Below are 57,671 nucleotides of genomic sequence, written 5' to 3' on the forward strand. Positions count from 1 at the left end.
GCCACCCTCACCGGCATCGTCGACACCCTGGAACGGGACGGCTTCGTCGAGCGCCGCCGTGACGACGCCGACCGGCGCAGCGTACGGCTCGCGCTGACCGACAAGGGGCGGGAACACACCCGCGCCCTGGTCGCCCGGATGCACACCGACACCCCGCTCACCTCCGTCGACGCCGACCCGGCCAGGCGCGCGGTGATCCGGGATTTCCTGATCGAGGTCATCACGACCATGTCCGACGGGGAGGACAAGAGGTTGACAACACAACACCAGGAATCGACCGACCACCCGAGGCCCGGGAGCCATCCGTGCTGATCAGCCTGTTGCGCCGTTACCTGCGCCCCTATCACCGACCGCTGGGCGCGGTGGTGCTGCTCCAGTTCGTCGGCACGATGGCCTCGCTCTACCTGCCGAGCCTCAACGCCGACATCATCGACCTGGGCGTGGCCCGGGGCGACACCGACTACATCATCCGTACCGGTGGCTGGATGCTGCTGGTCAGCCTGGTGCAGATCGCCTGCTCGGTGGCGGCCGTCTACTTCGGCGCCCGCACCGCGATGGCCTTCGGCCGGGATCTCCGCTCGGCGATCTTCGGGCAGGTCAACCGGTTCTCGGCCCGCGAGGTCGCCCACTTCGGCGCACCCTCGCTGATCACCCGCAACACCAACGACGTGCAGCAGGTGCAGATGCTCGTCCTGACCAGCTGCACCATGCTGGTCGCGGCCCCGATCATGAGCATCGGCGGGGTGGTGATGGCGCTGCGGGAGGACATCGGCCTGTCCTGGCTGATGCTTGTCAGCGTGCCGGTGCTCGCCGTCGCGCTCGGGCTGGTCATCCGCCGGATGGTGCCCGGCTTCCGGCTCATGCAGACCCGGATCGACATCGTCAACCGGGTGCTCCGCGAGCAGATCACCGGCATCCGGGTGGTCCGGGCGTTCGTCCGGGAGCCGTACGAGACGCAGCGGTTCGGGGTGGCCAACGCCGACCTCACCGCCACCGCCCTGCGGGTCGGCCGGCTGATGGCGGTGATCTTCCCGGTGGTGATGCTGGTGCTCAACGTCTCCAGCGTCGCCGTGCTGTGGTTCGGCGCCCAGCGGATCGACTCCGGACAGATCCAGATCGGCGCGTTGACCGCCTTCCTGGCGTACCTGATGCAGATCCTGATGGCCGTCATGATGGCCACCTTCATGCTGATGCTGGTGCCCCGCGCGGCGGTCTGCGCCGAACGCGTCGTCGAGGTGCTCGACACCGAGTCCTCGGTGGTCCCGTCGGCCACCCCGGTCACCCACGTCGACGGACACGGTGAGCTGGAGCTGCGCGGCGTGGCCTTCCAGTACCCGGGGGCCAGCGCACCGGTGCTGCACGACATCTCGTTCCGGGCCACCCCCGGCCGGACCACCGCCGTGATCGGGTCCACCGGTGCCGGCAAGACGACCCTGTTGACCCTGATCCCCCGCCTGGTCGACCCGACCGCGGGCGCGGTGCTGGTCGACGGGGTCGACGTCCGGGAACTGGCCCCGCAGGAGCTGTGGCGGCGGATCGGCCTGGTGCCGCAGAAGCCGTACCTGTTCACCGGCACGGTGGCGAGCAACCTGCGGTACGGCAACCCGGACGCCACCGACGACGAACTGTGGACGGCGTTGGAGATCGCCCAGGCCCGCGATTTCGTCGCCCAGATGTCCGGCGGTCTGGACGCCCCGATCGCCCAGGGTGGGACGAACGTCTCCGGCGGGCAACGGCAACGGCTGGCGATCGCCCGCGCGCTGGTCCGCAAGCCGGAGATCTACCTGTTCGACGACTCGTTCTCGGCGCTCGACCTGGGCACCGACGCCCGGTTGCGGGCCGCGTTGCGCCCGGTCACCGCCGATGCCGCGGTGGTGATCGTGGCCCAGCGGGTCTCCACGATCGTCGACGCCGACCAGATCATCGTGTTGGAGGACGGAGGCGTGGTCGGGATGGGCCGTCACGACGAACTGCTTGCCGACTGTCCGACGTACGCCGAGATCGTGGCGTCCCAGCAGACGACGGGGGTGCCGGCATGACCGCCGTACCCGAGCAGAAGAAGGCCCCGGAGGCGACCACTCCGCAGCGGCTGCCGGCGGCCGGCCGACGCGGCGGCGGCGGGCCGCCGTGGATGAACGCCGCCATGCCGGCGGAGAAGTCGATGAACTTCGGGCCGTCGGTACGCCGGCTGCTCCGCCGGCTCCGGCCGCACCGGGTGACGCTGACGGGCATCATCGCCCTGGCGGTGACGAGCGTCGGGTTCAGCGTGATCGGCCCGAAGATCCTCGGCCACGCCACCGACATCATCTTCGCCGGGGTGATCGGTCGGCAGCTTCCGGCCGGCGTCACCGTCGACCAGGCGGTGTCCGGGATGCGGGCCGCCGGCAACGACAACTTCGCCGACATGATCGCCCGGATGGACGTGGTCCCCGGTGCCGGCATCGACTTCGACGCCCTCGGCCGGACGCTGCTGTTCGCGCTCGGCCTCTACGTGGCGGCCAGCCTGCTGGCCTGGTGGCAGGGCTGGCTGCTCAACGGGGTGGTGCAGTCCACAGTGCTGCGGCTGCGCGCCGAGGTGGAGGAGAAACTCAACAGGTTGCCGCTGCCCTACTTCGACAGGCAACCCCGGGGTGAGCTGCTCAGCCGGGTCACCAACGACATCGACAACATCTCGCAGACCCTGTCGCAGACGCTCAGCCAACTGCTCACCTCGCTGCTGACCGTGGTCGGCGTCCTGGCGATGATGTTCTGGATCTCGCCGCTGCTGGCGCTCGTCGCGCTGGTCGCGGTGCCGATGTCGGTGATCGTGACGCAGCGGATCGCCAAGCGGTCGCAGCAGAAGTTCATCGCCCAGTGGGCCCACACCGGCGAGTTGAACGGCCAGATCGAGGAGGCGTTCACCGGCCACGAGCTGGTCAAGGTCTTCGGCCGTCAGCCGGAGGTCGAGGCCAGTTTCCACGCCAAGAACGACGAGCTGTTCCGGGCCAGCTTCGGCGCGCAGTTCATCTCCGGGATCATCATGCCGGCGATGATGTTCGTCGGGAACCTCAGCTACGTGGCGATCGCCGTGGTCGGCGGGCTGCGGGTGGCGTCCGGGTCGATGAGCCTCGGTGACGTGCAGGCGTTCATCCAGTACTCGCGGCAGTTCACCCAGCCGCTCACCCAGGTCGCCTCGATGGCGAACCTGCTCCAGTCCGGGGTGGCCTCCGCCGAACGGGTCTTCGCCGTACTCGACGCCGACGAGCAGAGCCCCGACCCGGCCACCCCGGCCCAGGTCGTCGCACCGCACGGCCGGGTCGAGTTCGAGAACATCTCCTTCCGGTACGACCCGGACAAGCCGCTTATCGACGACCTGTCCCTGGTCGCCGAGCCCGGTCACACCGTGGCCATCGTCGGCCCGACCGGTGCCGGGAAGACCACCCTGGTCAACCTGGTGATGCGCTTCTACGAGCTGGACGCCGGGCGGATCACCCTGGACGGGGTGGACATCACCACGCTGCGCCGCGACGACCTGCGCGGCCGGATCGGCATGGTGCTCCAGGACACCTGGCTCTTCGGCGGCACCATCCGGGACAACATCGCCTACGGCCGCCCGGACGCCACCGAGGAGGAGATCCTCGCCGCCGCCCGGGCCACCTTCGTGGACCGGTTCGTCCGCAGCCTCCCCGACGGGTACGACACCGTCATCGACGAGGAGGGCAGCAACGTCAGCGCCGGTGAGAAGCAGCTCATCACCATCGCGCGGGCGTTCCTCGCGGAACCGTCGCTGCTGATCCTGGACGAGGCGACCAGCTCGGTGGACACCCGTACCGAGGTGCTGCTGCAACGGGCGATGGCGGCGCTGCGCTCCGACCGGACCAGCTTCGTCATCGCGCACCGGCTCTCCACCATCCGCGACGCCCACCTGATCCTGATGATGGAGGACGGCCGGATCGTCGAGCAGGGCACCCACCAGCAACTGCTCGCCGCGCGGGGGGCGTACCACCGGCTCTACCAGGCGCAGTTCACCGCGGCGGTGGTCGAGGACGAGGCCGCGCCGGAAGCGGCGGCACCGGCACCGGCCCGGGGCTGACCGTCGTACCAGTCGGGGCGGGACCGGGGGCGTCGCTTCCGGTCCCGCCCCGCAGTGGTCAGCCGGCCGGGAGCAGCTCCGCCGCGCGGGCCGCGACCACCGCGCCGATCAGCCCCACCGCGTCCGCCACCGGCATCGGGGGCAGCCCCCGGCCGTCTCGCAGGCGCAGGGCGACCGCGTCGTCGGCCGCCTCCCGGGCACCGACCACCCCGACGTACGGCACCCGGCGGCGGGCCGCGTCCCGGACCCGGGCTCCCAGCGAGCCGGCGGCGTCCACCCCTGGTAGCCGGCCCGGCGCTCCAACTCGCGGACGTACTCCTCGACGGCGTGCCGGGCCGCCGCGCCGGCCGGCAGCCAGATCGGCAGCCCGGCCCCCGCCAGCGGGTCGGAGACGAACAGGTCCAGCTCCCGGCCGAGCCTACGGTGGTCGATCATGTCGCGCTCCATGATCGGGTACGACCCGGAGGCGACCGTGCCCGCAATGCCACGAGGCCCCGGGCGGATCGCCCGGGGCCTCGTCTACGGAAGACGTCAGTGCGGCACGCCGGGATCTCCCGACGTCGTGGTCACCACCGCACTGCACATACCGCCAACCTACGACCCCGGCGACGCCCGGGGCGAGCGCTTTTCCGCCCGACGGCGGACCGGTCTCTCTCCGACCCGCGACTCTCCGACGGCCGGCGGCGACCGGTCAGCGCTTCTCGCAGGCGACCTTGTCCTTGTCCCGGTCCAGGTGGGTGTTCTTCGCGTAGACCGAGTCGGACACGGTGAAGTTCGTGACCGGCCTGGTGCTGCCCCGGACCTTGTCCTTCGCTCCCTTCTTGCCCACCCCGTGCTTGTACTTCTTGTTCAACGCGGTGCAGTTCTTGTACTTCGTCGCCGCCGCCTCGGCAGGGCCGGTCACGACGACGAGGGTGCTGCCGAGCGCCAGGGTCACGGCGAGCGCGCCCCGCACCAGGGTGGAAACCATCTACGAGCCTCCGATAAGGAATGTCGGTTGAGCCCGGGACGCTATCCGAGCGACACCGCCGAGCGGGGCATGGTGTCCTCGGGCCGACAGCCGGTGTGTCCGAACGACGATCACCCCTCGGCCGGTAGCGGCACGATGCCGCTCCGACGGCCGCGAGGCGTCGTACGACCCGCGCGGCCGACGGCCGGGAAGGGGGAGGGTGCCCGGCTCGACCGGGGTGCGGGTGACCGGCGCAGCCGGGGTCGGGCCGGCGGCACCGGTCCGACTCGCTGAGGCCGTCGCCGCGCGACTGGGGTCAATGACCGGGTCCGTGCCGATGACGGCGATACGGTTGGCTCAGTTGCCATCGTCAGAATCGACAGCCGCCATGATCAACGATCATCATCCGGGGCCGGCGCCAGAGCGGGGGACCGGACGCGACCCGACGCTCACCGGTGCGGCGTTCCCGCTGGCCAGAACACGACTTCCCGGCTTTACCGGGGCGGAGATTAGGAGGGTCGCCGGCACGGGACCTGCCGGCGACCCACGGCGGCCCGCTCGTCAGGAACGGGGGACCCGACGGGTGTGGGGCCGCGTACCCAACGGTACGCCGACGATCGACGATCCGCCGACCCCCTCCGGGCGGCGAGCGGCGAGCGGCAGACGGCGAGCGGCAGACGGCCCTCCATGCTGCTACCGGTGGCGCACGGCGCGGAGTCACGCCCTCCGGCACCGCGCGCCCCGGAGGTGTCCGTGGTCACCACCGACCGGTCCGCTCTACCGTGACGGCGGAGCTGGCGGGAGGCTCGTTGCGTGGAACCGGCCCTGACCCGCGAGGTGGCAGTCGTGCCCGAGCTTCTCACTGACGTCGCATCGCCCCTGCTGGCATACCTGCTGCTGATGGGGCTGCTCGTCGCGGACGCCTTCGTGCCGGTCATCCCCACCCAGGCGGTCATGATCACCGGGGGCGCGCTCACCGTGGTCGGCGGGCTGAGCCTGCCGTTGACCATCGGTGTCGGGGCGCTCGGCGTCTTCGTCGGTGACCTGGCCTGCTATCTGCTCGGCCGCAGCGCCCCGGACCGGCGGCAGGCCCGGCACGTGGCCCCCGGCCGGGCCCGTCGGGTCGCCGGACGGGTCACCCGTGGGCTGCGCCGCCCCGGACCACTGACCATCCTGCTCTGCCGGTTCGTACCCGGCGGCCGGATGGCGGCCTGCTTCTCCGCCGGCCGCAGCCGCTACCCGTACCGGCTGTTCCTCTGCTACGAGGCGCTGGCGGCCGTCGGCTGGGCCAGCTACGGCGCGCTGGTCGGCCACCTCGGCGGCACCGCGCTCACCGGGTCGGCCTGGCGGTTGGGGGTCGTCGCGGCAGCGGCGGCGGCCGGGTTCGGGGCGGCCGGTTGGACGATGATGCTGATCAGCACCCGCGCCGCCAGCCGAGAAACCCCCACCGACCTGAGCGCGTCCACACCCCCGCCGGTATAAGGTCTTGCTTATATTGAGGGGTGTGGGACATCAGACCGCATCCTGAGGTGGAGGCGTGCTTTCTCAAGCTGTGTCGCGTCGATCCCACAAGCGCGGATCTGGTCAGCGAAGCCATCGATCTTCGTGCCGAACATGGCTCTGCACCGGGACGTCCCTTGGTGGACCGTCTCAGTCGCTGGCGACAAGTCGGGACAGTGGCAGAGTTGGTACCAGCAGGCCGTCCCGCTCGCCGACGCCAGATTCGGGGAGCATCTGATCGCACTGAAGGAAGCGCAACGATGAGCAACGGATCCGACTGGCGTGAGGTCAAGGCCAAGGCCCGCGAGCTCGACCCCTCCTGGGAAGACCCCGAGCGGATCGCCCGGCGCGGCCGGTTCCGCGAAAGATGCTCGCCTCGGTGAGCGGCGCGCAACTGGCCGAGATCCGCCGGCAACTCGGCATGACCCAGCAGCAACTCGCCGAGGCATCCGGCCTGTCCCAGGCCAGGATCAGCCAGATCGAGACCGGCGAACACACCAGCCTGGAGACCCTTCGCGCGTACGTCACCGGACTTGGCGGTCAGGTGGACGTGGTCGCTCGCATCGGGAACATCCAACTCAACGTGGCCTGAGATTCCACCGCCGGTCGGCTTGTCGGTCGACCGGCACCGCACGTCAGCCTCCGATCCGGCTGACATCGCACGGTAGGGCGTCGGTCAACTGCTCGACCGACGCCCGCCGGGTCACCGGGTCATTCGAGTTCGTGGAGCATGAGCTGGCGGGCCGCCTCGGTGATCGAACCGGACAGGCTCGGATAGATGGTGATGGTCTGGGCCAGCTCGTTGACGGTGAGGTTGTTCTCGATCGCCATCGTGATGGGCAGGATCAGCTCGCTGGCCTTGGGGGCCACCACCACCCCGCCGACCACCTGACCGGTGGACGGGCGGCAGAACAGCTTGACGAATCCGTCCGCCAGGTCGTCCATCTTGGCCCGGGCGTTGCCGGTCAGCGGCAGCATCACCTGGCGGGCCAGGGTACGGCCGGCGTCCGCCTCGTCCTGGGAGACGCCGACGGTGGCCAGCTCCGGGTCGGTGAAGACGTTCGCCGCGACGGTCCGCAGCCGCAGCGGACGGACCGCCTCGCCCAGGGCGTGCCACATCGCGATCCGGCCCTGCATGGCGGCGACGCTGGCCAGCGGCAGCACGCCTGTGCAGTCGCCGGCGGCGTAGATGCCGGGGACGTTGGTACGCGACACCCGGTCGACCGTGACGTAGCCGCCCTTGGCCAGCTCGACGCCGTACTCGGCCAGACCCAGGCCGGCGGTGTTCGGGATGGAGCCGACGGCGATCAGGGCGTGCGAACCGGACACCACCCGCCCGTCGGAGAGGACCACCTCCACCCCGTCGTCGGTACGCCGGACCTCGTCCGCCCGGGAGTTGTTGAGGATGCTCATGCCCCGGCTGCGGAACACCTGCTCGATGGCCATCGCCGCGTCGGCGTCCTCGTGCGGCATCACCCGGTCCCGGCTGGAGACCAGGGTCACCTCGACCCCCATCGCCTGGTAGGCGCTGGCGAACTCGGCACCGGTGACGCCGGAGCCCACCACGATCAGGTGGGCGGGCAGCTCGGGCAGGTCGTACACCTGCCGCCAGGTGAGGATGCGCTCCCCGTCGGGCAGCGCGGTGGGCAGCTGGCGCGGGGTGGCACCGGTGGCGACCAGCACGGTGGACGCGGCGATCGAATATTCCTCGCCGCCGTCGGCCGGGGTGACGACGACCCGGTGGGTGTGACCGAGGGTGTCCTCGCCGAGCCGGGCGGTGCCCGCGACGAAGGTCACCCCCGCCTTGAGCAGCTTGGTGTGGATGTCGGCGGACTGGGCCAGGGCGAGCCGCTTCACCCGCTCGTGCACGGCCCGGGCGTCGACCGTGACCGCCTCCAGGCCGTCGGAGTGGATGCCGAACTCCTCGGTGTCCCGGTAGCCGGTCACCACCTCCGAGCTGGCGATGAAGGTCTTCGACGGGACGCAGTCGGAGAGTACGCAGGCACCCCCGGCACCCTCGGCCTCCACCACGGTGACGTCGGCGTCCAGCTGGGCGGCGACCAGGGCCGCCTCGTAGCCGGCCGGCCCCCCGCCGATGATCACGATGCGGCTCACAGCCCTCGCCCTCTCTCAGTGCTCACAGTGACTTTCTTCTCCCGAACCCGTGCGACACGCACCGTCGTATTCTCCCCCACCCGTCCGGCGGGCTATCGTCATCGCCGTGCGTCACTACGCGGCCTACGGCTCAAACCTGGACCCCGCCCGGATGCGTGCCTACTGTCCGCATTCGCCGATGGTGGGCGTCGGCTGGCTGGAGGGCTGGCGGCTGACCTTCGCCGGCGAGGACGTGATCGGCTGGGAAGGTTCCGTCAGCACCGTGGTCGAGTCCCCGGGTGACCGGGTCTTCGTGGCGCTGTACGACATCGACCCCTACGACGCCGCCCAGCTCGACGAGTTGGAGGGCGTCAACGCCGGCACGTACCGCAGGCTCACCGTGCGGGTCTCGACGCTGGACGGGGACGTGACCGCCTGGGTGTACGTCTTCGACGGCTACGAGGGCGGCCTGCCGACCGCCTGGTACCTGTCGGAGATCGCGAACGCCGCCGAGAAGGCGGGTGCCCCCGACGACTACGTCTCCGAGTTGCGGTCCCGCCCCACCGGCACCGCCTCGGCGTAACGCGTATCGCACCCGCCCAGTGTGCTACCGGGGCCGGGGCCGCCCGACGGCGACCCCGCCAGGCGTCACGCGTCCCACACCGGGTCAACCCGGTCAGGCGTCGGCAGACCGGGGGTCACCCGTCCGCTTCGGCCCGTAGTCGCGCCCGGACGTCGGTGAGCAGCCCGATCAGCTCCCGCCCCTCGGCCGGGCTGAGCGCCCGGAAGCCGGCCGACGCCAACCGGTCGGTGACCGCCTCGGCCCACAGCCGGCGCCGCACCAACGGCCCGACCGGCGGGTACGGCGGGGTCCACCCGCACGCCGCCGCCCCGCCCTCCCCCGCCGGGCCGGCCAGCACCGCCTCCAGCGGTGTCATCCCGGCGGCCCGCACCGCCAGCAGGTACGCCCCGGCGAAGTACTCCCGGAGCAGCAGCAGCGCCACGGCCGCGCGGGCACCCTCGGCGTGCTCCGGCAGCGGCATGGCCCGCCAGGCGGCGAAGAGCGGCATGCCTGTCGCGTCGGCGGCGGCCACCACCCGTTCCAGCAGGACGGTCAGCCGGGGTGTGCCGGGAAGGTCGTCGAGGTGCTGGGCGCCCCACCGGCAACACTCGGCCAGGTTGGCGGTGGCCACCTCCAACGGCCGGGCCACCCGGGCGGCGGTGTCCCACCCGTCGGCGACGGCCTCCGGGGCGAGGAAGCCGAGGGCCGCCGCGACCGTCTCGGCGCGGATGTCACCCAACGCGCCGGCCCGCCCGGTGACATAGAAGGCCCAGCCGGAGATGCCGAGCGTCCTGGCCCGTCGCAGGGTTCCCGGGCAGCGGCTGAACAGCTCCCCCAGCTCCAGCACTGCGGGTTTGCTGCCGGCGGCGACCTGTTCCGGCGTCATCCCGACCGCCCGTTGCACACATCCATCGTGCTCAGTCTGCCTTGCCACCGCCAGCCGTGGCATCCTCCTCTTCGGCGTCGACCGCCTCGATCGCCGCCTCGACCTCCCCGGTGCGTCGCCGGGCGGCGGTGTGGGCCCGCTCGGCCGCCCGGCGGGCCAGCTTGGCCCGGCTCAGCTCCTGCTCGGCAACGGCCCGACGACGCTCCAGTTCGGCCAGTTCGCGCTCGATCCGGTCGAGGACGTCGACGCCGTTCCGCTCGGCGGTGGCCGTCCCGTCGAGCTCCCGCTCCGACTGCCGCTGGGCGGCCTGGGCCGCCGCGAGTTCCCGCGTCAGGGCACGGCGACGCCCGGCCCGTTCGGCCTGGGCGGCCCGAGCCGCCGCCCGCTCGTCGCGGGCCCGCCGCGCACCGCCCCGCTCACCCTCCCCCTCGGGTACGCCGGCAGCCTCTCTCCCACCGTCCGGATGCGGCTCCGCCCCGCCTCCCGCGCCGATCTCCGCCCCGCCTCCCGCGCCGGCCTGCGCCCCGCCGCCGGTGACCAGCCGCAGTTGCGGGCGGGGCACCTCACCGAAGCCGGAATGGTGCACCGCCTTGAGCAGTTGCCCGGTGCGCACCTGCTCGGCGACCCCGGTGTCGGCGAGCGCCGCGTGCAGGGTGGCCTCCACCTCGGCCAGCGGCAGCCGGGCGGCCGGCGGTGCCCCGGGGATGTCGGCGGCGAGCCTGCGTACCTCGGTGACCAGGGCGGCGACCACCGCCCGCCGTTGCGCGGACAGCTCCCGCAACCGGGCCCCCTTGAGATCCCGCTGGGCGGTGCGCAGCGCTTCGGCCAACGGGCCGAGCTCGGCCACCAGCTCGGGCCGGTCCAGGGCGAGCAGGTTCACCAGCCAGGCCGCCACGGTGGGTCGCTTCCGCCCGGCCAACCGTCGGGCGGTGGCGACGTCCCCGGCCCGGCGGGCCTCCGCGACGGCGGCGTCCCGGGCGGCGACGAACCGGTCGGGCGGGGTGCGGTGGAGCTGCCGGGTCAGCTCGGACTCGTCGGCGGTCACGGCTCAGGCGTCGATCCGGCTGCCCGGCTCCAGCCGTTGGTAGTCGGTGCGGGACAGCGCGGTGTACTGCCTGTCGAGCACGCCGTACCCGTTGTCGTTGAGCAGCGCGTCGTGCAGGGCGTACGCCCGGCGGGGGGCGACCGCCCGGATGAAGTCGACCACCTCGGAGAACTTCGACCAAGGGGCGTGGATCGGGGCGAAGAGCGTGTCCACCTCGACGTCCTCGGGGACGTACAGCGCGTCACCGGGGTGGTAGACCGTGCCGTCGAGCAGGTAACCGAGGTTGTCCACCACCGGGATGTCGGGGTGGATGACGGCGTGCCGGCCGCCGACGGCGCGTACCGGGATGCCTGCGGCGGTGAAGGTGTCACCCGGGGTTACCGGGGTCAGTGCCGTCGCCGCGTCGCCGAGCACGGCACCGAGGGCCGCCGGCCCGTACACCGGGAGTGGTTCCCGGTCCAGCCGGCGGTTCAGCGCGGCCACGTCCAGGTGGTCGGGGTGTTCGTGGGTGACCAGCACCGCGTCCGCCCCGTCCAGCGCTGCCGGCTCGCTGAACACGCCCGGATCGACGACCAGCACCGCCCCGTCGCGTTCGACCCGCAGACAGGAGTGCGAGTACTTGGTGAGCCGCATCGTGACTCCTCGCTTATCGAATCGTGATGTCCTCAGCGCAGTCTGCCGGAACCGGGGCGGCTGCGCGCCGCGTCCGAGCTATCGCCCCGCAACCGGGGCGCGGACGACGACGGGAGCGGGGATGACACTGAGGACAGCGGCCGGCGGGGCGCGGGCCCTGGCGGCGGTCGGTTTGGCGGCGCTGCTGCTGGCCGGGTGCGGGGCGGCCGACCGGAGCAGCGACTCGGGCGGGGCGGCACCGGCCGAGAAGGCACCGGCGCGGGAAGCACCGGGCGGCGCGGCACCTGACCGCGACGCGGCGGCGGGACAGGCCGGTACGGGCGCTCCCGACCTGCGGGTCGACCAGCGGGCGATCATCTACACCGGAACGATGCGGGTGCAGGTGGACGACGTGGAGGGTGCCGCCCGGCGGGCGGTGGAGGCGGTCACCGCCACCGGCGGGTTCGTCGGCGGGGACCAGCGCCGCAGCGTGGACGCCTCCGCCCAGGCGGAACTGGAGCTGCGGGTTCCGGCGGCGAAGTTCACCGCGCTCGTCGATGAGCTGGCCACCTACGGGCGGCAGCAGCGCCGCGAGATCCGTACCCAGGACGTCACCGAGGAGACGGTCGACCTGGACGCCCGGATCACCACCCAGCGGGCCCGGGTGGACAGCGCCCGCCGGCTGCTGGCCCGGGCCGACACGGTGGCCGAGCTGGTCTCGTTGGAGAACGAGGTGACCCGCCGGGAGGCCGACCTGGCCTCGCTGGAGGCGAAGAAGCGCCGGCTGGCCGACCTGACCGCGCTCTCCACGATCACGGTGACCTTCGTCGGCCGGGACGCCTCGACGGCCGACGAGGAGGAGGACCGCACCGGGTTCATGGTGGGTCTGCGCGGCGGCTGGACGGTCTTCCTCGCCTCGATGGGCGTGCTGCTGACCGTACTCGGGGCGTTGCTGCCCTGGCTGCTGGTCATCGGGGTGCCGGTGACGGCGCTGGTGGTGCTGCTGCGCCGGCGGCGTCAGCGCCGGCGGCCCGCGCCGCCGGTGGGACCGGTCGGCGGGGGCCACCCGCCGGCTCCTACCGGACCGCCGCCAGTGCCCGCAACGCGGTCTGCACCATGAGGCGCACCCCGACCGGGATGGCCCGCTCGTCGACGTCGAAGGACGCCCGGTGCAGGTCCACGGTGGGGCCGCCGGCCCGGCCGACGCCGAGCCGGGCCAGTGCGCCGGGGACGTGTTCGAGGTACCAGGAGAAGTCCTCGCCACCCATGCTCTGCGGCGTCTCCGCGATCCCCTCGGGGCCGAGCGCCGCGGCGGTGGCGGCGGTGAGGATGCCGATGGCACGGGCGTCGTTGCTCACCGGCGGACGACCCCGCAGATATTCCAGGTCGACTGTGGCGCCGGTGGGCGCGATCACGTCCCGGACGACCTGAGCGACGATCTCGGGGGCCCGTTCCCAGGTGTCGCGGTCCATCACCCGCAGGGTGCCGGCCGCGCACGCCTCGGACGGGATGACGTTGTACCGGGTGCCGGCCGAGGCGTGGCCGAACACCAGCAGCAGCCCGCTGTTGGCCGGCACCCGGCGGTTGACCAGGGCCGGGACCTCGGTGACCAGCCGGCCGAGCGCGTCGACCAGGTCGACGGTCAGGTGCGGGCGGGCGGTGTGCCCGCCCGGCCCGGTGAGCTTCACGGTGACGTTGTCGGCCGCCGCGGTGATCGGACCGACCCGCAGCCCCACCCGGCCCACCGGCTGGTTGGGATCGCAGTGCAGCGCGAAGATCTGCACCACGTCCTCCAGGCCACCGGCCTCGATGACCTCAAGCGAGCCGCAGGGCAGGATCTCCTCCGCCGGCTGGAAGATCAGCCGGACCCGGCCGTCGAGCTGGCCGGCGTCGGCGAGCTGGGCCAGCAGCATGCCGACGCCGAGCAGCACGGTCGTGTGCACGTCGTGGCCGCAGGCGTGGCAGACCCCGTCCACCGTGGAACGGTAGGAGACGTCCTTGACGTCGGTCAGCGGCAGCGCGTCGATGTCGGCGCGGAGCGCGACGACCGGGCCGTCGGGCCGCCCGTCGATGTCGCAGATCACCCCGTTGCCCTTGGGTAGCAGTCGGGGGTGCAGCCCGGCGAGGGTGAGCTCCCGGGCGATGAGCGCCGCCGTCTCGAACTCCTCGCCGGAGAGTTCCGGGTGGGAGTGGAGGTGGCGGCGGGTGGCGATCAGGCCGGGCACCCGCAGCGCGAGCAGGTGATCCAGATCGTGGGGCAGGGGCTGGGACCCGGACGGCGCCTCCGGCCAGGACGACGCCAGCTGGCTGCCGTCGGGCAGCGTCAACGCACTCGTCACGTCGAATTCTCGATCACTAGAAATGGATGGATCATCGGGGCGGACAGCAGACAGCCTAGACCTCCGACGGTGACGCTGCGCAACCTCGTTACGGTAGCGATCAGACCGCACAGCGTCACGTAAGCCCTGGTGGAAGGGCTCGAATATCTGCGGGACAGCAGGTAGATCGCGGTCGGATGCCGTCATCTGCCCCCCACCTCCTACAACGCGTAACCGATTGGGCGGTCGCGAAATCGGCATCGATCCGGGGCCGTCGTACCCGAATTGTCGCATTGGTCGCCCGAGTGGACTGCCGCTCGGACAATTACCCGACGACCCCCGGTGAGCGGTCGGTTCCCGACGGTGACACGGTGCCCCAGGCTGCGCTCGGACATGCTGTCCGTCCCGTTCACCCGTTCGGGTTACCCAGGGATCCCCGGAGGCACACACCCCGCCGGGAGCACCGCCGCCCACCCGGGCGGACCGCCCCCACCCGACGCACCGCAGGCTGTCACCGACGGTAGCCCCGCAACCCCCACCTGGCGACCCCTGACGCTCCCGGCACGACGACGACGGCGACCCCTGCCGACGTCGGTACGCCGGCGGGAGCCGCCGTGGAGTCACGCCCTGCCCGGGGCGTCGACCGGGGTCAGAAACGGTCGCTCGGGCGGTACGTCCCCCATACCTGGCGCAGCGTCCCGCAGACCTCGCCCACTGTGGCCCGGGCCCGCAGCGCCTCCTTCATCGGGTAGAGCACGTTCTCTTCCCCCTCGGCGGCGGCCCGCAGCTCGGCGAGGGCCCGCTCGACCGCGTCGGCGTCCCGCTCGGCCCGCAGCCTGGCCAGCCGCTCCGCCTGGGTCGCCTCGATCGTCGGGTCCACCCGCAGCGGCTCGTACGGCTCCTCGGTGTCGATCTGGAACCGGTTCAGCCCGACCACCACCCGCTCGCCCGCGTCGATCTGCTGGGCGAACCGGTACGCCGACTGCTCGATCTCCCGCTTCTGGAACCCAGCCTCGATCGCGTCCACCGCCGAACCGTGGTCGAAGACCCGGTCCATCAGGTCGTTGACCGCCGCCTCGATCTCGGCGGTCATCGCCTCCACCACGTACGACCCGGCGAACGGGTCGACGGTGGCGGTCAGGTCCGTCTCGTACGCCAGCACCTGCTGGGTACGCAGCGCCAGCCGGGCGGCCTTCTCGGTGGGCAGCGCGATCGCCTCGTCGAAGCTGTTGGTGTGCAGCGACTGGGTGCCGCCGAGCACCGCGGCGAGCCCCTGGACCGCCACCCGGACCAGGTTCACCTCGGGCTGCTGGGCAGTGAGCTGCACCCCCGCCGTCTGGGTGTGGAACCGCAGCATCATCGACTTCGGGTCCTTCGCGCCGAAGTCCTCGCGCAGCAGCCGGGCCCAGATCCGCCGGGCGGCGCGGAACTTCGCCACCTCCTCCAGCAGGGTCGTCCGGGCAACGAAGAAGAACGACAGCCGGGGGGCGAAGTCGTCCACCGCCAGCCCGGCGGCCAGTGCCGCGCGGACGTACTCCACCCCGTTGGCCAGGGTGAACGCGATCTCCTGCGCGGGCGTCGCGCCGGCCTCCGCCATGTGGTAGCCGGAGATGGAGATGGTGTTCCACTTCGGCACCTCCTTGCGGCAGTACGCGAAGGTGTCGGCGACCAGCCGCAGCGACGGCTTCGGCGGGAAGATGTACGTCCCCCGGGCGATGTACTCCTTGAGGATGTCGTTCTGGATGGTGCCGTTGAGCGCCGAGCCCGGCATGCCGTTCTCCTCGGCGACGAGCTGGTAGAGCAGCAGCAGCACCGAGCCGGGCGCGTTGATGGTCATCGAGGTGGAGACCTTGTCCAGCGGGATGCCGGCGAAGAGCAGCCGCATGTCCTCGATGGAGTCGATCGCCACCCCGACCTTGCCCACCTCGCCGCTGGCGATGGCGTCGTCGGAGTCGTACCCCATCTGGGTGGGCAGGTCGAAGGCGACCGACAGGCCCATGGTGCCGGCCTTCAGCAACTGGTGGTAGCGCGCGTTGGACTCGGTGGCGGTGCCGAAGCCGGCGTACTGCCGCATCGTCCACGGGCGGGAGGTGTACATCGTCGGGTAGACCCCCCGGGCGTACGGGTACTCACCCGGCCCGCCGAGGCGGGAGTCCAGCTCCGGGGGGAGGTCGGCGGCCGTGTAGACGCCCTTGATGGGGAACCCCGACTCGCTCGCCCGCGCATCGCTCATCCACGGATGGTAGGACGCGGAGGGGCATCGGTGGGGTGAGGGATGGCGCACATCTCGGTTCGGCATCGGTCGACAGCAGGTGAACGGCCAGGTACACACCGTTCGACATGGCGGTGGGTACCGTCAGGTAGGACAAAGGTACGCCGCGTCGGGTTTCGCATCGGGCGTCGGAACCAGCAAGATAGAGAGGTTGTGTCCCAGCCCCCTCGACTTTCCCGGTGGCTTTTCTGTGACTCAGATCCCGACGTGGAGCGGCGGACCTGTGAGTCCCCCCAACGGACGCGCGGCACCCGGCACCACCATCGGTGGCCGGTACTCGCTGCGCTCCTCGGTGGGCAACGGCGGCATGGGCACGGTCTGGCGCGCGACAGACACCCTGCTGCGGCGTGACGTGGCGGTCAAGGAGGTCGTCCTGCCGCCGGGGCTGGCCCCCAGCGACCGGGACGCGATGTACGAACGCACCCTGCGTGAGGCCCGCGCCGCCGCCGCGATCCAGCACCCGGCAGTGGTCCAGGTCTACGACGTGGTCACCGAGGGTGGCCGCCCGTGGATCGTGATGGAGCTGCTGGACGCCCGCAGCCTCGCCGACATGGTGATCGAGGACGGTCCGGTGGCCGGTCGCGCGGTCGCCAAGATCGGCATCGCGCTGCTCGGCGCGCTGGAGGTGGCGCACGCCAACGGGGTGCTGCACCGCGACGTCAAGCCGGCGAACGTGCTGATCTGCACCGACGGCCGCTGCGTGCTGACCGACTTCGGGGTGGCCCGGATGCCCACCGACGTCCAGCTCACCACCCCCGGGATGGTGCTCGGCTCGCCGCACTTCATCTCCCCCGAGCGCGCCATGGGGCAGGATTTCGGCCCACCCAGCGACCTGTTCTCGCTGGGCGTGACGCTCTACACGGCGGTCGAGGGGCGACCCCCGTTCGACAAGGGCGACCCGATCGAGACCATGCACGCGGTGGTCGAGGACCCGCCGGCCACCCCGCAGCGCAGCGGCCCGCTGACCCGGGTGCTGATGGGCCTGCTGGAAAAGGACCCGGCCCGCCGGCTGGACGTGCACACCGCGCGGGCGATGCTGCGCGAACTGCTCGCCGGCCCGCTGACCAGCACGGCGACCGCGGTCAACTCGATCACCGACCCGTACTCGGTGGTGCCGGTGCAGCGCCCGTCGACGCCGCCGGTCACCGCCACGCCGCCGGCCGAGCCGAAGCCGAGCGGGCAGATCGGCGGCCGGGCGATGCTGGCCGCCGGCGAGTCGCTCACCGACCGGCTGGCCAAGCTGCGCCGGGGTGAACGCCCCAAGCCGGTGGTGACCTCCGCCGCCGCCCTCGACGACACCAGCGCCGACGCGCTCGCCGGCCCGCTGCACACCCCGACCGGCGCGATGTCGGCCCCGGGCGGGCCCACCGCCGGCACCCTGCCGGCCCACCTGACCGCCGGGACGTACGGCAAGCCGGCGGAGGCCACCCAGCGGATCACCCCGGGCAACGCCCCGGAGGCCACCCAACGCATCGGCGGCGGCAGCGCCGACGCCACCCAGCGCATCGACGGCGGGCACCCGGAGGCCACCCAGCGGATCGGCGGGCACCCGGACGCCACCCAGCGGATCGGCGCGGGCACCGAGACCAGCCGGTCCGGCTACGGGGCCGCCGAGCCGACCCAGGCCATCTACGGCGGCGGAAAATCCGAGCAGACCCAGGCGGTGTACGGCGGACAGTGGTCCATCCCCGGCACCGGGCAGTCGTGGACGTCGCCGCCCCCGCCGCCGCCGGGCGGGGCCGAGGGTGGCGCGCTCGGCCGGGCGAAGGGTGCCGGCGGTCGACTCGTCGGCACGGTGAAGGACTGGCCGCGCAAGATCCAGCTCGCGGCGGCCGGTGGCCTGGCGGTGGTGCTGCTGATCGGCGCGGTGGCGCTGTTCGGCGGCGGCGACCCGGAGCCGACCCCTCCCCCACAGGCCGGCCCGAGCGCGCCCGCAGGTGGTGGGGGAGTCGAGACGCAGGCACACGACGCCAAGGGCATCCGGGTGAACGTGCCGAAGGGGTGGGTGCGTAAGAGCGCCGGCGACTGGGTCGACTACGTCGACCCCGAGGACGACACCCGCAAGGTCCGCATCCTGGTCGAGAAGGGCGGCAGTTCCTCGGTCCGCTGGGCCGAGGTGGCCGGTGACGGCCTGCGCACCCGCTCCCGGTCCTGCGTGAAGCCCTACCAGCAGGTCGGCATCACCGAGAACACCCTGGCCGGCAAGCCGGCCGCCGAGCTGGAGTACACCTGCGGCGAGGGCGACACCAAGCGGCACGGAGTGTGGCGGGGTCTGGTGCACCAGGGCCGGATCTACTCGTTCTATCTGACCGCCAACGACGCCAAGTTCGCCGAGAGCAAGCCGATCTTCGACGAGATGGTCAAGTCCTTCCAGCTCACCGGGGCCAGCTGAGCCGGATCGCGGGGTGGGCCGGAGCGGTTCACGCGACGGGGTGATCCGGGTCGACCGGACGCGGTGATCCGCCGTCGTGCTATCAAGAGGCAATGGCGGCGGAAAGCACTGACCTCGACCGGATTCGCGACCAGGCTCGACGCTGGCTCGACGACGACCCCGACCCGGCCAGCCAGGACGAGCTGCGGGCCGTACTCGACCGGCTGCCGGCCAGCGCGCCGGAGCTGGCCGACCGGTTCGCCGGCCCGCTGACCTTCGGCACGGCCGGTCTGCGCGGCCCGCTGCGCGCCGGCCCGAACGGCATGAACCTCGCGGTGGTCACCCGGGCGGCGGCCGGGCTGGTCGGCTGGCTCGCCGCCGAGGGCGGCGAGGGTCCGCTGGTCATCGGGTACGACGCCCGGCACGGTTCCCGGGAGTTCGCCGAGCGCACCGCCCAGGTCGCCACCGGCGCGGGCCGGCCGGCGCTGCTGCTGCCCCGGCCGCTGCCCACCCCCGTGCTGGCGTACGCGGTGCGCAGACTCGGCGGGGTGGCCGGGGTGATGGTGACGGCCAGCCACAACCCGCCGCAGGACAACGGCTACAAGGTCTATCTGGGTGCCCAGCTCGGTGGGGCACTCGGCGCGGGTGCGCAGATCGTCCCGCCCGCCGACGCCGGCATCGAGGCGGCCATCCGGGCGGTCGGCCCGCTGGCCCAGGTGCCGCTGGGCCCGCCCGGTCAGGTGCTCGGCGACGACCTGGTCGCCGCGTACGTGGAGCGGGCCGTCGCGGTGATCACCCCGGGTGGACCGCGCGACCTGCGGGTGGCGTACACCCCGCTGCACGGGGTGGGTGCGGCGGTGCTGACCGCGACCTTCGCGCGGGCCGGTTTCCCGACTCCCGGGGTGGTGCCCGACCAGGCGGAGCCGGACCCGGCGTTCCCCACCGTCAGTTTCCCCAACCCGGAGGAACCCGGCGCGGTGGACCGGTTGGTGGCCCTCGCCGACGCCACCGCCGCCGACCTGGCGATCGCCAACGACCCCGACGCCGACCGCTGCGCGGTAGTGGTGCGCGAGTCGTCGGCCGGGGCGGGGTGGCGGATGTTGCGCGGGGACGAGGTGGGGGTGCTGCTCGCCGACCACCTGATGCGGCGCGGCGTCGACGGCCTGTACGCCACCACGATCGTGTCGTCGTCCCTGCTGCGGGCGATGTGCGCGGCCCGGGGCCGGGCCTACGACGAGACGTTGACCGGGTTCAAGTGGATCGTCCGGGCCGGGGGCGGGACGCCACCCCTGGCGTACGGCTACGAGGAGGCGCTGGGCTACTGCGTGGCCCCCGGGCACGTGCGGGACAAGGACGGCATCACCGCCGCGCTGACCGTCGCCGAGCTGGCCGCCGACCTGAAGGCGCAGGGGCGCACCCTGACCGACCGGCTGGACGAGTTGGCCGCCGAGTTCGGCGTGCACCACACCGACCAGTTGTCGGCCCGGGTGGACGACCTGCGGATCATCGCCGACGCGATGGCCCGGATCCGGGCGGCCACCCCGACCACGTTGCTCGGTGCGCCGGTCACCGAGACGCAGGATCTGCTGCCCGCCGCCGACGTGGTGATCCTGCGTACCGCCGCCGCCCGGGTGGTGATCCGCCCCTCGGGCACCGAGCCCAAGCTCAAGGCGTACCTGGAGGTGGTGGAGCCGGTCTCGGACGGGGACGTGCCGGCGGCCCGCACCCGCGCCGCGGCCACGCTCGCCACCCTGCGCACCGAGATCGCCACCGCCCTCGGCATCTGACCCCGCCCCGCCCCACACCCCGCCGCGTGTCCGGCCGGCGTGTCCCACCACGCGCCCCGCTACATTTCCCTCCGCGCGCCCGCGCTGCGGGATCAACTCAATTTCCTTGTTGTAGTGGCATCCATCCCGCTCGGATGCCACTACAACAAGGAAACTGCGAGGCTCCCGCGCAACCCGTCGGGGCCGCGTGCGGTGGCGGCGGGCCGGGTCAGCTCACGGCGCGCTTGCCGAGTGCGTGGTCGACGGCCTGGCCGAGGGCGGTGACCACCAGGGCGACCGAGGGACGGACCACCGACTCCTCCAGGCTGATCGTGCCGGAAAAGCCCGCCCCGCCGGCGATCTCCTCCAGCCGACGCCGGGCGTCCTGCGCGGCGGTGCCGGTCAGGCCGAGCGCCGGCTCCATCCGCAGCACCGCCACCAGCGTGGCCAGCGCCGCGGTCCGCTCGTCGGGGAGCTGCTCGCCGGCCAGCGCCTCGGCCAGTCGCCGCCGGCTGTCCTGCTCCACCGACGGGTCGGTGGTCGGGTAGCGGTGCACCACGATGAAGCCCAGCTCGGTCTCCTCGACATCACGCACCACACCCCGGTCGACCAGGTCGCCGAGGATGCGGTCACGCAGGCCGTGCCGCAGCCGCTGCACCCAGGAGGACGGGCTGTGCGGGGTGTCGGCGGCCATCCGGCCCAGCACCCCGTCCAGGATCGGCTCGCCGACCGGCGTCGGGTCGGTCACCGCCAGGTTCCCATCGACGTACGCGATCCGGCCGGCGAGGGCCAGCTCGACCAGGACGGCGGCGGCCATCCCCAGGTCGAGGCCGATCCGGGGCATGGTCGCCTTGCCGGATTCATCGTCATACGCGAGGAGCAACAACTCCTCGGCCACAGCAACACCAGTCATGGCCCGAGACGCTAGCGCCTGAACGCACCGCGCGCGCCCCGACTCGCGTTCCGTGGGAAGGCAACCCCACCGGTCGGTCCAGGCAGCCCAGTGCGACGTGCCTGCTTTGCGCGAATCAGCAGCAGGTCATGCCGGCTGCGCGCAGGTCGGAGGCCGGGCGGCCAGGCACGGAACCGAGCGGACCGGGCACGCGGGTCAGAAGCGGGGCATGCCGCCGAACTGGCGGTCACCGGCGTCACCGAGGCCCGGGACGATGAACATGTTGTCGTTCAGCCCCTCGTCGATCGACGCGGTGACCAGCCGCAGCGGCAGCCCGGACCGCTCCAGCCGAGCGATGCCGACCGGCGCGGCGAGCACGCAGAGCACGGTGATGTCGGTGCAGCCCCGGTCGGCGAGCAGCCGGCAGCAGTGCTCCAGCGAACCGCCGGTGGCCAGCATCGGGTCGAGCACCAGCACCGGCAGCCCGGCCAGCTCCCGGGGCAGCGACTCCATGTAGGCGCGCGGCTCGTACGTCTCCTCGTCGCGGGCCAGGCCGACGAAGCCCATCGACGACTCCGGCAGCAGCCCGAGCGCGGCGTCGGCCATCCCGAGGCCGGCCCGCAGCACCGGCACCAGCAGCGGCGGGTTCGCCAACCGGGTGCCCTCGGCCCCGGTGACCGGGGTCTGCACCGGGTACTTCTCGACCGGGAAGGTGCGCGCGGCCTCGTACACCAGCATGGTGGTGAGTTCGTGCAGCGCGGCCCGGAACGACGACGAGTCGGTCCGGGCGTCCCGCATGGCGGTCAGCCGCGACTGGGCGAGCGGGTGGTCAATGACGTGTACGTCCACGATCGCTCAACCTACCGGTCCGGCCCCGCCGGCAGTACGGGTGCGCGGCGGGCCGCGACGCCGCTCACCCACAGTGCCGTTGCGCCGCCCACCCTGAGCACTGTGACCAGGATCACCCGACGCGCGGCTGCGTAGTATTCGGGGCATGACGGCGACAACGACGTCGGCCCGGTCGGACCTGTCCGAGCTGGGGCGATCCGAGACCGCGTTGCGGACCTTCCTGCACGGCCTGCCCGGGGTGGACCAGGTCGGCGCGGAGCAGCGGGCGGCACAGCTCGGCACCCGCTCGATCAAGACCACCGCCAAGGCCCAGGCGATCGACCTGGCCATCCGGATGGTCGACCTGACCACCCTGGAGGGGGCCGACACCCCGGGCAAGGTACGCGCCCTGGCCGCCAAGGCACTGCGCCCGGACCCGGCCGACCCGACCTGCCCGCACGTCGGCGCGGTCTGCGTCTACCCGGCGATGGTGCCGTACGTGGCCGAGGTGCTGCGCGGCAGCGCCGTGCACCTGGCCAGCGTGGCGACCGCGTTCCCGTCCGGGCAGGCGCCCCTCGACGTCAAGCTCGCCGACACCCGGGCGGCCGTCGCCGCCGGAGCCGACGAGATCGACATGGTGATCAACCGGGGTGCGTTCCTGGCCGGGCGCTACACCGAGGTCTACGACGAGATCAAGGCGGTCAAAGAGGCCTGTGGCTCTGCTGATGGCGGTCGCCAGGGGCGACCGGCAGCCCACCTCAAGGTGATCCTGGAGACCGGCGAGTTGGCCACCTACGACAACGTCCGGCGGGCCTCCTGGCTGGCGATGCTGGCCGGCGGCGACTTCATCAAGACCTCCACCGGCAAGGTCCCGGTCGCCGCCACCCTGCCGGTGACCCTGGTGATGCTGGAGGCGGTCCGCGACTTCCGGGCCGCCACCGGGAGGCAGGTCGGCGTGAAGCCGGCCGGCGGGATCAAGAACACCAAGGACGCGATCAAGTACCTGGTCATGGTCAACGAGACCGTCGGCGCCGACTGGCTGAGCCCGGACTGGTTCCGGTTCGGCGCGTCCAGCCTGCTCAACGACCTGCTCATGCAGCGCACCAAGCTGACGACCGGCATCTACTCCGGTCCCGACTACTTCACCCTGGACTGAGCATGATGTTCGAATACGCCCCTGCGCCCGAGTCGCGCGCGATCGTCGACATCAGGTCGTCCTACGGTCTGTTCATCGACGGCGAATTCGTCGACGGCGAAAATCTCGACAAGACGGTCAACCCGGCCACCGAGGAGGTGCTCGCCGAGGTCACCTGGGCCGGCACGCAGGACGTCGACCGGGCGGTCCGCGCCGCCCGCAAGGCGTACGACAAGGTCTGGGGGCCGATGCCGGGCCGGGACCGGGCCAAGTACCTGTACCGGATCGCCCGGATCGTCCAGGAACGCTCCCGCGAGCTGGCGGTGCTGGAGTCGCTCGACAACGGCAAGCCGATCCGGGAATCCCGGGACGTCGACCTGCCGCTTGTCGCCGCGCACTTCTTCTACTACGCCGGCTGGGCCGACAAGCTGCCGCACGCGGGGTTCGGGGCCGACCCGCAGCCGCTCGGGGTGGCCGCCCAGGTCATCCCGTGGAACTTCCCGCTGCTCATGCTCGCCTGGAAGGTCGCCCCGGCGCTCGCCGCCGGCAACACCGTGGTGCTCAAGCCCGCCGAGACCACCCCGCTGACCGCGCTGCTGTTCGCCGAGATCTGCCAGCAGGCCGACCTGCCGGCCGGCGTGGTCAACATCGTCACCGGCGCGGGCGACACCGGCCGGGCGCTGGTGGAGCACCCGGGCGTGGACAAGGTCGCCTTCACCGGCTCCACCGGGGTCGGCAAGGCCATCGCCCGGTCGGTGGCCGGCACCCGCAAGAAGGTCACCCTGGAGCTGGGCGGCAAGGCCGCCAACATCGTCTACGACGACGCTCCGGTCGACCAGGCCGTCGAGGGGATCGTCAACGGCATCTTCTTCAACCAGGGTCACGTCTGCTGCGCCGGCTCCCGGCTGCTGGTCCAGGAGAACGTCGCCGAGCAGGTGCTCGACGCGCTCAAGCGACGGATGGCGCTGCTGCGGGTCGGCGACCCGCTGGACAAGAACACCGACGTCGGGGCGATCAACTCGGCCGCCCAGCTCGCCCGGATCCGGGAACTGTCCGACGCCGGGGCCGCCGAGGGCGCGCAGCGCTGGTCACCGCCGTGCGAGCTGCCCGACCGGGGATTCTGGTTCGCGCCGACGATCTTCACCGGGGTCACCCAGGCGCACCGGGTCGCCCGCGAGGAGATCTTCGGCCCGGTGCTGTCGGTGCTGACCTTCCGCACCCCGGCCGAGGCGGTGGAGAAGGCCAACAACACGCCCTACGGGCTGTCGGCCGGGATCTGGACCGACAAGGGCTCCCGCATCCTGTGGACGGCCGACCGGCTGCGCGCCGGGGTGGTCTGGGCCAACACGTTCAACAAGTTCGACCCGACCTCGCCGTTCGGCGGCTACAAGGAGTCGGGCTACGGCCGCGAGGGTGGCCGGCACGGGCTGGAGGCGTACCTCAATGTCTGAGCGGGTCGCGGTACGCAAGACGTACAAGCTCTTCATCGGCGGGAAGTTCCCGCGCAGCGAGTCGGGACGGTCGTATCTCGTGCAGTCCTCGAACGTGTCACTGGCCTCTCGCAAGGACGCGCGGGACGCCGTGGTCGCCGCGCGGGCCGCCGTCAAGGGGTGGGCCGGCGCGACCGCGTACAACAGGGGTCAGATCCTCTACCGGGTGGCCGAGATGCTGGAGGGCCGCCGCGAGCAGTTCGTCGCGCTCGGCATCCCCGGCGACGAGGTGGACGCGGCGATCGACCGCTGGGTCTGGTATGCCGGCTGGGCCGACAAGCTCCCCCAGGTGTACGGCGGCGCGAACCCGGTCGCCGGGCCGTACTTCAACCTCTCCGCGCCCGAGCCGACCGGGGTGGTGGCCGTGGTGGCCCCCGAGACCCCGGCGCTGCTCGGCCTGGTCAGCGTGATCGCCCCGGCCATCGTCACCGGCAACACGGTGGTGGTGACGGCCTCCCCGTCGGCCCCGCTGGCGGCGGTGACCCTGGCCGAGGTGCTTGCCACCTCCGACCTGCCCGGCGGGGTGGTCAACCTGCTCACCGGCCGGATCACCGAGACCGCGCCGACGCTTGCCGCGCACCTGGACGTCAACGCGATCGACCTGGCCGGGGTGACCGACCCCGAGTTGGCGACCGACCTGGAGGCCAGGGCGGCGGAGAACCTCAAGCGGGTCCTCCGGCCGACCTCGGCCGACCACGACTGGACGGGCGACCCGGGCCTGGCCCGGATGACCGCCCTGCTGGAGACCAAGACGGTCTGGCACCCCAAGGGGGTGTGATCGCGGGTGTCCTGCCTTGGGAGGGGTTCTACTACGGGGGGTAGGATTAGCGGGTGACTCGGTTGGGCGATCTTGAGCGGGCGGTGATGGACGTGCTCTGGGACGTGGTCCCGGGCACGTCGGACGGGGTGACCGTGCGCGAGGTCGCCGAGGCGCTGGACGGGCGCGAGTTGGCGTACACGACGGTGATGACGGTGCTGGACCGGCTCGCCGGCAAGGGCATGGTGCAGCGGGAACGCGAGGGACGGGCGTGGCGCTACCGGGCCGCCGCCAGCCGTGAGGCGCACATCGCCCGGCTCATGCTCGACGCCCTGGACCTCGGCGGCAGCCGGGACGCCGCGCTGGTGCGCTTCGCCCGCTCGGTGACCGGCACCGAGGCCGAGGTGCTGCGGGCGGCGCTCGGCGCGGAGGCGGGCCTGACCGGTGCCGAGCCGACCCGGCACGAGGTACCACCGACCCGGCACGAGGCGGGGCTGACCGACCGTGCCGAGGATCACCGGGTCAGCCGGGCCAGGGTCGCCGACGAGGCGACGGACCGGTAGGGCGACCACCGTGGCGTACGCCGTGCACTTCGCCGGGGCGGTCCTGGCCTGCTGGCTGACCGCTCAGGTCCTGGCCGGTTCCACCTGGACATGGCGGGCCCCCCGGGTCGCGATCGTCTGCTGGCAGGCGGTCGGGCTGGCGCTCGGCCTGTCCGCGATGGGCCTGCCGATGGCGCTCGGGCTCGCCGCGTACGACCGACCGACAGGCGGTGCGCTGCTGGCCCTCGCCGACGACCTCGGCCACGGCACGCTCCCGGTCGGGGTGACCGCCGTCCACCTGGGCCTGGTGGGGGTCGGCTTCGGCATCGGCGCGGTGCTGCTCGCCACGACCGTACGCAGCGTGCACTCCACCGTCCGGGCCCAGCGTCGCCATCGGGACCTGCTCACCCTGGTCGCCCGGCGGGACCCGACGGTTCCCGGCGCGCTGGTGCTCGACCATCCCAGCGCCGCCGCGTACTGCCTGCCCGGGGTGCGACCCCGGGTGGTGGTCAGCGCCGGCACCCTCAGCCTGCTGGACCGGGCCGAGTTGGCGGCGGTACTCGCCCACGAGCGGGCACACGCCCAGGAGCGGCACGACCTGGTGCTGCTGCCGTTCACCGCACTCTGCCGGGCACTGCCCTGGTTCCGCTGGGTACGCGCCGCACACGAGCGGGTGGCCCTGCTGGTCGAGATGCGGGCCGACGACAAGGCCCGTGAGCTGCACGCCGAGGCGCCACTGGCGGGCGCGCTGCGCCGCTTCGCCGCCTGCGGTGACCGGGTCACCCCGGCCGGCGCGCTGGGCATGGGTGACCGCGATCTCGACGTACGGGTGCAGCGGCTGCTCGCCGCCGACCGGCCGCCCCGGCTGCTGGGTGCCGCCGCGCTGGCGGTGACGACCACCCTGGCCGCCCTCCCGATCTCCCTCTTCCTGAGCTGACGCCCCGCACCCACCCGCCCCTCACACTCACCCGCTCCCCGCACCCACCTGCTCCCTTGCACGTCACCACCCAGGGCCGTGCTGTCCCAAGATCGCACTACATCCAGGTTCTCAACACCGTTGCGTTAGGTGGAACGGCTCTTCGTCAACCAGCGCTGCCTCGCCGATCATGGAGTTGTGGTGGGCGACAGAACGCCCGTAAAGCCCCCAAGGTCGGCACCACCACTCCATGATCGCCAAGCGGGCCCACCCCGCTCCCCGATCGGGCAGGTTGACCAGCCGCCCACGGCGTTGACGCAACGGTGTTGGTTTCCTAGTTAGAGCACGATCTTGCGCACGGCGGCGTGGGCGGGTGTGCGTGGGCGGGTGTGCGTGGGCGGGCGGGCGTGGGCGGCGTGAGGCGGGGTGGTGGGGTGGCGGGGAGGGTTGGGGGTTGGTGCGCGGCTTATAGGTAGGCAAGCTACGTGTAGGGTGGCTACGACAAGCGAGCCAACCCCTTGGAGAGCGGTCATGGACACCCTGCTCCTCGCGCGCCTGCAGTTCGCCACCACCACCTCGCTGCACTTCCTCTTCGTCGTGGTCACCCTCGGGCTGGTCACCCTGCTGGTCGGCATGCAGACCACGTGGTTCCTCACCGGGAACCCGAAGTGGGAACGGCTGACCCGCTTCTGGGGCCAGCTCTACGTGATCAACTACGTGCTCGGCATCGCCAGCGGCATCGTCATGGAGTTCCAGTTCGGGCTGAACTGGAGCGGGCTGTCGCGCTACGTCGGCAACGTCTTCGGGGCCCCGTTGGCGATCGAGACGCTCGTGGCGTTCTTCCTGGAATCCACATTCCTCGGCATGTGGATCTTCGGCTGGCACCGGTTGCGTCGGGGGGTGCACCTGGCGCTGCTCTGGGGAGTCGCGCTCACCGCGTACGCCTCCGCTTTCTGGATCATGGTGGCGAACGCCTGGCTCCAGCACCCGGTCGGCTACCAGGTACGCGACGGCGTCGCCCAGCTCACCGACTTCGGGGCGCTGCTCACCAATCCGACCCTGGGGATGGCCCTCGGCCACGTGCTCGCCGCCGGCCTGCTCACCGGGGGCATGCTGATGGCCTCGGTCAGCGCCTGGCACCTGCTGCGGCGTACCACCGACTTCGCCCTGCACCGCACCTCGCTGCGGATCGGGCTGGTGACCGCGGCCCTGGCGGTCAGTCTGGTGCAGGGTTTCGGCTTCGCCCAGTTCGGGCCGGTCGGCGAGTTCCAACCCACCAAGTTCGGCGGCGGCCCGACCGCCGACGCCGCGGTCGCCGAGTGGACCACCCGGTTCGGCCCGGGTGACTACACCCCACCGGCGCTGTCCAGCGTCGGACTCGGCTTCATGATCCTGATCGGCTTCACCCTGGGCTGCGTCTGGCTGCTGCTGCCGCTGCTCTGGCGGGACCTGGTGATCCGGCTGCGTTTCCCGCTCTGGCTGACCCTGCTCGCCCTGCCGCTGCCCTTCGTCGCGGTGATCCTCGGCTGGCTCGCCCGGGAGGTCGGCCGGCAGCCCTGGGCCGCGTACGGGCTGCTCCCCACGGGCCGGGCCGTCTCCGACGTCGACCCGGGCCTGATGCTCGCCTCGCTGATCGGCTTCAGCCTGCTGCTCGGCGCGCTCACCGTCGCCAACTGGACGCTGCTCGCCCGGCACGCCGCCCGGGGCGCCACCGATCCGGCGCTCGGTCGTCCGCCCGGCGTCCTCGGGGACGAGCCCCGGCCCACCCCCGCCTTCGCCTGAGAGGACCCCCGATGGCACTCGTCTGGTTCGCCCTGCTCGGCCTCTTCTTCGCCGGCTACCTCGTCCTCGGCGGCCTGGACTACGGGGTGGGCCTGCTGCTCGCCCGGCACGACACCCCGGCCGCCCGCCGTGCCGGGCTCACCGCGCTCGGCCCGTTCTTCCTCGGCAACGAGGTCTGGCTGGTGGCCGCCGTCGGCATTCTCTTCGGCGCCTTCCCCACCCTGGAAGGGGAACTCCTCTCCGGCCACTACCCCGCCGTGGCCGGGGCGTTGGTCGGGGTGATCCTGGTCACCGCCGGGGTGCAGCTGCGCAGCCGCCCCACCGGACCGGCCGCCCGCCGGGGGTGGGACCGGGTGATCGTGGCCGGCAGCGCGCTGGCCGCGTTCGGCTGGGGCGCGCTGCTCGCCGGGCTGCTCCAGGGCCTGCCGATCCACACCGACGGTCGCGTCGCCGGGCAGACCCACCTGGCGACCCCGTTCGTCGCCGCCACCGGGCTCGCCCTGCTCACCCTGGTCGCGGCGCACGGTGCGACCTTCCTCACCCTGCGACTGCCGGCCGCCGACGCGCCGGCCACCGCCCGGCTGGCCCGCCGGTTGGTCGTCGGGGCACTCGCCGCGGTCGCCACCGCCACCGCGCTCGGCCTGCTCTCCGAGCGGGTACGCGCGGCGACCCGCCAGCCGCTGCCCGCCGTACTGCTTGTGGTGCTGCTGGTCGGGGCGCTGCTGGCGGCCCGTGCGGCGCTCGGTCGGGGTCGTCCCGGGGTGGCCCTGGCCGCCACCGGCGCGGCGCTCGCGCTACCGGTGGCCCTGGTCGGCGCGGCGCTCTGGCCGGCCGTGCTGGTCTCCACGGTCGACCCCGCGGCCACGGTGGACGTCGCCGACGCGGCGGCCAGCGGGCCGACGCTGCGGCTGCTGGGCTGGCTGACGCTGCCCCTGCTGCCGGCCCTACTAGGCTTCCAGGCAATGTGCTGGTGGGTGTTCCGGGGACGGACCGACGGCAGGGGACCGGTGTACTGGTGAACCGCCGTCCCTTCGACCCGCGTCTGCTGCGCCGGGTTCCCGCGGCCCGGCGCGACCTCGCCGTGCTCGCCGCCCTCGGCGGACTCACCGCGCTGCTTGTCGTCGCGCAGGCCACCGCCCTGGCCACGGTGCTCGCCACCGCCATCCACGGCCGGCTGGACACCGTCGCGCTGGCCGGCTTCGTCACCGCCGTCGGTGCGCGGGCCGTGGTCTCCTGGGGGCAGGGCACCGTCGCCGCGCGGGCCGCCGCCACAGTGAAGGCGACGCTCCGCGCCGATCTGCTCGCCGCCGTCGGCCGGCACGGGCCCGGCTGGGTCGCCGGTCAGCGGGCCGGGCAGCTCGCCACCCTCACCGGGCGCGGCCTCGACGCGCTGGACGCCTACTTCACCGGCTACCTCCCCCAACTCGTGCTCAGCGTCACCGTGCCGGCCGCCGTGCTGGCCCGGCTGGTCTTCGCCGACTGGAGCTCGGCCCTGATCATCGTGCTCACCATCCCGCTGATCCCGGTCTTCGGCGCGCTGCTCGGCTGGCAGGCCCAGGCCGCCACCGAACGGCAGTGGCGTCGGCTGTCGATGCTCGGCGGGCACTTCCTCGACATGGTCGCCGGGCTGCCCACCCTGCGCGCGTTCGGTCGGGCCCGGGCGCAGACCGAGGTGGTCCGCCGGATGGCCGACGGGCACCGGGTCGCCACCATGAAGACCCTGCGGATCGCCTTCCTCTCCGCGCTGGTGCTGGAGCTGGTCGCCACCCTGTCGGTGGCGCTGGTCGCGGTGCCGGTCGGCATCCGGCTGCTGGACGGCGGGATCACCCTGGCCACCGCGCTGCTGGTGCTGCTGCTCACCCCGGAGGCGTACCTGCCGTTGCGGGCGGCCGGTAGCCGGTTCCACGCCAGCATGGAGGGGCTCACCGCGCTGGACGAGGCGCTGACCGTCTCCGCCGTACCCGCCGGTCCGGCCGCCGCCGCCGGTCCGGTGGCCGCTGGTCCGGTGGCCGCTGGTCCGATGGCCGCTCGTCCGGTGGCCGCGGTCCGTCCGGCACCGTCGGGGGGCGGCGAGATCCGGTTCTACGACGTCACCGTCGCATACGAGCGGACCACCGCCCTGCGGGACGTCACGCTCACCGTCCGACCCGGCGAGCGGATCGCCGTCGTCGGGCCGAGCGGCGCCGGCAAGAGCACCCTGCTCGGCCTGCTGCTCGGCTTCGTCACCCCGACCGCCGGCCGGATCACCGTCGACGGGGTCGACCTGGCCGACGTCGACCTGGACGACTGGCGTCGGCGGATCGCCTGGGTGCCGCAGCGGGCCCACCTGTTCGCCGCCACGTTGGCCGACAACATCCGGCTCGGTGCCCCCGACACCCCGGACGCCGCCCTGGCCGACGCGGTCGCCGACGCCGCGCTGGACGAGGTCGTGACGGCCCTGCCCGACGGGCTGGACACCCTGCTCGGCGAACGCGGCCACGGGCTGTCCAGCGGTCAACGGCAGCGCGTCGCGCTGGCCCGAGCGTTCCTCCGGGACGCCCCGCTGGTGCTGCTGGACGAGCCGACCGCCCGGCTGGACACGGCGAGCGAGACGACAGTCCTGGACGCCACCCGGCGACTGGTGGCCGGCCGTACCGCCCTGCTGGTGGCGCACCGGCCGGCGCTGTTGGCGGACGCCGACCGGGTGCTGCACGTCGCCGCCGGCCGGGTGACCGAACTGACCCCGAGCCCGGCCGGGGAGGCCAGTCGATGACCACCGGTCCCGTTCCCGCCGTTCGACCCGAGCGGGTGGTGCTGCGGCTGGCCCGGCCGTACCTGGGTCGGCTGCTCGGGGCCGGGCTGCTCGCCTCGGCCACCGAGTTCGCCGGGCTGGCCCTGATGGCCACCGCCACCTGGCTGCTGATGAGCGCCGCCGGCCAGCCACCGCTGGACCGGCTCACCGTCGCCATCGTCGCCGTCCGGGCACTGGCCATCAGCCGGGGCGTGCTGCGTTACACCGAACGACTCGCCGGCCACGACGCCGTACTCCGCATGATCACCGACGTCCGGGCCAGAGTCTTCGCCACTCTCGCCACCCGACCCGGTTCCGCCGGCCACCGCACCGGGGACGCCCTGAGTCGGCTGGTCTCCGACGTGGAGGCGGTACAGGATCTGCTGCTCCGGGTCCTCGTACCCGGGGCGGCGGCTGCGCTGGTCGGGGTGCTGGCCGTCGGTGGGGCCGCCCTGGTCTCGCCGCCCTCGGCCGGGGTGCTCGCGGTCGGCCTCCTGGTCGCCGGGGTGGCGCTGCCGGTGCTGGCCACCGCACTGACCCGGCGGGCCGCCGACGAGGTGGCGCCGCTGCGCGGGGCGCTCGCCAGCGACGCCGTCGACCTCACCCACGGTGCCGCCGACCTGGCTGCCTTCGGGGCCACCGACCAGGCGCTGCGGGCCGCGACGAGCCGCGCCGACCGGCTGGCCCGACTGGAGCGCCGGCTCGCCGCGACCGGATTCGCGGTGGACGCGGCGGGGGTGCTGGTGGCCGGGGCGACCGCCGCCGGGGTGGTGCTGACCGCACTGCGCTCCGGGGTGGACGGGGTACTGGTGGGCGTGCTCGCCGTCGGTGCCCTGGCCGCTGTGGAGATCGCGTTGGCGCTGGTCGGCGCGGCCCGACAGCGCACCCAGCTCCGCGCCGGCCTGGCCCGGGTCGCCAGCCTGCTCGACGGCCCGGCGGTGCCCGGTGCCGCGGTGTCCGACGGGCCGGTGTCCGACGGGCCGGTGCACGACGGGCCGGTGCACGACGGGCCGGTGCGTGATGGCCCGGTCGTCGGTGGGGCGGCGGGTGGCACGGTGGGGCGGCCGGGGGCGGCCGCGCACGACGTGCGGTTCGACGGGGTCGTCGTCCGGTACCGGGAAGGTGCCGCGCCCGCCCTGGACGGGATCGGCCTCGACCTGCCCGCCGGCCGTCGGATCGCGATCGTCGGGCCGAGCGGCGCCGGCAAGAGCACGCTGGCCGCCGTGCTGACCGGAGCGGTACGACCCGACGCCGGCCGGGTCACCCTGGCCGGCCGGGACGTGTCGACGTACCCGGCCGAGGAGCTGCCCCGGCAGATCGGCGGACTGCTCGCCGAGGCGTACGTCTTCCACGCCTCGGTGCGGGAGAACCTGCTGCTCGGCCGGCCGGACGCGGACGAGGCGGAACTGGCCGACGCGACCCGCACCGCCGGTCTGCTCGACTGGGTACGCGCCCAGCCGGACGGTTGGGACACCCTGGTCGGTGAGGAGGGCGGTCAGCTCTCCGGTGGGCAGCGGCAGCGGCTCGCCCTGGCCCGGGCCCTGCTCGCCGCCCCCGGTGTGCTGGTGCTCGACGAACCGACCGAGGGCCTCGACCCGGTCGCCGCCGACGCGGTGCTCGCCGGGGTGCTGGCGGCCACCCCTGCCGGGCGCTCGGTGCTGCTGATCAGCCACCGGCTCAGTGGCCTGGCCGGTTTCGACGAGGTCGTGGTGCTGGTCGCCGGCCGGGTGGCCCAGCGCGGGCGGCACACCGACCTGGTCGCCGCCCCGGGCTGGTACCGGGACCAGTGGCTGCTGCAGGAGGCCGCCGAACGCGGATACCTGGCCCTGACGCCCTGAATGAACACCGGGGCCCGGCCCGACGTCCCGGGCCGGTCGGCGTCCCGTACCCGGATCGGCGTCCGGAACGCGGGTCCGGGAATCTCCCCGACGCGCGGCGACAGCTGTCGTGGCAGGGTGGTGCCATGCATGCCTGCGACGAGGTGGGAATCGACGAGCGGTTGCGGGATCTGGCGTCCCGGCTGCACGGCCCGGCGCGGCTGAAGGACGAACTGATCCGTGAGGCACGGGGGGCCCTGGACGACGCCACCGAGGCGTACCGGGACGGTGGACTGCCGGCACCGGAGGCCGAACGTCGGGCGGTGGCCGACTTCGGCGCACCGGCCGAGCTGGCTCCGGCATACCAGGAGGAGCTGGCGGCCGGGGCGCTGCGCGGGCTGTCCCGGCGGGCGCTGCTGATCGCCGGGGTGCTGACGGTCGGCGGCGACCTGACCTGGCGGGGATCGAGTTGGAGCGGTGGACCGCCCCCACCGGCCGGCTATCAGCTGCTCGCCGGTTCGATGAACGGAATCTGGCTGGCCGTGGCCGGGCTGGCACTGGCGGCCCTGCTGGGCGGTCGCTGGGCGGCCCGGCGGGGGTCGGCCACCACGTCGGCGGGTCGGCTGCTCGGGTGGGCGCTGGTCGGCACGCTGGCGCTCGGCGCGGTCGCCGGGATGGCGCTCTTCGCCTGGTCGGTCGAGCTGTGGGACGCCGCCCTGACCTGGCCGCCGATGATCGTCGGTGCGCTGCTGGCCGGCGCCGCCCACTTCGCCCTGTTCCGGGCCGGTCGCTCCTGGCTGGTCGCCGCCCGCTGACGGCGCCACTTCACCGACCCCGTGGCCGCCCACGTCCCGGGGCGCGAAAAGCCGGTCCCGACGTGCGGGTGGCCGGCGGAGAACCGGTCCCGGTGGGATCAGGCCGGCGCGGCGGGTGGGCCGGCGGGGTCGAGGAACCGGCCGACGGTGACACTGAACTCGCGCCAGCCGGCCCGCTCGCCGGCCAGGGACGCCCGACCTGAGTCGGTGAGCCGGTACGTCCGCCGCTCCCGGCCGTTGACCGTGCTCCAGGAACTGGCCACGTGCCCGGCCCGCTCCAGCCGGCGCAACGCCGGATAGATGGTGCCGGTCGGCAGATCGAGCTGGCCGTCGCTGCGGGCGCGCAGCGCCTCGATGACGGCGTAGCCGTGCAGTTCGCCCTGCTCCAGCACGGCCAGCAGCAGGGCGTCGAGGTGGCCGTGCAGCGCCTGAGCCTTCATACGTAGGTACGCTACTTGTCAACCGCCCGAACCGCCAGCGATCGCAGGGCCCCGACGCCCGCGCGGCTCCGGCCGCCCGGGGCAGCTCCTGCCGCCCGGGGCAGCTCCGGTCCCGGAGGTCCGCCGCCGTCGGGGCGCAGACTTCGACCATCTTCGGGGTACGGGTTCCGAGCGCCGCCGGGGTGCGGGGTCGGCACACGCCGGGACGCCCATTAGGGTATGTGCCCAGAGTCACTTGGCGGCGGCACGTCGCCGAGTGGGCAACCCGACGCACACGGAGGTCAGCGTGGCCCGCCAGTCGCCCCAACGGCCCGACGCCGACGAACCCGAGCTCGGCGACACCGACGGGCCGACCGGGCCCGACGTGGAGCCCGGCCCGGCCGACCGCTCGCTCTGGGAAGAGCTGAGCATCGATCCGGTCGAGATCGCCCTGCCCGCCGGCACCGGTTTCACGCTTCGGGCGTACCGGGCGGCGCGCGAGCTGACCCCGACGGACGTCGCCGAACGCGACGAGGACGACCCCTTCCTGGCCCGACGTCAGGTCGTCGAGGCCGAGGACGACGAGGAGGTGGTGATCCTCGACGAGGAGTTCGCCGCCCTGTCGGCCGAGGACGAGGCTGAGGCCGAGGACGACCGGAAGGACGCGGGCGACGGCAAGCGTGCAGGCGGGAAGGACGGCACCGACACCGACGATGCCGACACCGACGACGACGCGGATGCGGATGCGGATGCGGACGCCGACGGCGACGCCGACGGCGACGGCGACGAGGAGGAGGTGCCGGTCTTCCTGAGCCACAAGGGCCGGCTGCTGCTGTTCAAGACGCCCGAGTCGCTCGTCAGTTTCATCCGGTCGGGTGCCCCCAACGACCTGTCCCAGCTGGACGGTTGGAATGAATTGTCCGAACGGGTCACACCGGCCGACATCGCTCCGCGCGACGAGGACACCTACGAGCTCGACCTGGTCGTGGAGAACCTGCGCGGCGGGCACGACACGTGGGACCCGACCCTCCTGATCGAGGCTGGCGAGGTGGCCCGTGACCTGTCGTACGCGCTGCGGCTACCAGCCGTGCTGGACATGCTCTCGGCCGGCTCCAGCCTGGACGACCTCGACGAGGCGCTGCGTGCATCTGTCAACGGCGGAGTCGGTGGTTTTCTCGGCCGTAGGCGGTTGAAGAAGATCGGGGCCCAGACCGCAAGCTTGGGTTGGCGCACCATTGTCGGCAAGATCTCTGCCGTCGTGGACTGGCGCGACTGACTCCGAGCGGGGACCATCAGTGGCTGGCAGAGAATAGACCTGTGTCCCGGGAGGAGGACGACGCCGTGGCGCTCGTGCGCGTGTACTGCGGTCTGGCTTCGGCAGATCCGGCCGACCGACCGGCCTCGGCCGGATCGACGCTGACGTCCGCCGTGGTCGACGACGCAGGCCGTCTGCTGCATGTCTACGAGATCGGTGACGACGCGGCGGGTTATGCCCAGCTGGTCTCGCTGCTCGTGGAGCGGTCGGGCGGGCCGAGTGGTGTGGCGATCGCCGCCGACAGCGACGACCACGCGGTCACCTCGCTGCTGAGCGCAGCCGGCCGTCCACTGGCGATCGCCGACGACGACTCGGTCGACGACTTCGCCGAGCGGTTCGCCGACGACGACTCCCTGGAGGAGATGCAGTCCGCGCCGGCCGAACGGCGGGCGGTGGGTCTGGCCCGTGCCCTCCAGGCCGGCGCACTCTCCGCGGTCACCCTGCCGGCTTCCCGGGACCTGGCCGGCTTCAAGCAGGTCCTCGCGGCACACGCCGCCCTGTCCAGTGGTCGGCACTCCGCCGCCGTGGCACTGCGTGAGGTGCTCCGCGAGCTCTACCCGGCCGCCCTGCGGGCATACCCGGATCCGGCCGAGCCGGTGGCCTTGGCCGTCCTCGACGCGCTACCCGAGCCGAACATGCTCGGCGGCACGTCGGCGCGGGGCCGTGACCTGTCGGTGGCCGCCGAGGCGGTCATCGCGCACCTCACCGCCGACGGGGTCGCCGAGGCCGGGGAGATCGAGGCGGCGGTCACCGCGCTGCGGGTGGCCATCTCCGAGACTCCGCGCCGGGCCACCGTCAACCGGGCGCTCACCTCCGCCGTCGCCGAGACCGTCCGACAGTCGGTCGCCGCGGTACGCGCCTGCGACGCCGGCTGCGAGGCGCTGGTGAGTGCACTCAGCACCCGGGTCAGCGCTCCGAGCCCGATGCCGGGCCGTCGGGCTGCCGCCCGCCGGGGCGAGCAGGTCGGCGAGCTGACCGGCATCAGCGGCACCGGCACCGGCCTACGTCCGGTTCGGTCCGCCGAGCCGGCGCCGCCGGTCCCGACCGGTCGTCGTAGCCGCCCCGAGCCGGTCCCCGGTGGGGCGACCCCGGCCGCACCCCGACCGCTCGGCCCGCCGCCGGTGGCCCCCGCCCCGATCACCCCGCCGCCGGTGGCCCCCCAGCCGGTGACCCCGGCTGCCGTGTCCACCCTGCCGAGCTCGGTGCCGCCGGCGCGTACCGATCCGAGGACGCCGGTCCGGCACGGGTCGGACGCCCCGACGACGATGATCCCACCGATCCGGCGCGGGGTGGACGCCCCGACCAACCGGCCGGTCTCGGCCCCGCCACCGCCTCCTCCGGGCATCACCCCGATCGCCCCGGCGCAACGCGGCAACGTGCCGCCCGCCGAGGCCGGTGAGCCGTTCCGGCCGACGCTGACCACCGCCGCGATCAACAACGCCCGTGCCGAGCGGCAGCGCACCGTGATCCCGCCGCGACCGAAGACCACGGGTGCGCTCTCGACGCCCACCGGTGGATTCAGCGCGACCGATCTCAACGTCCCGGTGCCAGTTTCCCGCCCCGAGCCGGAGCCCGTCGCCCCGCCGGGATCGCGGGCGAACTGGCCGCTGGTCAACAACCCCGAGGACCCAGCCAACAGTTCGGCCAACAACCCGGTGGTCCCGGCCTACGGTGAGCGGGCCGGTCGAGCGACTGACGCTCCCGCCGACCCGGGTGCCGGGCGTCGGGTCACCCCGCCATGGCTCGCCGACGACCTGCCCCAGGAGCCGCCGATGCTGCGGTTGGTGGAGCCGCCGCCGCTTGCCGATCGGGCGTTGCGGGGCGCGCTGGACGCCGCAGTCGATCCGCACCTGGACACCCCGCCGCTGCGGTTGGTGGACCGGGAGGAAGCCGGCCGTCCCGGCCGATCCACCCGGGCCGACCGTCCGGAACGCCTCGACCGTCCGGAACGCCTCGACCGTCCGGAACATCTGGACCGCCCCGCCCGGGCCGACCGTCCCGCGCGCCTCGACCGTCCCGAACGGGCCGAGCGCTCCGAGCGGGCCAGCCGACTCGACCGTCCCGATCGGCTCGATCGGGACGAAAGGCCGGAGCTCCTCGACCGTCCCGAACGGGTCGAGCGGTCGACCCGTAGCGAGCGGGCGGGCCTTGACCGTCGGCCGGAACCGGTCGAGCGCCGTCCCCCGCCGATGGAGCACCGGCCGCCGCCGGTTTCCGACGAGGGCGACGGTGACCTGCTGATCTTCGCGCAGGCCAAGTCGGCGTGGTTCGTCGGGCACGGCGACGAGAGCGACCTGCAATGGTCGTCCACCGCGGACACCGGTTGGCAGGCCGCCGAGAAGGTCGCCCAGCCTGCCGTCGGTGCGGAGACCTCGGCCGGGCTACCCAAGCGGGTCCCCAAGGCCAACCTGGTCCCCGGTTCGCCGCTGCGCGAGGAGCGTCCGCTGCGGATCGTCCGGGACGCCGCGAGCCTCGCCGAGAACACCACCGGCTACTTCCGTGGTTGGCGTCGTGGGCAGGAGATCGGTGGTTTCGCGGTCGGTGGCCGGCCGGGGCGTGAAGCGGCCGGTGGCTGGGACTTCAGCCGGGATCCGACCGAACGGGAAGACGACCGGGAGTACGAGTTCCGCTCTGCCGGCTACCGGTCCTGACGAACCTGACGGCTGGCCGGGCGTACCCACGCGGTGCGTCCGGCCTTTCGGCTGACGCGCGCCCACCCGGGCCACCCGCATCCGGTAGCAGACCCGGACAGCTCCGCCGTACTCACTTGTCGACGGCGATCTCCGACGCGCCCGGTGGTCCACAGGCCTGACGCGCAGACGCGCCCGGTCACGGCCGGAGCCGCCACCGGGCGCGTCGAAGTCGATCAGGCCGGGGCGACCGCGCGCGAACGACGCATGGTCAGCACGTACTCGACCAGCGAGATCAGCACATGCTTGGTCGACTCCCGGTTACGGGCGTCACAGGCGACCACCGGTACGTCGGTCGAGATCGCCAGCGCGTCCCGGACGTCCTGCGGGTCGTGGTACTGCATCCCGTCGAAGCAGTTGATGGCCACCAGGTACGGCAGCCGCCGGTGCTCGAAGAAGTCGATCGCCGCGAAGCAGTCGGCCAACCGGCGGGTGTCGACCAGGACCACGGCGCCGATGGCACCCCGGACCAGCTCGTCCCACATGAACCAGAACCGTGTCTGACCGGGCGTACCGAACAGGTACAGGATCAGATCCCGATCGATCGAGATACGGCCGAAGTCCATCGCCACCGTGGTCGTCGTCTTGCCCGGCACCTGCCGGGTGTCGTCGACGCCCACGCCGGCGGAGGTCATGATGGCCTCGGTGGTCAGCGGTGTGATCTCCGAGACCGAGCCGACCAGCGTCGTCTTGCCGACGCCGAACCCACCGGCGATAACGATCTTCGCCGACGTCACGCGCCCGTTCGGGGCAGGCGGCCGCTGCGACATGTCAGAGCCTGCGAAGTCCACTCAGCACCCTCTCCAGCAGTTCAGTGCCCACCGCGTCGTCCGAGTCGTCCAAGATGGTCGGCTCGTGGACCGCGACCAGGCCGTCCGTCGCCATGTCGGCGATGAGCACCCGGGCCACACCGAGCGGTAGCTGCATCCGGGCCGCGATCTCGGCCAGCGACTGCACTCGTCCGTCACACAGCGCGGCGATGTACTGGTGCTCCCGGCCCTGACCGCCGTTGCCACCGGCAGCAGCGCGACCGCGCACCGTCGTCTCGACGAGCGCCTCCAGGGCGATGTCGAGCCGGGGACGGGTACGACCGCGGGTCACGGCGTACGGACGGACCAACGCCCCTGTCGGTTCGTCACGATCGATCATGTAGCCGCTCACCTCCCTCGCACCCGGCACCGGCTCTCACCCGGTGGAACCCGTCGTTGTTGTCCTCGTCCCGTACCGACCAGCTGGCCAGCCCGGTCAGCCCATCATCCCGACAGCCGTACGGGCCTGCGGGGTGAGCGCGTCACCCACCCGGTCCACGAGCAACGCCATCTCGTAGCCGACCTGACCCACGTCACAGCTGCGGGCGGCCAGTACGGCGAACGACGACCCGTCCGAGATGGACATCAGGAACAGGAAGCCGTTGTCCATCTCGACGACGGTCTGCAGCACCGCACCGCCCTCGAAGCAGCGGGCCGCGCCCTGGGTCAGGCTGACCAGGCCGGACGCGATCGCCGCCAACTGGTCGGCCCGATCCCGGGGCAGGTCGCGCGACGAAGCGAGGAGCAGGCCGTCGGCGGAAACGGCTACCGCGTGTGCGACACCCGGCACCCGGTCGGCGAAGTTGGCCAACAGCCAACCAAGATCCTGCGTACTTGTCATCCTTCTTGCTCCTTCTGCCCGCTCCTACCCGCCCGGCCGGAGCCGGACGGCGAGGATTGCTGCCCGCCCGGAGTGGCGTCCGGGTTGGCGGGGTTGTCCGAGGTGGTCCGGCCACGTTGCACACCTCGATGGTAGGCCGACAACAGACCCCGGACCGCCTCCGGCGTACGCCGCTGCACCGACGTGGTCGGCTTCTCGATCGCCCCCGGCACGAGCTGGGCCATCGGCGTCCGCTTCGGCAGGCCGGTCTGGGTCGTCCCGGCCACCGGTGCCTCGGTCGCGGCCACCGCGGCCCGCCAACCGTCGTCGGCGGCGGTCTGCCAGCTGGCGGGCTGCGGGGTGGGGCGACGGGTCACCGGGCTGTCGCCCCGACCGGGCAGATCCCCGTTCACTGTCGGCCCGTTGTCACGCGGCACGCCACCGGCCGGCGCGGTCTCTGCCATCGGTGCGCTACCTGTCGTCCCTGGTGCGGGGTACTGGAGGGCATGACCAGCGGTGTCGACGGTGGACTGCGCGGTCACGGTGCCGTTGGCCACCGGCTGCCTGGCAACGGTGGCCTCGTCCGGGCCCGGCTTGCGGGTGCGGAACCAGGCCGACTCGAGCTCCCGGAAGATCGGCAGCTCCATCGTCTCGTCCGCGTACCGCTGCTGGGGTGCCTGTTGCGGGACCGGAGGTCGCTGGCCCGCCGACGACGCGTGCCCGGCCCGCACCGGCGGTGGTGTGGGCTGTCGAGGTGCCGGCGCTGCCGTCTCGTTACGCGGCACCCGGGGCAGCTCGGTGGTCATGTCCAGGGCGGCGGCGAGCCGCTCGGGGACCGGCGGGGTGGCCGTGTCCCGCTCGGGATTGGCCACCGGCGGCCAGGCCGGCGGTGCGGCGGCACCCGGCGCGGCCCCGCCCGAGGTGGGCCGGGACGGCAGCGGAGCGCTGGGCGACCCGGAGACCGGAGCGGCCGGGCCCGGCTGACCGGCATACGGGGACGCCGACACCGGGTAGCCCGGGGCGGGCTGACCCGACACCGGGTAACCGGAGCCCGGGTAGCCGGAGACCGGCTGACCCGAGACGGGCTGACCGGAGACCGGTCGGCTGGACAACGGGTAGCCGGAGACCGGCTGACCGGAGACCGGAGCGGCCGGGTACGAGGGCGGCAGCGGTGGTGCCGACACCGGCGGGACCGGCGGGGAGCTGTACGGCCGGGCCTCCGGGCTGCTCGGCAGCTGACGCGGGATGGTCGGCTGCTGACCGGTGCTGTCCGGGTCGTCACTGCTCCGCCGCTGGGGCAGCGGGTCGATCGCCTGACCGTTCGTGGTCCGCGGGGTGAAGCCGTCCGCGCCGTTGACCCCGCCGGCACCGGTGAGGTCCGACCAGGCGGGCATCCCGCGGCCACCGTTGACGGGAGCACCGGAGCCGTTGCGCGGCGCCGGCTCCAGGGGTCGGCCCCCGAAGGTGACCTGGTTTCCGGACTCACCCTGGCGGGGGGCCGGCGGCTGGCCGTTACCGATCGCGGGAAGTGCACCGAAGGCTTGGGAGGCGCTCGATCCACCGAAGGCAGGGGCCGAGCCGGCACCACCGAAGGCGGGGGTCGAGCCGGGGCCACCGAAGGCCGGGGCCGAGCCGGTACCACCGAATTGCGGGCCGGCGCCAGGCAGGCCGGGGGTGCCCGGGGCCCGGCCGGTGAGGGCGCGGGGGACCAGCACCGAGGTGGGCAGGACGACCTCGGCCACGGTGCCCCGGTCGGTGCCCGGACGCAGCTCGACCTTGACGCCGTGCCGGGACGCCAACCGGGCGACCACGACCAGGCCCATCATCCGGGAGACCGCCACGTCCACCTGGGGTGGGGTGGCCAGCCGCTCGTTGAGGTCGGCCAGTTGCTCGGGGCTGATGCCGATGCCCCGGTCCTCGACGTAGAGCGAAGCACGCTCGCCGATCCGGCGGGCCTCGACCATCACCTGGGAGTCCGGCGGGGAGAACGCGGTCGCGTTGTCGAACAGCTCGGCGACCAGGTGGACCATGTCGTTGACCGCGTGCGCGGAGACCTCGATGTCCCGGTCGATGATCCCGAACTCGATCCGGGTGTAGTGCTCGACCTCGGACTGCGCGGCGCGCAGCACATCGATCAGGGCGGCCGGCTCACGCTGCACCCGGGTGGAGTCTGCACCGGCGAGGACCAGCAGGTTCTCGTCGTTACGGCGCATCCGGGTGGCCAGGTGGTCGAGCTGGAACAGCTCGGCCAGCCGGTCCGGATCCTCCTCGCCGCGCTCCAGCCGGTCGAGGTGGCCGATCAGCCGGTCGACCAGGATCTGCGACCGGCGGGCGAGGTTGACGAACATCGTCGCGACCGAGGAGCGGAGCGCGGCCTGCTCGGCGGCGGTACGGACGGCTTCCAGGTGGACGGCGTTGAACGCCTCGGTCACCTGGCCGAACTCGTCCCTGCTGCGGACCGGCAGCGGCTCGGCGATCTGGTTGGCCAACTGCGCCGGGGACTGTTGGCCGGTGAACTGCGGGTCACGCAGCCGGGCCACCGCCTGCGGCAGGCCGAACTGGGCGATGGACAGGGCACCCTGGCGCAGGTCACGCAGGGACCGGGCCATCGACCGGGCGACCAGGTAGGCGAAGAGGATCGCCAACAGCAGCATGCTGAGCAGCAGGCCGGTCTCCAGGAAGACCTGACGCTGGACGTCGGAGCGCAGCTCGTCGGCCTTGGCGACGACGTCGCCGTCGAGGCGCACCTCCACGGCCCGGTTGAGCTGGGCGTACGCGACCATGGCCGCGTCCCACTGGTCGGTGGTGAAGGTGAGGCCGTCCAACCTGTCGCTGTTCAGCGCGCTGACCTGGCCGGCGTAGATGTCGGCCTGACGGCGGTCGGAGCCCGAGACGCTCTGGTCCTGGAACTCGCGTTCGGCGCGGGTGGCCACCGCCTGGAAACTCTGCAGGGCCTGCTGCTCACCGGTGTTGCTGGAGATGTACAGCTCACGCAGGGCCGGGGTGTACGCCTTCTGGAGCAGCACCTGGTGCACCGCGATCCGGCGGACCGAGGCGTACTCCTTGGCGCGGGCCATCGCGGCGGCGGCCCGCATCTGGTCGCTGAGGTCGTTGTCACCGGCGAGCTGGGTGGCCGAGTCACGGATGGTGATCAGGTTGTTGATCAGACCGGTGTACCGGCTGACCGCCTCGCTGAGTCGGAGCTTGCCGTTGTAGACCTGACTCCGGACGCCGGGCATCTCCGTCAGGTCGGTGTCGATCCGGTCGAGCTGCGTCTCCAGGGTCGCCGGCAGGCCCTCGATCTCGGCGCGCTGCTGCGAGTAGGGCACCTTGGACTGGTCGACCCGCTGGTTGACCCGGTTGTAGGCCTCCTGGTACTGCGCGCGGGACTGCCCCTTGGGCGAGCCGAGCAGCAGGACGGCGTTGGTGCGCTCGTCCTGGAGGGTGTTGACGAGGTCACCCGAGTAACCCACCAGGTTGGCCAGGTCACCGGCCCGGTTGGCGTTGTTGAGCGTCTGCAGGTGGTCCACCAGCCCGCTGGTGCCCACGACGACCGTGGCGATGGTCGGCACGATCATGATCAGGCCGAGCTTGGACCAGATCGGCATGTCGCGGAGCCGGCCGGCCGGCCGACGCAGACGCGACAGGAAGGAGCCCGCCGTCGTTGGCCGTTTGCTCACGTCACCGCCCTCGCGATTACAGCGCCTCCGCGTTGCCACGGGCAACGCCCAGCAACCGACCCGGCGGGTCGGACCTCCGAGATTCCATCACGGCTCCCCTGAAAGAGAAAGCCCAGGTTGTCGGTCGCCGGAGGTGTGATGAGATGTTGATGCAATTTGATCGCTATCCGTCTGGCCGGAGTCACTCAAAGTAATGGAATATCGCCATCGCGTCGTCCTGCTCGCCGGCCCGTCCGGGTCCGGAAAGTCGTACATAGCCCATCGAACCGGCCTTCCCGTGCTCTGCCTGGACGACTTCTACAAGAACGGTGATGACCCTACGTTGCCGCGACAGAACGGACTGGTCGACTGGGACGCGCCCGAGTCGTGGGACGCGGGAACGGCCGTGGAGACAATTGCCCGACTGGCCCGGCAGGGCCGGGCCGACGTACCCGTCTATGCGATCGGTGCGGATCGACAAGTGGCCACCCGGCCATTCGAGGTGACCGGATCGCCACTCTTCATCGCCGAAGGGATTTTCGCCGCCGAGATCGTCGAGGAATGCCGTCGACGAGGGCTCCTCGCCGGGGCGTACGCACTGCGTCGACCGCGCGGGGCGACCTTCGTCCGCCGGCTGGCCCGGGACCTGGCCGAGCAGCGCAAGGCCCCGAAGGTGCTGATCCGACGCGGGGTGGCACTGCTGCGCGCCGAACCGGCGGTGCTGCGCCGGCAGACCGGCCTCGGTGCCGAGGCGGCCCACGCCCGGGAGATCCTGCGTCGGGTGGCCGACCTGGCCGCCGGCCACCCGCCCCGGTGATTCAGCCGATCAGCTTCGCGTACGCCGGCTTGATCACCTCGTCGATGATCGCCAGCCGCTCGTCGAACGGGATGAAGGCGCTCTTCATCGCGTTGACGGTGAACCACTGGAGCTCCTGCCAGCCGTAGCCGAAGCTCTCCACCAGCAGCGCCATCTCACGCGACATCGAGGTGCCGCTCATCAACCGGTTGTCGGTGTTCACCGTCACCCGGAACCGCAGCTCCCGCAGCAGCCCGATCGGATGCTCGGCGATCGACGCCACCGCCCCGGTCTGCACGTTCGACGACGGGCACAGCTCCAACGGAATCCGCTTGTCCCGCACGTACGCCGCCAGGCGACCGAGCGTCGGCGTAGGGCCCGGGGTGATGTCGTCCACGATCCGCACCCCGTGGCCGAGCCGGTCCGCCCCGCACCACTGGATCGCCTGCCAGATCGACGGCAGCCCGAACGCCTCGCCGGCGTGGATGGTGAAGTGGAAGTTCTCCCGCTGGAGGTACTCGAAGGCGTCCAGGTGCCGGGTGGGCGGGAAACCCGCCTCGGCGCCGGCGATGTCGAACCCCACCACCCCGGCGTCCCGGTGCCGGACGGCCAACTCGGCGATCTCCTGCGAGCGGGCGGCGTGCCGCATCGCGGTGAGCAGGGTGCCGACCCGGATCGGGTTGCCCGAGGCGGCGGCCTCCGCGCTGCCCTCGACGAAACCGGCGACGACCGCCTCGACCACCTCGTCCAGGGTCAGGTTCTGCTCCAGGTGCTGCTCCGGAGCGAACCGGACCTCGGCGTACACCACGCCGTCGGCGGCCAGGTCGAGCGCGCACTCGCGGGCCACCCGGCGCAGCGCCGGGGCGGTCTGCATGACGGCGACGGTGTGCGCGAACGTCTCCAGGTAACGCTCCAACGAACCGGAGTGCGCCGCCTCCGCGAACCACCTGCCGAGCGCCTCGGGATCGGTGCTCGGCAACTCGTGGCCCACCTCGGCGGCCAACTCGACGACCGTCGCCGGCCGCAGGCCGCCGTCGAGGTGATCGTGCAGCAGCGCCTTCGGGACCTTGACGATGTCCTCGTATCGGATTGCGACCATCCCCAGACCCTAGTCAGGTGCCCCGACCACCCGCGATCAGGCTCGCGGCCAGCCCCGCACGACGGCCAGCCCCACTACATCGCTCATGTAGTGGTATCAGCGCGAGTGGATACCACTACATCAGCGATGTTGAGTTGACCAGGAGTTCTCGGGACACCTCCGAGGCCATGTCTCCCCTGCGCCGTAGGCTGCTGCGGGTGAACGCGCCGCACTCGACCGGGCAGGCCGACGACACGACGCCCCACGACGACACGACACAGCCCGACGACACGACACACCGCGACGGCACGACGCAGGCTGACGACATGACGTCGCCCCTAGACGCGACGTATCCGCTGATCGTCGCCCGGCTGCGCTGTCCGGTCTGCGCCGAGCCGCTGGCCGCCGCCACCGACACCCGGGCGTTGCGCTGCCCCCGCCGGCACAGCTTCGACCTGGCCCGCCAGGGGTACGTCAACCTGCTCACCGGCCGTGCCCCGCACGTCGGGGACACCGCCGGGATGGTCGCCGCCCGCGCCGACTTCCTGGCCGCCGGGCACTACGACCTCATCTCGTCCACCCTGGCCGAGGCGGCGGCATCCACCCTCGCCGAGGCGGCAACGGACGGGCCGGGAGCGGACAGGCCGGGAGCGGGCTTCGGGGCGTACCCGCTGGTGGTGGATGCTGGGGCGGGCACCGGGTGGCACCTGGCGGCGGTGCTGGCGGCGGTGCCGGCCGCCGTCGGGTTGGCCCTGGACGTCGCCAAGCCGGCGCTGCGCCGCGCCGCCCGCGCCCATCCGCGCGCCGCCGCCGCGCTCGCCGACACCTGGCAGCGGCTGCCGCTGGCCGACCGGTCGGTCGCCGTGCTGCTCAACGTCTTCGCCCCGCGTAACGGCGTCGAGTTCCACCGGGTGCTCCACCCGGCCGGGGCGCTGCTGGTGGTCACCCCCACCGACGCCCACCTCGCCGAACTGGTCGACGTGCTCGGGCTGCTGCGGGTCGACCCGGCCAAGGCGGACCGGGTGGCGGAAAGCCTCGCCGGGAACTTCACGTCGGAGCGCAGCGCCGTGCACACCGCCCGGCTCACCCTCGACCGGGCCGAGGTGGCCACCCTGGTCGGGATGGGGCCGAGTGCCTGGCACACCGACCCGCGACGACTCGCCGCCGCGATCGACGCACTGCCCGCGCCGGTCACCGTGACCGCGTCGGTACGGCTCACCGTCTGGCGCCCCCGCTGACCCCCAGCGCCACGACGCATTGACCCGTCGACCCACGGCACTACGGCGCACCGGCCCGCCGACCCACCCGGTGGTGAGGGACCGCGCAGCCCGGAAGCTCAGGTGGAGAGGTCGACCTCTTCCCAGCCGGGCGGCTCGTCGTGGTACGGCCCGCGCAGCATCACCGCCCACTCCAACGCCCACCGGCGCTGGCCGATCGCGTTCGCGTCCACCAGGCCGGGTAGCCGGTGACCCGACTTCTCCACCTCCAGGTACGCCCAGTCCAGGCAGTAGTGCAGGTCGAGCAGCGCGGCGGCGTCCGCCGGGTGCTGGGGAGCGGCCAGGATGCGGGCCCGCCACTGGTCGAAGGTCTCCCCGCCGGCGAGGTACGGCATCCGCTCCACCAGCCGCTCGTCCACCGGTACGGTCGGGTCGAGTTGCTTGCTCAGGCCGAGCACCCAGGAGAGCGAGAAGAGCGCGTCGTGGTGCAGGACGAACGAGCGGTGGTCGCCCTTGCCGCCCATCACGAACTGCCACTCGGGCGGGGTGACCATGTCGACCAGGTGGGATTCGAGCAGCCAGCTCATCGCCGTCTGCGCCGGCATCCCGAAGCACCTGGCCAGGATCAGGTGCAACACCGCGATACGCGCCTCGATCTCCCCGGTGGGCCGCAGTTCGATCTCGTCGCCCGGCTCCCACACCAGGGGAAACTGGGCCGGCGGCAGGGGCAGGCCCAGCCGGGACAACTCGTCGAGGCTCGCCTCGCGGACCTCCCGGGGATCGGGGGCGGCTACCAGCACGGTCGGATTCCCTGTCTGCTCACGTCGGCGTCACCGCCGTTCGGTCCCCCTGGCCTGGGAGAATAGCGCTCCGTGTCGACCGGCACCATGCCGGCCGCCCGGTTTCGGCCGCACCAGTCTCCGACCGGCTCGGTCGTTCAGCCGATCCGCTCGATGACCAGCGGCGACGTCGACGGTGCGTGGGCGGCGACCCGGACCGCCCGGGCGGCCTCGGCCCGCGCCGCCGGCAGTCGGGTCGCGTCGTCGGCGCGCAGCTCGTACAGCGGGTCGCCGGCGCGCACCGGGTCGCCGGGGCGCTTGTGCAGCACCACCCCGGCGGCGGCGCTGACCGGGTCCTCCTTGCGGGCCCGACCGGCGCCGAGTCGCCACGCGGCCACCCCGACGGCGTACGCGTCGACCGACTCGACGAACCCGTCGGCCTCGGCGCGGACCACCTCCACCTCGTTGGCGGTCGGCATCGGGGCGTCCGGGTCACCACCCTGGGCACGGATCATCGAGCGCCAGGCGTCCATCGCCCGCCCGTCGCGCAGTGCGGCGGCCGGGTCGGCGTCGGGCAGCCCGGCCGCCTCGAGCATCTCCCGGGCCAGCGCCAGGGTCAGCTCCACCACGTCGGCCGGGCCACCGCCGGCCAGTACCTGCACCGACTCGGTCACCTCGACCGCGTTGCCGACGGTCAGGCCCAGCGGGGTGGACATGTCGGTGAGCAGGGCGACCGTCCGCACCCCGTGCGCGTCGCCGAGCGCCACCATGGTCCGGGCCAGCTCACGGGCGTCCGCCACGTTCTTCATGAACGCGCCGGAGCCGACCTTCACGTCGAGGACCAGCGCCCCGGTGCCCTCGGCGATCTTCTTGCTCATGATCGAACTGGCGATCAGCGGGATCGCCTCCACGGTGCCGGTGACGTCGCGTAGCGCGTACAGCTTGCGGTCGGCCGGGGCGAGCTGGTCGCCGGCCGCGCAGATGACCGCGCCGACGTCCCGCAGCTGGGTGATGAACTCGGCGTTGCTCAGCGCCGCCCGCCAGCCGGGGATCGACTCCAGCTTGTCCAGGGTGCCGCCGGTGTGCCCGAGCCCACGGCCGGAGAGCTGCGGCACGGCACCGCCGCAGGCGGCCACCAGCGGGGTGAGCGGCAGCGTGATCTTGTCACCGACCCCGCCGGTGGAGTGCTTGTCGACTGTCGGCCGGGCCACCGCCGAGAGGTCCAGCCGCTCCCCGCTGGCGATCATCGCGGCGGTCCACCTGGCGATCTCCGGCACCGTCATGCCGCGCAGCAGGATCGCCATGGCCAGCGCCGACATCTGCTCGTCGGCCACCGACCCCCGGGTGTACGCGTCGACCACCCAGTCGATCTGGCCGTCGCTCAGGACGCCCCCGTCCCGCTTGGCCCGGATGACGTCGACCGCGGTAAAAGCACTCACCGTTGAGTTCCCTCTGAAGTCGTTGCAGAAATCGGCGTGACCACCTGCCGGTCCCGGAGGCGGCCCCGCAGGTTCGGGAGGCGGCCCCGCAGGTTCGGGAGGCGGCCCCGCAGGTTCGGGAGGCGGCCCGGCGGGTTGGGGAGGCGGCCCGGCGGGTTCAGGAGGCGGCCCAGCGGGCCGGGATCTCCAGCGGCGGCTCGCCCTCGCCGGCCCAGAAGATGGTGCCCTCCGCGTCCACCACCACCACCCTGGGCGTACGGGCCAGCCCCCAGGTGATCGCCTCCGCCGGGTCACCCCAGCTCGGCCCCTCCTCCAGCACCCCGGGCCCGGTCTCGTCGGTGTCCCCCGCCGACCGCTCCCAGTACGCCGTCCAGACCTGCTGACCGGCGGAGAGGTCCGGGTGCACGAAGACGGTCCCCCGCCCCCGCCAGGCGGCCAACCGGTCCGGCACCACAGGTACCGGGGTCTCGCCGACGACCGCCTCGATGTCGGCCACGTCGAAGGCGTGCGGCAGCAGCTCCGCCATCCGCAGCGGGCCGGTCCTCGACTCGACAAGGCACTCCGGGCCGCCGTTCTCCCAGAGCAGTTGCCGGCACCGGCCGCACGGCATCAGTGGCTCGCCTGTCGCGTCGACGCAGGACATGGCGACCAGCCGCCCGCCACCGGTGGCGTGCAGGGCGGAGACGACCCCGCACTCGGCGCAGAGGGTCACCCCGTACCCGGCGTTCTCCACGTTGCAGCCGACCACCACCCGGCCGTCGTCGACCAGGGCCGCCGCGCCGACCGGGAACTTCGAGTACGGCACATAGGCGTGCCGCATCACCTCGGTGGCGGCGGCCCGCAGCCGCTCCCAGTCGATCTCGCTCATAGCCCTCATTCTGCCCAGGTCACCGGCTCGGATGCGCGAATGGTGCCGGCCGACGCGCGCCGCCCCCGCGCTGTTTCACCAGACCCGGCCCGGCTCGGCGAGGTCTCCCCCCACCGGACCGGGCCGGATCTCAGCCCTTGACGTACGGCTTGCCGTCGGCGGCGGGTGCCCGGACCCGGCCGACCAGCCCGGCCACCGCCAGGATGGTCGCCAGGTAGGGCAGCATCGCCAGGAACTGGTTGGGGATGCTGCTGCCGATCGCGCCGAGGTAGGTGGCGAGCTGGTCGGCGAAGCCGAAGAAGAGCGCGGCGAGCAGCGCGCCGGTCGGGCTCCACCGGCCGAAGATCAGCGCCGCCAGGGCGATGAAGCCCTTGCCGCCGATCATGTTCTTGGTGAAGCTGTAGAGCGCCAGGGTGTAGGACGCGCCACCGATGCCCGCCACCACCCCGGCCAGCAGCACGTTGCGGTAGCGCAGGCCCAGCACCTTGACCCCGAGGGTGTCGGCGGCGGTCGGGTGCTCGCCCACCGACCGGGTCCGCAGCCCCCACCGGGTACGGAACAGCGCGAGGTGGATGACGAGCACCAGCAGCAGGCCGAGGTAGAGGAAGATGTTGCCCCGGAACAGCGCCGGGCCGAGCAGCGGGATGTCTTTCAGCAACGGGATCTCCCAGTTGCCGAAGCGCGGCGCGCTGTTGTACTTCTCCGCGTCGGTCTGCATCAGCCGCTCGTAGAGGAAGCCGGTGACGCCGACCGCCAGCAGGTTGAGCACCACCCCCATGACGACCTGGTCGACGAGGTAGCGGATGGCGAAGACCGCCAGCAGCAGCGAGACGAGCGCGCCGCCGATCGCCGCCGCCACCAGGCCCACCCAGACGCTGCCGGAGAGGCTGCCGAAGAGCGCGCCGCTGAACGCACCCATCAGCAACTGCCCCTCGATGGCGACGTTGACCACACCGGACCGTTCGCAGAGCACCCCGGCCAGCGCGCCGAAGACCAGCGGCAGGGCCAGCACGAAGGTGCCCCGGACGATGTTGACCATCGGCATGAAGTTGCGGCCCTCGGGGGCGGCGGAGACCTGCCAGCACAGGAAGCTCAGCACGAAGCCGACCAGCCCGACGCCGAGGACCACTGTGAACCAGCGCTTCGGCACCCCGGCCAGCAGCGCGCCGCCGGCCGCGGCGGCGACGATCCCGAACAGGATCGCGCCGACCGTGCCGTGGATCTCCAACGCCGCGCCGCCCTCGGTCTCACTGAGGGTAAACCGGGCCTGCTGACCGGTGGCCAGCGCCCCGAACAGCACGGCGGCGAGCACGCCCAGCGCCAGCAGGACCGCGCCGGTCTTGCGTTGCCGGGTCCAGAAACCCTCGTCGACCGCGGCCACGGCGACGTCGGGAACAGCTGTGGTGGACATGCCTCACCAGCCCTTCGCGAGGCTCGTCTGCAACCGGGCGGCGCGGGCGGCCCGGAGCTGGAAGATCGCCTTCACCAGGGCCGGCGCGGCGATGAAGATGACGATTAGCGCCTGGAGCACGGTGACCAGCTCCAACGAGATCCCGGAGTACGACTGCATCCGGTTGCCGCCGGCCTGGAGCGCGCCGAACAGCAGCGCCGCCAGCAGCACCCCCCACGGCTTCACCCGGCCGAGCAGCGCCACCAGGATGCCGTCGAAGCCGATCTGCGCGATCACCAACGGGGTCAGCGCGTTCGCGGTGGAGCCGAGCACCATCTGACTGCCGCCGAGCCCGGCGAGCATGCCGGCGATCACCATCACCAGCACGTACGTCTTGGTGACGCTGATGCCGGCGGTCCGGGCCGCGTCCGGGTTGGCACCGACGGCCCGCAGCTCGAAGCCGAGCGTCGACCGGTTGAGCAGCCAGGCGATGGCCCAGGTGGCAAGCACCGCGAGCAGGATGCCGGCGTGCACCCGCAGGTTGTCGCCGAGCAGCCGGGGCAGCGCGGCAGAGGAGTCGACCGGCCGGCTGATCGCGTCCGCCCGGTCCGGGTTCTGCACCCCGTTCTGCACGATGACCCAGGACAGGAAGTAGACCGCGACGTAGTTGAGCATGATCGTGTTGATCACCTCGTGCGCGCCGGTGCGGGCCTTGAGGATGCCCGGGACGAAACCCCAGACCGCGCCACCGACCGCCCCGGCGATCAACGCGACGACCAGGTGCACCACCGGCGGCAGCGGCAACGCGAAGCCGGCCACGGCGGCCAGGATCACGCCCATCGTCGCCTGCCCCTGGGCACCGATGTTGAACAGGCCGCCCCGGAAGGCGAGCGCCACCGACAACCCGGTGAAGACCAACGGCGCGGTGTAGGTCAGGGTTTCCGAGATCGGGCTCAACGCGGCGGTGAAGCCGGACGCCTCCGGATCGAAGACCGCCCCCTTGAACAGGTTGGCGTACGCCTCGCTGACCACCGTCCAGCTCGCGTTCAGCGCGTCGGCCGGACGGGCCGTGATGTAGCCGTAGGTGGCCAGCACCTCCGGGTCCGACACGATGATCAGGACCGCGCCGACCAGCATCGCCAGCACCAGCGCGAGGACCGTGACGGTCACCGTGTTGGCGGCCCAGAGGTTGTCCAGGAAGAGCCGACCCAGCGAGGGCCGGGGCCCCGGGCCGGGCTGCTTGGGTGAGGTCATCGTGGCGCCCCGGTCGGCCTTGCCGGTCGCGGTCAGTTCCGCCTCGGTCGCCGGTTCCTTGTCCGGGGAGCCGGACACCGGGTTGGGGTTGCTCATGCCTCGTCCTCGTTACCAGGGCTCTCGGATGCCGGTGCCACGCCGCCGCCCGTACCGCCGGTCGCCTCGGCCGGGGCGGCAGCGCCACCCGCCGGAGCCGTTCCGGGCGCGGACGGAGTGGCCGCGTCACCGGTCGGGGCGGTCCCGGGCGCTGCCGAGGAGGCCGCGCCACCGGTCGGGGCGGCCCCGGGCGGGTCCGGGGTGATGCCGGCCATCAGCAGGCCGATCTCCTCGCGCGGGGTGTCCGGGCCGACGATGCCGATGATCCGGCCCCGGTACATCACCGCGATCCGGTCGGCGAGGCCGATCACCTCGTCCAACTCGCTGGAGACGACCAGGACCGCGGTGCCGACGTCCCGCTCGCGGATGACCCGGCTGTGGATGAACTCGATCGAACCGACGTCCACGCCCCGGGTGGGCTGGGCGGCGATGAAGAGCTTCAGCGGCCGGGACAGCTCCCGGGCCACGATGACCTTCTGCTGGTTGCCGCCGGAGAGGGTGCCCACCGCCGCGTCCGCCGAGGGGGTACGCACGTCGAACTGGGCGATCCGCTCCCGTGCGGAGGAGGCGATCGCGTCCGGCCGCAGCGCCAGGCCCTTGCCGAACGGCGGCCGGTCGTAGATGTCGAGGACCAGGTTCTCCGCGACGCTGAACTCCTTGACCAGGCCGTCGACGCTACGGTCCTCGGGCACGTAGCCGACCCCGGCACGGAGCACCTTCTTGGTGGACCAGCCGTGGATCGGCTCGCCGTCGAGGGTCACCGTGCCGGCGAGCGTCGGGCGCAGCCCCATGATCGCCTCGATCAGCTCGGTCTGCCCGTTGCCCTGCACACCCGCCACGCCCAACACCTCACCGGCGCGTACGGTCAGGTCGATGCCGTCCACCGCGCGGATCTGCCGGTCGTCGTCGACGACCAGGCCGGCGACCTCCAGGATCGGCCGGCCCGGGGTGGCGGGCTGCTTGTCCACGGTGAGCCGGACGTTGCGGCCGACCATCAGCGCGGCCAACTCGTCCCGGCTCGCCTCGGGGGAGGCGGTGCCGACGGTCCGGCCGCGCCGGATCACGGTGATCCGGTCGGCGATGGCCTTGACCTCGCCGAGCTTGTGGGTGATGAAGACGATCGACTTGCCGGCCGCCTTGAGCGACCGCATGACCGTGAGCAACTCCTCGGTCTCCTGCGGGGTGAGCACCGCGGTCGGCTCGTCCAGGATCAGCAGGTCGACGTCGCGGGTCAGCGCCTTGACGATCTCGACCCGCTGCTGGATGCCGACCGGCAGGTCCTCGATCACCGCATCCGGGTCGACCCGCAGGTTGTAGCGCGCGGAGACCTCGGCCACCTCGCGGCGGGCCCGCCGCCGGTCCAGGAAGCCGACGATGCCGCCCCGGACCTGCTCGGCACCGAGCATGATGTTCTCGGTCACGGTGAAGACCGGCACCAGCATGAAGTGCTGGTGCACCATGCCGATCCCGGCGGCGATCGCGTCGGAGGGGCCCTTCAGCTTCAGCGGCTGGCCGTCGACCAGGATCTCGCCCTCGTCGGGCTGGTAGAGCCCGTAGAGCACGTTCATCAGGGTCGACTTGCCGGCACCGTTCTCGCCGAGCAGGGCATGGATCTCTCCAGGCTCCACCGTCAGGTCGATGTGATCGTTGGCGACCAGATCACCGAACCGCTTGGTGATGCCGCGCAGTTCGAGTCTCAGCGCAACCTCCTGGAGTGCGAGCGATGGTGCAGCCTAGCTGCCGGTCGACCGGCCACCGGGGTGCCGGCCGACCGGTGCGCGGACCGGCCGCCCCGACGCCCGTGGGTTCCCCCACGTACGCCGGGACGGCCGGTCGTCATGCCTGGTGCCCGCCGGCCGCCGCTGCCGATGATCCCATCGCGGCGGCCGACGCGGCGGTCACTTGGTCGGCTGGGCCTTCGAGGTGACAGTGATGGTGCCGGCGGCGATGTCCGCCTTGAGCTTGTCGACCTCGGCCTTGAGGTCCGCCGGGACCTTGCTGTCGAAGTCGTGGTACGGGGCGATCGAGACACCGTTGTTGGCCAGGTTGCCGACGAAGCCCGGGGTGGCGGCGAGCTTCTCGCCACCGGCGGCCTTGAGCACGGCGTCCTTGACGGCGTCGGGGATGTTCTTGACCACGGTGGTCAGCAGCGCCGCGCAGTCCGGGGTGCTCTCGCAGCCGTCGACGTCGACCCAGACGACCGAGTACTTGCCGCCCGAGGCCTTCGCCGCGGCGGTGGTGCCGAGGCCCGCGCCACCGGCGACCGGCATGACGATGTCGGCGCCCTGGGCGACCAGCGCGTCGGAGACCTTCTTGCCCTCGTCCTGCTTGGCGAAGTCGTTGGTGAAGGAACCCTTCTGGGTCGCCTTGTCCCAGCCCAGCACCTGGACGTTCTTGCTCTTGGCCTTGTTGTAGTACGCCACGCCGTCGGCGAAGCCGTCCATGAAGATGGTCACCGGCGGGATCGGCAGGCCACCGTAGGTGCCGACCTTGCCGCTCTTGCTCATCCCGGCGGCAAGGTAGCCGGCCTGGAAGGCGGCCTGGGCGGTGTCGAACTGCATCGGGTAGACGTTCGCCGTGGCCGGGTTCGCGTCCACGATGCCGAACTGCTGGTTCGGGTTGGCGGCGGCGATCTTCTTGGTGGCGTCCGACATCAGGCCACCGACGGCCAGGATGAAGTCGCACTTCTGGTTGACGTACCCGGTCAGGTTGACCTCGTAGTCCGCCTCGGCCTTCGACGCGACGTACTTGATGTCGATCTTGTCGTTGGCCTTCTTGGCCTCCTCCAGGCCCTTCCAGGCGGAGGTGTTGAACGACTTGTCGTCGATGCCACCGACGTCGGTCACCATGCAGGCGCTGTACTTCTTGTCGCCGCTGCCACCGGCGTTGTTGTCGTCGTCCGGCGCCTCACCACACGCGGCGGCACCCAGCACGAGCCCACCCGCCGCGATGGCAGAGGCGATCCGCATCCCACGCACAGAGCGCAAGACGTCTCCTTCCATTGCACACCGCCTCGTGCGGTGGCAGCCCTTGAACCGACAGGCGTTGTGCCGCCGGCATCCCACGTTACGGACGGGAGCGTAGCCCCACGCCCACCCACCGGCCGCCAATCGTGCACGACTGTTGAACGCTCGTTATCCCGGCGTAACCCGGGGGTGGGGCACATCACTCAGCGTGCCAGCGCTGACCGGCCCGGTGTCGCGAACGCCCGTTTCCCGGTGCCCCCCGCCGGCCTCGGCCGACTACCGCCAGAACACCGCCACTGCGGCCGTGACCAGGGTCAACCCGATGATCGCCAGGAAGTGGCCACGGGCCACCTGCGCCCGCTTACGGGAGAAGAAGACCATGACGAAGATGAGCAGTGCCAGCACCAACTTGGTAACAAGCTTGGCGGGTGCCGGCTCGTCGCCGTCGCGCAGCGGCGCGGAGAGGCCCAGGCCGGTCAGCAACTGGATCACCGAGCCCCAGAGCATGGCCTGGTTGACCCGCAGCCGACCGCTGACGTACTGGGCGACCGCACCGCCGAGCAGCAGCGCGAACCCGATCAGATGGACATAGAGAAGGATCAGTCGAAGAGCTTCCACGCCGGCCATCCTCCCCCATCAACGACACTTTGTAGTAGGTGGCCCACCGGCTGAGTTCAATCCGTGATCTCCCCCGTTCACCGCACACCCCTGCCCCCAGGACCGCACTCGCCACCCCGCCAGGACCGCACTCCCGGTCCGGCCCAAGCCCCTACCCCAGTACTCCTCGGCAAAGGACCGGGCGGGCCGGAACCCTCCAGACCGCACCGGTGATCAAGAGGTTTCCGTCATGTCGGACCGCTCTCATGACGCAAAGCTCTTGATCAACCCCGACGGCGGGGTGGGGGGTGGGGGGTGGGGGGGGGGGGGTGGGGGGTGGGGGGTGGGGGGTGGGGGGTGGGGGGTGGGGGTTAGAGGTGCCAGGTCTGGAAGGTGGGGCCGTCGGCGGGGAGGGTGATCAGGCCGTCGACGGTGGGGCGCAGGGCCGGAGCGCCACCGTAGGCGTTCTCCCCGGCCGGACGGGACGCGGCGCTTCCCCCGAACGGCAGGCCGGCCAGCCGGACCGGCGATCCGGCAGCCCTGCGCGCCAGCACCAGCACCGCGCCGCTCGTCGCCTCGCGTAGGAAGACGAGCGTGTCGGCGTCCGCGTACACCCACCGCAGCCCGCCGTGCCGCAGCGCCGGGGTGTCCCGACGCAGCGCCAGCAGCGCCCGGTACGCGGCGAACGTGCCGGCGTCGCGCCGCTCAGGCCTGTCCCACGGCATCGGGGTACGCGAACCCTCACCGTTGCTGCCGGTCAGCCCCCACTCGTCCCCGGCGAAGACCACCGGCGTGCCGGGCATGGTGGCGAGCAGCCCGGCGGCCACCTCCTGCCGGGCGGCGTCCCCGACCACTGTGCGGATCCGGGCCGAGTCGTGCGAGCCGAGCAACTGCCACGAGTGGATGTACGACCGCCAGGAGACCAGCGACCGGAAGCTGTTCATGGTGGCGAGCACCGCGTGGGCGTCCCGCCGTCGCACGCCGCCCGGCGTCCCGAGGAAGTTAGGCACCGTGTCGCCACCGCGCGCCGGCCGGGGTGCGGAGACGTCCCGGGGCGCGGCGGCCGGCAGGTGCATGGGGTTCTCGTGGCGGAGCCAGGACCAGACCGGATCGGTGAAGCCGACGTAGTTCATCGTGCCGTGCCAGCCGTCGGAGTCCAGGTCGCCGGTGTGGTCGTGGCCGTGCTCGGCGAGCAGCAGCCCGTCGGCCCGGGACTGCGCGACCACCTCCCGCAGCAGCCGCGCCACCTCGTGGGTGTACGCGTCAGCGCCGCGCCGGCCGGTCATGT

At 72.6% G+C, this 57,671-nt stretch carries 49 protein-coding genes and 1 pseudogene (2 of these 50 running past the window's edge); 24 read left to right on the forward strand and 26 right to left on the reverse strand.

Going from position 1 to position 57,671, the window contains the following annotated elements; translation table 11 throughout:
• The 3 genes in view from OHQ87_RS20530 to OHQ87_RS20540 are tightly spaced (each overlapping or abutting the next) and all read left to right on the forward strand, a layout consistent with a single transcriptional unit that may run on beyond the window.
• Positions 1-312, forward strand: the 3' portion of a protein-coding gene (locus OHQ87_RS20530; protein WP_328340188.1) for a MarR family winged helix-turn-helix transcriptional regulator. Its footprint begins 219 nt before the window's first position; only the last 312 of its 531 coding nucleotides appear in the window; the start codon falls outside the window, past its left edge; the stop codon is at positions 310-312.
• The gene (locus tag OHQ87_RS20535; RefSeq protein WP_328340190.1) at positions 306-2,039 is read left to right on the forward strand and encodes an ABC transporter ATP-binding protein; all 1,734 of its coding nucleotides are present in this window, start codon (positions 306-308) and stop codon (positions 2,037-2,039) included. The genes OHQ87_RS20530 and OHQ87_RS20535 overlap by 7 nt, the downstream gene beginning before the upstream one ends.
• A complete protein-coding gene (locus tag OHQ87_RS20540; protein WP_328340192.1) occupies positions 2,036-4,072 on the forward strand; it encodes an ABC transporter ATP-binding protein in 2,037 nt (678 codons plus the stop codon). Before OHQ87_RS20535 ends, OHQ87_RS20540 begins: the two co-directional genes overlap by 4 nt.
• A gap of 58 nt (positions 4,073-4,130) precedes the next feature.
• Here OHQ87_RS20540 and OHQ87_RS20545 read toward each other — a convergent pair whose 3' ends face one another.
• The 3 genes and pseudogenes from OHQ87_RS20545 to OHQ87_RS20555 form a co-directional block, all read right to left on the reverse strand.
• Positions 4,131-4,349, reverse strand: a complete 219-nt coding sequence (locus OHQ87_RS20545) for a His/Gly/Thr/Pro-type tRNA ligase C-terminal domain-containing protein (protein WP_328340194.1) — start codon at positions 4,347-4,349, stop codon at positions 4,131-4,133.
• Positions 4,337-4,507: pseudogene (locus OHQ87_RS20550) on the reverse strand (threonine--tRNA ligase); the annotation flags it as partial. The gene OHQ87_RS20545 and the pseudogene OHQ87_RS20550, both read right to left, overlap by 13 nt.
• A gap of 256 nt (positions 4,508-4,763) precedes the next feature.
• On the reverse strand, positions 4,764-5,042 hold the full coding sequence (locus OHQ87_RS20555; protein WP_328340196.1) for an excalibur calcium-binding domain-containing protein: 279 nt from the start codon (positions 5,040-5,042) through the stop codon (positions 4,764-4,766).
• Positions 5,043-5,867: 825 nt separating this feature from the next.
• On the opposite strand from OHQ87_RS20555, the gene OHQ87_RS20560 reads away from it, so the two are divergent.
• The 3 genes from OHQ87_RS20560 to OHQ87_RS20570 all read left to right on the forward strand — a co-directional run bounded on the left by OHQ87_RS20560 (position 5,868) and on the right by OHQ87_RS20570 (position 7,113).
• Entirely contained in the window at positions 5,868-6,503 is a 636-nt protein-coding gene (locus tag OHQ87_RS20560) for a DedA family protein (RefSeq protein ID WP_328340198.1), read from the forward strand.
• A 278-nt stretch (positions 6,504-6,781) separates the two neighbouring features.
• Positions 6,782-6,904, forward strand: coding sequence for a hypothetical protein (locus OHQ87_RS20565; protein ID WP_328340200.1), 123 nt, complete (start codon positions 6,782-6,784; stop codon positions 6,902-6,904).
• Positions 6,901-7,113, forward strand: a complete 213-nt coding sequence (locus OHQ87_RS20570; RefSeq protein ID WP_328340202.1) for a helix-turn-helix domain-containing protein — start codon at positions 6,901-6,903, stop codon at positions 7,111-7,113. The genes OHQ87_RS20565 and OHQ87_RS20570 overlap by 4 nt, the downstream gene beginning before the upstream one ends.
• A 119-nt stretch (positions 7,114-7,232) precedes the next feature.
• Here OHQ87_RS20570 and OHQ87_RS20575 read toward each other — a convergent pair whose 3' ends face one another.
• Entirely contained in the window at positions 7,233-8,636 is a 1,404-nt protein-coding gene (locus tag OHQ87_RS20575) for an NAD(P)H-quinone dehydrogenase (protein WP_328340204.1), read from the reverse strand.
• Positions 8,637-8,742: 106 nt separating this feature from the next.
• Here OHQ87_RS20575 and OHQ87_RS20580 point away from each other — a divergent pair, with 106 nt between their 5' ends.
• On the forward strand, positions 8,743-9,198 hold the full coding sequence (locus tag OHQ87_RS20580; protein WP_328340206.1) for a gamma-glutamylcyclotransferase: 456 nt from the start codon (positions 8,743-8,745) through the stop codon (positions 9,196-9,198).
• A gap of 115 nt (positions 9,199-9,313) precedes the next feature.
• Here the strand turns inward: OHQ87_RS20580 and OHQ87_RS20585 are convergent, their stop codons facing one another.
• Genes OHQ87_RS20585 through OHQ87_RS20595 form a run of 3 tightly spaced genes read right to left on the reverse strand, consistent with a single transcriptional unit; the run spans position 9,314 to position 11,741 of the window.
• On the reverse strand, positions 9,314-10,063 hold the full coding sequence (locus tag OHQ87_RS20585; protein ID WP_328348929.1) for an SCO6745 family protein: 750 nt from the start codon (positions 10,061-10,063) through the stop codon (positions 9,314-9,316).
• A gap of 31 nt (positions 10,064-10,094) precedes the next feature.
• The gene (locus tag OHQ87_RS20590) at positions 10,095-11,108 is read right to left on the reverse strand and encodes a hypothetical protein (protein ID WP_328340208.1); all 1,014 of its coding nucleotides are present in this window, start codon (positions 11,106-11,108) and stop codon (positions 10,095-10,097) included.
• 3 nt (positions 11,109-11,111) lie between these two features.
• Positions 11,112-11,741, reverse strand: coding sequence for an MBL fold metallo-hydrolase (locus OHQ87_RS20595; protein ID WP_328340210.1), 630 nt, complete (start codon positions 11,739-11,741; stop codon positions 11,112-11,114).
• Positions 11,742-11,862: 121 nt separating this feature from the next.
• Between OHQ87_RS20595 and OHQ87_RS20600 the strand changes: the two genes are divergently transcribed.
• Entirely contained in the window at positions 11,863-12,840 is a 978-nt protein-coding gene (locus OHQ87_RS20600) for a DUF4349 domain-containing protein (RefSeq protein WP_328340212.1), read from the forward strand.
• Here the strand turns inward: OHQ87_RS20600 and OHQ87_RS20605 are convergent.
• Entirely contained in the window at positions 12,797-14,059 is a 1,263-nt protein-coding gene (locus OHQ87_RS20605) for an amidohydrolase (RefSeq protein ID WP_328340214.1), read from the reverse strand. The two genes, OHQ87_RS20600 and OHQ87_RS20605, sit on opposite strands and share 44 nt — an antisense overlap.
• Positions 14,060-14,687: 628 nt before the next feature.
• Positions 14,688-16,271, reverse strand: coding sequence for an acyl-CoA mutase large subunit family protein (locus tag OHQ87_RS20610; RefSeq protein ID WP_328340216.1), 1,584 nt, complete (start codon positions 16,269-16,271; stop codon positions 14,688-14,690).
• Between the two features lie 229 nt (positions 16,272-16,500).
• Between OHQ87_RS20610 and OHQ87_RS20615 the strand changes: the two genes are divergently transcribed.
• Entirely contained in the window at positions 16,501-18,702 is a 2,202-nt protein-coding gene (locus OHQ87_RS20615) for a protein kinase domain-containing protein (protein ID WP_328340218.1), read from the forward strand.
• A 92-nt stretch (positions 18,703-18,794) separates the two neighbouring features.
• Complete coding sequence (locus OHQ87_RS20620) at positions 18,795-20,468, forward strand: phospho-sugar mutase (RefSeq protein WP_328340220.1); 1,674 nt, start codon at positions 18,795-18,797, stop codon at positions 20,466-20,468.
• A 208-nt stretch (positions 20,469-20,676) separates the two neighbouring features.
• Here OHQ87_RS20620 and OHQ87_RS20625 read toward each other — a convergent pair whose 3' ends face one another.
• Complete coding sequence (locus OHQ87_RS20625) at positions 20,677-21,360, reverse strand: GOLPH3/VPS74 family protein (RefSeq protein WP_328340222.1); 684 nt, start codon at positions 21,358-21,360, stop codon at positions 20,677-20,679.
• 195 nt (positions 21,361-21,555) lie between these two features.
• The gene (gene upp / locus OHQ87_RS20630) at positions 21,556-22,188 is read right to left on the reverse strand and encodes a uracil phosphoribosyltransferase (RefSeq protein ID WP_088643926.1); all 633 of its coding nucleotides are present in this window, start codon (positions 22,186-22,188) and stop codon (positions 21,556-21,558) included.
• A gap of 145 nt (positions 22,189-22,333) precedes the next feature.
• Here upp and deoC point away from each other — a divergent pair, with 145 nt between their 5' ends.
• The 10 genes from deoC (at position 22,334) to OHQ87_RS20680 (ending at position 34,191) form a co-directional block, all read left to right on the forward strand.
• The gene (gene deoC, locus OHQ87_RS20635; protein ID WP_328340227.1) at positions 22,334-23,323 is read left to right on the forward strand and encodes a deoxyribose-phosphate aldolase; all 990 of its coding nucleotides are present in this window, start codon (positions 22,334-22,336) and stop codon (positions 23,321-23,323) included.
• Positions 23,324-23,328: 5 nt separating this feature from the next.
• A complete protein-coding gene (locus OHQ87_RS20640; protein ID WP_328348930.1) occupies positions 23,329-24,753 on the forward strand; it encodes an aldehyde dehydrogenase family protein in 1,425 nt (474 codons plus the stop codon).
• Positions 24,746-25,570, forward strand: a complete 825-nt coding sequence (locus OHQ87_RS20645; RefSeq protein WP_328340229.1) for an aldehyde dehydrogenase family protein — start codon at positions 24,746-24,748, stop codon at positions 25,568-25,570. Before OHQ87_RS20640 ends, OHQ87_RS20645 begins: the two co-directional genes overlap by 8 nt.
• 53 nt (positions 25,571-25,623) lie before the next feature.
• Positions 25,624-26,112, forward strand: coding sequence for a BlaI/MecI/CopY family transcriptional regulator (locus OHQ87_RS20650; RefSeq protein WP_328340231.1), 489 nt, complete (start codon positions 25,624-25,626; stop codon positions 26,110-26,112).
• 10 nt (positions 26,113-26,122) lie between these two features.
• Positions 26,123-27,028 (forward strand): M56 family metallopeptidase, encoded by a 906-nt coding sequence (locus OHQ87_RS20655; protein WP_328340232.1) that lies wholly within the window; start codon positions 26,123-26,125, stop codon positions 27,026-27,028.
• A 510-nt stretch (positions 27,029-27,538) separates the two neighbouring features.
• Positions 27,539-28,789 (forward strand): cytochrome ubiquinol oxidase subunit I, encoded by a 1,251-nt coding sequence (locus tag OHQ87_RS20660; protein ID WP_328340233.1) that lies wholly within the window; start codon positions 27,539-27,541, stop codon positions 28,787-28,789.
• Positions 28,790-28,800: 11 nt separating this feature from the next.
• Complete coding sequence (locus OHQ87_RS20665) at positions 28,801-29,808, forward strand: cytochrome d ubiquinol oxidase subunit II (protein WP_328340235.1); 1,008 nt, start codon at positions 28,801-28,803, stop codon at positions 29,806-29,808.
• Positions 29,805-31,541 carry a thiol reductant ABC exporter subunit CydD gene (gene cydD, locus OHQ87_RS20670; RefSeq protein ID WP_328340237.1) on the forward strand — a complete coding sequence of 579 codons (1,737 nt, stop codon included), beginning with the start codon at positions 29,805-29,807 and terminating at the stop codon, positions 31,539-31,541. Before OHQ87_RS20665 ends, cydD begins: the two co-directional genes overlap by 4 nt.
• Positions 31,538-33,397: a thiol reductant ABC exporter subunit CydC gene (cydC, locus tag OHQ87_RS20675; protein ID WP_328340239.1), complete on the forward strand. Its 1,860-nt coding sequence runs from the start codon at positions 31,538-31,540 to the stop codon at positions 33,395-33,397. The genes cydD and cydC overlap by 4 nt, the downstream gene beginning before the upstream one ends.
• Positions 33,398-33,522: 125 nt before the next feature.
• Positions 33,523-34,191 carry a permease prefix domain 1-containing protein gene (locus tag OHQ87_RS20680; protein ID WP_328340241.1) on the forward strand — a complete coding sequence of 223 codons (669 nt, stop codon included), beginning with the start codon at positions 33,523-33,525 and terminating at the stop codon, positions 34,189-34,191.
• 98 nt (positions 34,192-34,289) lie between these two features.
• Here OHQ87_RS20680 and OHQ87_RS20685 read toward each other — a convergent pair whose 3' ends face one another.
• Complete coding sequence (locus OHQ87_RS20685; protein WP_328340243.1) at positions 34,290-34,631, reverse strand: PadR family transcriptional regulator; 342 nt, start codon at positions 34,629-34,631, stop codon at positions 34,290-34,292.
• 256 nt (positions 34,632-34,887) lie between these two features.
• Here OHQ87_RS20685 and OHQ87_RS20690 point away from each other — a divergent pair, with 256 nt between their 5' ends.
• Positions 34,888-35,886, forward strand: coding sequence for a DNA primase (locus tag OHQ87_RS20690; protein WP_328340245.1), 999 nt, complete (start codon positions 34,888-34,890; stop codon positions 35,884-35,886).
• Positions 35,887-35,927: 41 nt separating this feature from the next.
• Positions 35,928-38,576, forward strand: coding sequence for a transposase (locus OHQ87_RS20695; protein ID WP_328340247.1), 2,649 nt, complete (start codon positions 35,928-35,930; stop codon positions 38,574-38,576).
• 215 nt (positions 38,577-38,791) lie between these two features.
• Here OHQ87_RS20695 and OHQ87_RS20700 read toward each other — a convergent pair whose 3' ends face one another.
• From OHQ87_RS20700 to OHQ87_RS20715, 4 genes are all read right to left on the reverse strand, one after another.
• Entirely contained in the window at positions 38,792-39,385 is a 594-nt protein-coding gene (locus OHQ87_RS20700; RefSeq protein WP_088643912.1) for a GTP-binding protein, read from the reverse strand.
• 1 nt (position 39,386) lies between these two features.
• Positions 39,387-39,764 (reverse strand): DUF742 domain-containing protein, encoded by a 378-nt coding sequence (locus tag OHQ87_RS20705; RefSeq protein ID WP_067304754.1) that lies wholly within the window; start codon positions 39,762-39,764, stop codon positions 39,387-39,389.
• Positions 39,765-39,860: 96 nt separating this feature from the next.
• Complete coding sequence (locus tag OHQ87_RS20710) at positions 39,861-40,265, reverse strand: roadblock/LC7 domain-containing protein (protein WP_088643911.1); 405 nt, start codon at positions 40,263-40,265, stop codon at positions 39,861-39,863.
• Positions 40,262-43,924 carry a nitrate- and nitrite sensing domain-containing protein gene (locus OHQ87_RS20715; RefSeq protein WP_328340251.1) on the reverse strand — a complete coding sequence of 1,221 codons (3,663 nt, stop codon included), beginning with the start codon at positions 43,922-43,924 and terminating at the stop codon, positions 40,262-40,264. The genes OHQ87_RS20710 and OHQ87_RS20715 overlap by 4 nt, the downstream gene beginning before the upstream one ends.
• Before the next feature lie 322 nt (positions 43,925-44,246).
• Here OHQ87_RS20715 and OHQ87_RS20720 point away from each other — a divergent pair, with 322 nt between their 5' ends.
• Positions 44,247-44,720 (forward strand): ATP-binding protein, encoded by a 474-nt coding sequence (locus OHQ87_RS20720; RefSeq protein ID WP_328340252.1) that lies wholly within the window; start codon positions 44,247-44,249, stop codon positions 44,718-44,720.
• Between the two features lies 1 nt (position 44,721).
• On the opposite strand, the gene OHQ87_RS20725 is transcribed toward OHQ87_RS20720, so the two are convergent.
• Complete coding sequence (locus OHQ87_RS20725) at positions 44,722-45,798, reverse strand: adenosine deaminase (protein ID WP_328340254.1); 1,077 nt, start codon at positions 45,796-45,798, stop codon at positions 44,722-44,724.
• 305 nt (positions 45,799-46,103) lie between these two features.
• Between OHQ87_RS20725 and OHQ87_RS20730 the strand changes: the two genes are divergently transcribed.
• A complete protein-coding gene (locus OHQ87_RS20730; RefSeq protein ID WP_328340256.1) occupies positions 46,104-47,015 on the forward strand; it encodes a putative RNA methyltransferase in 912 nt (303 codons plus the stop codon).
• A 98-nt stretch (positions 47,016-47,113) separates the two neighbouring features.
• Here the strand turns inward: OHQ87_RS20730 and OHQ87_RS20735 are convergent, their stop codons facing one another.
• The 9 genes from OHQ87_RS20735 to OHQ87_RS20775 form a co-directional block, all read right to left on the reverse strand.
• On the reverse strand, positions 47,114-47,794 hold the full coding sequence (locus OHQ87_RS20735) for a DUF4272 domain-containing protein (RefSeq protein WP_328340258.1): 681 nt from the start codon (positions 47,792-47,794) through the stop codon (positions 47,114-47,116).
• 137 nt (positions 47,795-47,931) lie between these two features.
• The gene (locus OHQ87_RS20740; RefSeq protein WP_328340260.1) at positions 47,932-49,212 is read right to left on the reverse strand and encodes a thymidine phosphorylase; all 1,281 of its coding nucleotides are present in this window, start codon (positions 49,210-49,212) and stop codon (positions 47,932-47,934) included.
• Positions 49,213-49,369: 157 nt separating this feature from the next.
• Positions 49,370-50,089: a cytidine deaminase gene (locus tag OHQ87_RS20745; protein WP_442930577.1), complete on the reverse strand. Its 720-nt coding sequence runs from the start codon at positions 50,087-50,089 to the stop codon at positions 49,370-49,372.
• Positions 50,090-50,210: 121 nt separating this feature from the next.
• A complete protein-coding gene (locus OHQ87_RS20750) occupies positions 50,211-51,491 on the reverse strand; it encodes an ABC transporter permease (RefSeq protein WP_328340266.1) in 1,281 nt (426 codons plus the stop codon).
• A gap of 3 nt (positions 51,492-51,494) precedes the next feature.
• Entirely contained in the window at positions 51,495-52,820 is a 1,326-nt protein-coding gene (locus OHQ87_RS20755; RefSeq protein ID WP_328340268.1) for an ABC transporter permease, read from the reverse strand.
• Positions 52,817-54,520 carry an ABC transporter ATP-binding protein gene (locus OHQ87_RS20760; RefSeq protein WP_328348931.1) on the reverse strand — a complete coding sequence of 568 codons (1,704 nt, stop codon included), beginning with the start codon at positions 54,518-54,520 and terminating at the stop codon, positions 52,817-52,819. Before OHQ87_RS20760 ends, OHQ87_RS20755 begins: the two co-directional genes overlap by 4 nt.
• Positions 54,521-54,718: 198 nt before the next feature.
• The gene (locus tag OHQ87_RS20765) at positions 54,719-55,789 is read right to left on the reverse strand and encodes a BMP family lipoprotein (protein ID WP_328348932.1); all 1,071 of its coding nucleotides are present in this window, start codon (positions 55,787-55,789) and stop codon (positions 54,719-54,721) included.
• Between the two features lie 273 nt (positions 55,790-56,062).
• The gene (locus OHQ87_RS20770) at positions 56,063-56,404 is read right to left on the reverse strand and encodes a hypothetical protein (protein WP_328340270.1); all 342 of its coding nucleotides are present in this window, start codon (positions 56,402-56,404) and stop codon (positions 56,063-56,065) included.
• A gap of 350 nt (positions 56,405-56,754) precedes the next feature.
• Positions 56,755-57,671, reverse strand: the 3' portion of a protein-coding gene (locus OHQ87_RS20775) for a glycoside hydrolase family 13 protein (protein WP_328340272.1). Its footprint extends 994 nt past the window's final position; 917 of the gene's 1,911 nt are visible here — the last part of the coding sequence; the start codon falls outside the window, past its right edge; the stop codon is at positions 56,755-56,757.

The organism is Micromonospora sp. NBC_00421 (genome assembly GCF_036017915.1).
Classification (GTDB): Bacteria; Actinomycetota; Actinomycetes; order Mycobacteriales; family Micromonosporaceae; genus Micromonospora.

Excerpts from the sequence above, each read along its gene's own strand:
- OHQ87_RS20555 (WP_328340196.1), bottom strand. The coding sequence starts at position 5,042 with ATGGTTTCCACCCTGGTGCGGGGCGCGCTCGCCGTGACCCTGGCGCTC.
- OHQ87_RS20700 (WP_088643912.1), bottom strand. The coding sequence starts at position 39,385 with ATGTCGCAGCGGCCGCCTGCCCCGAACGGGCGCGTGACGTCGGCGAAG.
- OHQ87_RS20750 (WP_328340266.1), bottom strand. The coding sequence starts at position 51,491 with ATGTCCACCACAGCTGTTCCCGACGTCGCCGTGGCCGCGGTCGACGAG.
- OHQ87_RS20665 (WP_328340235.1), top strand. The coding sequence starts at position 28,801 with ATGGCACTCGTCTGGTTCGCCCTGCTCGGCCTCTTCTTCGCCGGCTAC.
- OHQ87_RS20745 (WP_442930577.1), bottom strand. The coding sequence starts at position 50,089 with ATGAGGGCTATGAGCGAGATCGACTGGGAGCGGCTGCGGGCCGCCGCC.
- OHQ87_RS20625 (WP_328340222.1), bottom strand. The coding sequence starts at position 21,360 with ATGACTGGTGTTGCTGTGGCCGAGGAGTTGTTGCTCCTCGCGTATGAC.
- OHQ87_RS20600 (WP_328340212.1), top strand. The coding sequence starts at position 11,863 with ATGACACTGAGGACAGCGGCCGGCGGGGCGCGGGCCCTGGCGGCGGTC.
- cydC (WP_328340239.1), top strand. The coding sequence starts at position 31,538 with ATGACCACCGGTCCCGTTCCCGCCGTTCGACCCGAGCGGGTGGTGCTG.
- OHQ87_RS20610 (WP_328340216.1), bottom strand. The coding sequence starts at position 16,271 with ATGAGCGATGCGCGGGCGAGCGAGTCGGGGTTCCCCATCAAGGGCGTC.
- OHQ87_RS20540 (WP_328340192.1), top strand. The coding sequence starts at position 2,036 with ATGACCGCCGTACCCGAGCAGAAGAAGGCCCCGGAGGCGACCACTCCG.
- OHQ87_RS20710 (WP_088643911.1), bottom strand. The coding sequence starts at position 40,265 with ATGACAAGTACGCAGGATCTTGGTTGGCTGTTGGCCAACTTCGCCGAC.
- OHQ87_RS20730 (WP_328340256.1), top strand. The coding sequence starts at position 46,104 with ATGACGTCGCCCCTAGACGCGACGTATCCGCTGATCGTCGCCCGGCTG.
- OHQ87_RS20755 (WP_328340268.1), bottom strand. The coding sequence starts at position 52,820 with ATGAGCAACCCCAACCCGGTGTCCGGCTCCCCGGACAAGGAACCGGCG.
- OHQ87_RS20705 (WP_067304754.1), bottom strand. The coding sequence starts at position 39,764 with ATGATCGATCGTGACGAACCGACAGGGGCGTTGGTCCGTCCGTACGCC.
- deoC (WP_328340227.1), top strand. The coding sequence starts at position 22,334 with ATGACGGCGACAACGACGTCGGCCCGGTCGGACCTGTCCGAGCTGGGG.
- OHQ87_RS20725 (WP_328340254.1), bottom strand. The coding sequence starts at position 45,798 with ATGGTCGCAATCCGATACGAGGACATCGTCAAGGTCCCGAAGGCGCTG.
- OHQ87_RS20620 (WP_328340220.1), top strand. The coding sequence starts at position 18,795 with ATGGCGGCGGAAAGCACTGACCTCGACCGGATTCGCGACCAGGCTCGA.
- OHQ87_RS20680 (WP_328340241.1), top strand. The coding sequence starts at position 33,523 with ATGCATGCCTGCGACGAGGTGGGAATCGACGAGCGGTTGCGGGATCTG.
- OHQ87_RS20640 (WP_328348930.1), top strand. The coding sequence starts at position 23,329 with ATGTTCGAATACGCCCCTGCGCCCGAGTCGCGCGCGATCGTCGACATC.
- OHQ87_RS20595 (WP_328340210.1), bottom strand. The coding sequence starts at position 11,741 with ATGCGGCTCACCAAGTACTCGCACTCCTGTCTGCGGGTCGAACGCGAC.
- OHQ87_RS20765 (WP_328348932.1), bottom strand. The coding sequence starts at position 55,789 with ATGCGGATCGCCTCTGCCATCGCGGCGGGTGGGCTCGTGCTGGGTGCC.
- OHQ87_RS20685 (WP_328340243.1), bottom strand. The coding sequence starts at position 34,631 with ATGAAGGCTCAGGCGCTGCACGGCCACCTCGACGCCCTGCTGCTGGCC.
- OHQ87_RS20660 (WP_328340233.1), top strand. The coding sequence starts at position 27,539 with ATGGACACCCTGCTCCTCGCGCGCCTGCAGTTCGCCACCACCACCTCG.
- OHQ87_RS20585 (WP_328348929.1), bottom strand. The coding sequence starts at position 10,063 with ATGACGCCGGAACAGGTCGCCGCCGGCAGCAAACCCGCAGTGCTGGAG.
- OHQ87_RS20565 (WP_328340200.1), top strand. The coding sequence starts at position 6,782 with ATGAGCAACGGATCCGACTGGCGTGAGGTCAAGGCCAAGGCCCGCGAG.
- OHQ87_RS20645 (WP_328340229.1), top strand. The coding sequence starts at position 24,746 with ATGTCTGAGCGGGTCGCGGTACGCAAGACGTACAAGCTCTTCATCGGC.